Genomic DNA, 56,853 nt, shown 5'->3' with positions numbered 1-56,853 from the left:
GATGGTGAGCCCCGGGGCTTGCCGATCATGGACCTGCGTGGTGACGAACTCCAGCCCTCCGGTGGCCATTTCGGCCTTCCAGTGCCCGGTCGTGGTGAACGTGCTGCCGCCGCCGTCGACGCGGCGGAGCCCGAGCAGCGGGCCGGTTCCCCGCGGGGCCGAGCCGGGCAATAGCTCGGCATCCTGGGGGTCATGGGCCCGGTACACGGTGTAGGAGATCCGCCCGCGCCGCGCCGTCTTGTCGGTCACGGCCCTGACCGGCCCGTCCGTCTCGTACGCCGCCCCGGCAGGCAGCGGCCCCGGAACCGCGCACACCGCCTTGGTGGGCACGGCGGCCTTGTCATAACGGCAGTTGCGGTACTTCTTGCGCAGCGTCGCCCGGTCCGCCGTCACCACGACGAGGAGGTCGTCGTCGATGTCGGTGTCCCCTCTGTTGCCGAAGGCGGGCTTCAGCCGTAACTCGGAGCCCGGCTTCACCTCGGTCCGCGACTCTTCCTGTCGTGCCGTCAGGACGGGTGCGCCGATGACGAGTTGCGTGGTGTGGCGGACGGTTGGTGCGCTGGTGCTGGTCACGGTGATGTTCACGGGCCCGGCCGGGCCCTTCGCCGCGTCCGGGCGGGGCTTCATGGCGAAGGGGGTGAACTCCGCGCCCTCGCCCTCTTTGATGTCCCCCGGAGCACAGGTCAGGGAGTCGGCGGAGCGGGTGCAGCCGTAGCCCTTGTTCACCCAGTGGAGCGTCGCGCTGTCTTTCACGGCGGACAGGTCGAAGGTCACCTTGACGTCCTCGACGCGCTGCGGGTCCCTGCCCGGGGGAGGCTTGCTCGTCGTCAGGCGGAGTTTGTACTCGGAGGGGCGGCTGTCGGTGGGTCGATCGCCGGCGTCGGACGCTGTGGGCCGCGGAAGGTAGTACGTGTTCACCATGTGCGTGAGCGCCAGTTGCGGCCCCTGGGAGTGCTTCGCCGCCGCCGAGGACTGCTTCTCCGTCCCCTGGGACCGCTCCGCGTCACAGGAGGTCACTGCCCCGCTGAGCGCCACCACCAGGGCGGCCGCCCCGGCCGTGGTGGCGCATGGCCGCCGCATGCGCATTCCTGAATCCGTCATACCGGACCAGACCGCACAGCATGCCGAACGGGTTGCGCGAGGACCGGCCGTTCCGCTGTCGGTTGATGCCCCGCCTGGTCACCCGCTCGCCCGGTCGGCTCTGCGGGGGGGCGGGCGCTGAGCACGCCCCCCACAGCAGCCGAGCCCCTCCGGCCGTCCCCGTCGGCTAGTTCTTCGACTGGTTCAGCGACTAGTTCATCGACCGCCCGAAGAACTCCAGGGCGCCGATGGCTACTTGCTTGTCCCCCGCGATGCCGTACGCGGAGTGCAGCACTAGCCGTACGGTCATCGCGTTCCGTACCGCCACATCGATTTTCTGTACCCCGCCGTCATTGATCCGGGCGTGCGAGAGGTGCCGCTTGCCCGCGGAGTCGGTCACGATCAGATCGAACTCGTGCGGACGGGCCGGGTCCTCGGCCTGCGGGGTGCGTGCCGAGGCGCCGGGGGTGATCAGGATGTTGAGCAGGTCGGTGGGCTGGCCGAAGGCGGCCTCCAGGTACTGGCCGTCCGAGTTGCCCGAATAGCCGGTGCCCCACCAGGTGTTGGAGTAGCCGTCGAACGCGAGCTTCGCGTCGTGGCCTTGGCCGGAGTGCGAGGCCTTCCAGGTGGTGGCGGGCACCGGGACGCGCTTGGCGAAGTGGTCCTGCACGGCCTGGGCGGCCGGCGGCCCGCCGATGATCCCACCGACCACGACGCCCGCGATCACCGCCGCCACCACGGCCCGGGCGATCCACTTGGCGCGGCCGCGGTCCAGGCGCGGCCGTTGCCCGGCGTACGGGCCTTCGCCGGCCTCGCGCGCGGTCTCGACGAGGGGGAGGGCGCAGCTCCGGCAGAAGTGCCGGCCCGGCGTGTTGAGGACTCCGCAGCTCCGGCACGGTGCGCCGTTCTCGGGCTGGGGGGCCGCCTCCGGGGTGCGGACCCGGGGCCGGGCCGCGTCGGGACGGCCCGGCAGCACGCTGCCGGGCGCCTCGGGGGGCGGGGTGGCGGAGGCGCCCGGTACGGGGACGAGGAGGGCGCGGATTCCGGTTTCGGAGATGCCTCGTTCGCCGGCCGGACGGGCGGCGTCCGGGCCGGGCCGGCTTTCGCCGCTGTCCTGGCCGGCCTGACCGGCTTGACCGGCGTGGCTGTCCGGGTTGTTCCGGCCGTCCGCGCCGGACCGGGACCGGCCCGTGTCCTCGTGGTGCGGGGTGGCGGGCGGGAGTGGGGTGGTCGGTTCTCCGTCGGCGCCCGGCTTCGGGGCGGCCGGGCCGGTGCCGCCGTCGTGCCCGGTGGCGGGCGCAGGTGCGGGAGTGGCAGCGGGGGGTGCCGTGGGAGGCGTGGCGTCGGCGGACCGGCCGGCGTGGTCCGGGGTGCCCGTGCCGGCGGCGGATCGCAGGGCGTTCGTGGCGGGGGTTCCGGGCGTCGGAGGGGCCGGGGCGGTCGTACGTCCCTGGTCCGCGGTGGACGCCGGCCGGTCCCAGCGCAGGAAGGCTCCGCAGGAGTCGCAGAAGGACTGGTCCGTCTGGGGTGCGGGGGAGCCGCAGTCGGGGCAGGTGGTGTGGTCGCTGGGCATGGTCAGGTTCCTTCAGGGGTGGGCAGGTGGGTCACCTCGGCCGCGAAGGGGAGGTGTGCGGGACAGGCCGCTGCGACGACGGCGTGCAGACGGTGCGGGTCGACGGTGGCGGGGTCGCGGACCCGCAGGGTCACCCGCAGGCCGGGGTACGGCGAGCCCGGGAAGGCACCCAGAGGCCGCCTGGACCAGGTCGCGCCGCCGCTCTCGATGATCTCCGGGCGTACCCCGAAGGCCAGCTCGACAGCGTCCGACAGGCCGCGCCGGGTGCCGCGTACGCGATGCAGCGAGACGGCCGTGGCCACGGCGCGGCGGCGGGTGGCCAGCGGTTCCGTGCCGTCGAGTTCGGTGCCGACCCAGGTGGTCAGCCAGTCGACGAAGTCCTCGGGGGCGAGCGCGGGCGTGAAGTAGCTCTCCAGGCAGTCCAGGACGTTGAAGAGGGGAGCGAGGACGACATCGAGGCCCTCGACGAAGCGCTGGGCGAAGTCGTCGTCGGCGTAGACCGCGGGGAGTTGCCCGCCCAGAGGATGCGGGGACGTCATCCCCGCCGGGGTGCCCCTCATCGGGCCTCGATCACGCGGACGCGGTGGTCGAAGGGGAACAGGAGCGCGGAGCGGGCGAGTTCGATGCGGTCGGTGGCGTCGCCGCGGCGGCCGGTGAGCGGGTCGGCGGGGTGCAGCAGGACCTCGTCGACGAGTTCCACACCGGGTACGCGCTGAAGGGCCGCGAAGATCTCCCCGGAGCGCAGCGGTCGGCCGAAGGGCCAGCCGTCGCCGTGGGCGCCACCGGTCAGCGGGTCGAGGTAGGCGTAGAGCGCGTCCAGGGCCTCGGCGCGGACGCGGTCGGCCCGCGCCGCCCGGAAGGAGTGCAGCGTCGCGACGACCGTGACGCCTTGGTAGAAGGGCGGGCCGACCGCGAGGCGGGTGCCCACCGGGCGGCGCTCGTCGAGGAACTGTGTGACGCGGCCCAGGAGTTCCTCACCCGGCACCAGCTGTTCGAAGCGGAGCCGGCCGCCGCGGTCGGGGACGGCCTGCGGGACGACCAGGACCCGGACGGCGTTCTCGCCCGTCCGGCCGGTCCGGCCGGCCTCGGGGCCCGAAGTGCTCGCGGCGCCCGTGGAGGGCTCGGCGGGATCGACCGCCAGACAGGCGATCCGGGCGGCCTCGGGGGCCGCGCGCCTCGCCAGTTCCTCGTAGTCGCGGGCCGTCACCGCCCGTTCCTGCGCGCGCAGCGTGATCGGCGCGCGGACCTTCGCCTCCTGCACCGTCTCGCCGTCGACCCCGCCGCGCGCCGCCTCACGGTTCTCCACGCGCGCCACGTACGGGATGGAGCTGCGCAGCGCCTGGATCGCACCGCGCGCCACATTGCCCGACCGGCCGCCGCCGGTGCGGTAGGACGGGACCCGGATCACCGAGCCCTTGTCCGGCACGGCCCCGAACTGCCTTATGGAACCGTCCGGTTCGCGCACCGAAGGGCCGAACGCGATCTCGCCGGTGGCCTCCTCCAGTGTGATGTGCCGGTCGTGCGGGCCGGAGGCCGCGAAGTCGGGGACGACCTGCCACTCCTGCCAGCCGTCGCCGTCCGAGACCTCCAGCCGCAGCGGCGGGCGGTCGGCGACGACGGGGGCGTGGGCCAGGCGCATCCGCTGGCCGGGCACGCCCGCGGACTCGCCGAGCAGCTCGTCCTGCACCACGACGGCGTGTGCCGCCGCCGTCGTGCCCCCGATGGTGAACGCGGAGGCGGACCGTACGGTCGGTGAGGCGCTGTAGAACGGCTGACCCGGCGCGGCTTCGACGACCCGGCAGCGCAGCCACGCGGCATCCGTCCGGCCGACGCGGGAGCCGGTGTGCCCGGCCGGAATGTGCAGCACGACCTCGCCGGGCCGGTTGAGGCCGCCGGTGGAGTCCTCCGCGACCTCACACTTCGCCCAACCGTCGGCGGTCCACGCCTCCCAGAGCAGTGGCGGCTGACGCGGGTCGACGCCGACGCCGTCCACCCGGCTGTCCAGCTGCAACACGGCCGCGCACCGCGGCACCGCCACCGACAGCCCGAACAGCAGGGTGTCGCCCGGCTGCGGGGCGGCCGAGAAGACGGACACATCGTTGCCGCCGAAGATGTCCTGACCGCAGTCCTCGGGGGTGGTCCCCACCTCCTGCCGCAGTACGGCGTCCAGTTCGCAGGGCACGACGGTCAGATCGTCCTCGGTCGCGAAGACCACCGCCTCCTCGGTCTCGGTCCGGCCGGTGGCGACCTCCGTCCCCGCGGGCAGCACCACGGGCTCGGGCTGCGGGGCGGAGAGCCAGAAGGTGACGTCGGCGCGGGCGGCGGAGGGCGGGAAGAGGGTGACGCCCAGCAGGTCGAGGAAGGCCAGATGGTTCTTCTCCGGCACCCGGTTGAGGCGGTAGACGATCTGGTCGGCCATATGGGCGACGGCCTCGATGAGGGTCACACCGGGGTCCGAGACATTGTGGTCGGTCCACTCGGGGCAGCGCTGCTGGATATAGCGCTTGGCGTCGTCGACGAACTGCTGGAAGCGCCGGTCGTCGAGATGGGGTGCGGGCAGGGCCATCAGGCTTCGCTTTCGGTGGACGGCGATTCCGTGGACGGGATCACATAGAAGGGGAAGACGAGGCTGCGCGGGTTGTTGGTGCCGCGCACGCTGTAGCGCACGTCGATGAACAGCACGGACGGCTCGTCGGGCGCCGGGCTCACCTCGACGTCCTGAACCTCGATACGCGGCTCCCAGCGGTCGAGCGAGTACCGCACCTCGTAGCGGATGCGGCCGGCCGTCGCCTCGTTGACCGGCGCGAAGACCATGTCGTGCACGGCACAGCCGAATTCCGGCCGCATCGGCCGCTCGCCGGGCGCGGTGGCGAGGACGAGCCGGATGGACTCCTCGATCTCCCGCTCCCGGCGGGCCAGTGCGATTCCGCCGCCCGCGTCGGTACGCAGCGGGAAGGCCCAGCCCGCACCGACGAACTGTTCACTCATGTCCGGTGCCCCCCTTGAGATGCATATCCCCTCAACTTCCTCAAGTCCCCTAGAACGGAATGCCGTTGCGCAGGACGGCCGGTGCGTTCAGCGTGACCGTGGCCGGCGAGTTGATGGCTGCCGCGGCGCCCGCGTTGACGGCTACCGCGCCGACCGCGCTGACGGAGACCGCACCGACCGAGTTGACGGCCACCGCGCCCGCCGACTTGAGGCTGATGGCGCCGGTCGCGTTGATGTCCGCCACGGCGCCCGCCGCGACGCCGAACTTCGCGCCCGCCTTGATGTCGACCGCCCCGCCGGCGCTCATCGTCAGCGAGCCGCCCGCGGTCAGCGACAGGTTGCCGCCCGCCTTGATGCTCACGTTCCGGGTTCCGGTGATGGAGACGGAACCGTCGCTGCGGATGGTGACCTGGGTGCGTGTCTCGTCCATGTGGACGGTGAGCCTGCCGTTGCCGGTCTGGAGCCTGATGCCGCTCTTCATCCGGGACTTGGCGTCGACGAGCTCGACGGTGTGGCCGCTGCGCGAGGCGAGGGAGCGCCAGTTGACCCGGCCGCTGGTCGGATCCACCGGCTGGAGCCCGTCCGTGTTGGGCGTCGGCTTGTCGCGGCCGTTGTACAGCCCGGCGAGGACGTACGGATGCTCCAGCGAGCCCCGGTCGAAGGCGCACAGCACCTCGTCGCCGACCTCCGGCAGGATCAGTCCGCCGCCCCGTACCCCGCCCAGCTGCGCGACCCGGCACCAGTCGCTCTCGTAGGTGTCCGACAGCCAGGGGAAGCGCAGCCTGACCCGGCCCAGCTTCAGTGGGTCCTTGGCATTGCTGACCAGCGCCATGGCCACACCCGGCATGGGCGGCGCGGCGTCCGCACCGCCGGACGCGAGCCCGTAGAGCGAACGGAACTGCCGCCCAGACACATTCAGCCACGTAGTGAACTGCCGCCCGGACTCGAAGACATGGCGGACGCCCGTGGCCGTGTACTTCCCCTCGAAGGGGAAACCCGCGCCCTTGAGCGCGACGGGCTGCCCCGGCTTCAGCTTCGGATTCCCGGTGACCGCCACCTCCAGCTCCGCGAAGGAGCCCGCCACATCGTCGGCAAGGGCGCGCGCGGCATGGGTGACCTGGGCCTGGGTGGTGAACGGCGTGTTCGTGGCGGTCAGTTCGGCCTTCCCGAACGGTTTGCTGAGCGCCGAGGGGGCGATGTCCGCGACGATGTCCTTGCTCGTGGTGGCCGGGGACTGGGCGGACAGCGCACGCTTGGCCCGCATGTCCCAGCCGCGCGCGCCCGCCTTGTCGACCTGACCGGCCGCGGTGACGGCTATCCTGCTGTGCATCGCGTTGTGGCCGAACTCCAGGACGTACGGGCTCTGCGCGGCCGGTGTGCTGTCGGCCGGTGCGGACGCCGCCGGGGTGAGCTTGCCGAACTGGAGCTTGCCCTGCGGGTCGAAGGAGAGATGGACGTCGTTCTCCTGGGCGAGACGGGTCAGGAAGTCCCAGTCGCTGATATTGGGCTGGGTGGCCAGCTCGTAGACGGTGCGGGTGGCCTCCACCTTGCCGATGGCGAGCTTGTTGAGGCCGGCGAGACGGCGCACGATGTCGCTCGCGGTCATGTTGGGGTAGCCCGCGACCCGGCGATTGCGCAGCAGCCGGTGCCCCGGGTCGTAGCCCCGTACGACCAGGTATTTTCCGCTTGCGTCCGCGTCCACTTCGAGGGCGGTGACCTCGCCGGTCACCATGGGCGTGCCGCGCTGCCCGTCCGTGAAGGGCGACAGCACCGCCTTCGCGCCGACCTTGATCTGCGGGAAGGTCTTGAGGATGTCCGACCCCGAGTCACTGAAGGTGAGCTCGAAAGCGGACGGCACATTGACACTCGCGTCCACCCAGCCCGCGATGAGCAGGGCGGCGAGCTTGTCGGGCAGCGGCGAGCCGCCGATCTCGGCATGCAGGACGCTGGTGTACGTCTTCTCACTCATCGGATGCTCTCGCTGGTCATCGGGCGGCCTCGTGGGTGGTGGGGTGGCCGGTGGGACGGTGTTCCGAAAGGCTTGCGGGCCGGTCTTCGGGAGGGTCTTCATCGGCGGCGGGCAGCAGCAGCTCCGTGCCCGGCCGCAGCCGCATCGGGTCGTCGATCTCGTTCGCCTCCGCGATCAGCCGCCAGCGGGTCGCGTCCCCGTACTCCCGCCAGGCCAGCGAGGCGAGCGAGTCACCCGCGACCGTGCGGTGGATCCGGCGTGCGGAGAGCGCGCCCGAGGTGGGGTTCTGTCCCTTGGTGGGCATGGCCACCTCGGTCAGGGACAGCGTGCAGGTGGCGCGGATCGGTTCGCCGGTGGGGTTGAAGAGGGTGTACGTGGCGCTGACGCTCGTCACGTACGCCACGAACTGCACCGTGTTGAACGACCCCCACGAAAACCGCACCCAAGGCGGCGAAGGGCGCTTGGAGTTGACGCTCTGCGCCGTCACCTCACAACAGGACAGCAGCAGTTCGATCTGCTTCTGCACCTTCCCGGAATTCGGGGTGCCCGACGCGTCCAGGAACACCTCCAGCTGGAGGGTGGCGGGCCGGGTGCCGGTGAACTTGGGCGGCGCGCCCCGCATATAGGCGACCGCTGCCTGGGTGTGCCACTCCGCCTCCCGCCCGAGCTGCAACTGGGTCGGATTGAACTGGAACTCCACCTCACCGATGCGCCCGCCGATGGAGCCGCCGAGGTCGGTGGGGGGCTGATGGATCGCGAGGGCGGCCCGTACGAGGCTCGCGCCCGCCTTCCCGCCGGTCGGTGCGGCCACCTCAGGCACCTCCCGCGTCGGTGAACCCGTGGTGCGCGATCTCCAGCGTTTCGGTCGCCACCCCCGGGCTGGCCGGGTCCAGACTCGGCCCCTGCCAGCGCACCGGCAGCACCTCCACCAGCCCCCACTGCGCGACGACCGAGCCGTCGGCACGCAGTGCGGCGATCTGCGCGGTGGGCCGGCTGATGCCGGTGGCGAGCGACGAGATCCAGGCGGCCACCCGGGAGGTGTCGGCGGTGAGCGGCCGGGTCAGCCGGATCGTGGAGAAGGTCACACGGGTGGGCAACTGCCAGACGAAACCGTTGTTGCCACCCTCCTGCCGCTGCTCCACCTCCACCTCGGAGGCCAGTCCGTCGCAGCCGTTGAACAGGCCGAGGTCCTGGCCGTCGATGGTCAGCTTGAAGAAGACGGTGGAACCGGGGTCCTGGGCCTGAGGCATGGTCGGTGGTTCTTTCGGGTGAGGTGGCGATGAGCGGGCTGGCGGGGGAGGGGGATCGGGATGGGGACAGGGACGTGGACGGGCGCGGGTCAGCGGCCGTGATCGCGGAGTCGGCCGATGCGCTCGCGATCCCCGCGCAACTCGGCACGGAGCAGCCGCGAGAGCGGCGCCACCAGCCGCCGAGCGAGGGCGTCGAGGGCGGCGGGGTCGGTGGGGGTGGTGGGTTCGGTGGGGGGTGGGGTGGCCGTGGTGGAGGCGGTTGGGGTGGTTGGGACGGTCTTTGGGGTGGCTTCTGTGGGGGAGTTGGGGGTGTTGGGGGTGCGTTGGATGGGGCGGGAGGTTGCCGGCGGGGTGGGGCCGGGGGGTGTGGCTCGGGTGGCTGACTGGTGGCGTGTGGATGGGGTGGGCGACGTGCGCGGCTGGGGGGTCGGGGTCGGGGTCGGTGCCGGGGCGCCGGGAGCGATGGGGGCGCGCTGCACTACGGGCATGCCGGGGGCGGCGGGTGCGGTGCGGACCGTGTGGGACGGGGTGTGGGAGGGGCTCGGGGGCCGTGCGGGTGCCGGGGCGCCGGGAGCGGTGGGCGCGGGCTGCGCCATGGGCATGCCGGGGACGCCGGGTGCGGTGCGGACCGTGCGCGAGGAGCCCGGTGTCCGTGTGGGTGTCGGCGCGGACGCCGGTTTCTGTAGGGCGACTGCCGGGGCGGCTGCCACTCGTCGGGACGCCGGTCCCGCTGCGGCAGCGGGGCTCTCCGGGCGCGCCGTTCTCGTCGCGGTGCGAAGAGGGACGGCGGGTGGTGCTTGCACGCTTGAGCGCTGCACCGCCGCGGATCCGGCAGCCTCCGCCCCGTGGCCGGTGGGCCGTTGCCGTGCACCTGGGTCCAGCGCACGTGCGGACGCGAGGGGCGCGCGACGGGCGACGAGGGGAGCGACGGCGGGAGGGCGGTGCGCGCTGGCTGTCTGAGGCCGGCTCGTGAGCGCTTGGTTCGTCGGCGCTTGGTTCGTCGGTGCAGGGGAGTCCTGCGGGGGAGTTTTCGGCGTACGGGATTGCGGCGTACGGGATCCCGGCGTGCTGGATTGCGGGGTACGGCCGTCCGACGTGGGGGATTCCCGTGGGTGGGGCTGTGGGTTACGGGATTCCGGGGTGTGGATCTCTGGTGTACGGCTTTCCGGTGTGTGTGTTGTCGGCAACGGGCCTACGGGGGTGGGGCGTTCGAGGGCCTTCGCGGAGCGCTGCAACGGGGCCGGGGCCGGGGCCGGAGTCGGGGTCGGGGACGAGGTTGGCCCCGGGGTGGGGAGCGGCGTTCGGAGCGAGGCCGGTGCCGGGGTCGGTGATTGGGCCGGCGTCGCTGTGGGGGCCGGTGCCGGTGTCGGCGTAGCCCTGGGCGTCGGTGCAGCGCCCTCGCGACGGACCGGGGTGGACTCCGTCGGCGCGCCGATCAGTGGCTTTCGGGGGATCGCGGGGCGTGAGGGCTGTCGCCGGTCCGGCGTACGGCCTTCATCGGCCGGCGGCTGGGCCGGTCGTGCGCCGCCCGCGACGTCCTTGGCCGGAACGTCCTTGGCCGGGGTGTCGGTCTCCGCGCCAGGGAGCAGTGGAGCGCCAAGTCCGAGGCGCTGGCGTCCTGTTACCCCAGGATTCCCCGCAGGCCGCTGGGCGGCTTGCTGCACGGCTCGCTGGACCGGCCGCCGCGTTCGGTCGCCGTCGCCGTCGCCGTCGCTGCCCGCGGCCGGGCTCGCGGCGGGGCTTCGCGTCGCGCTCGGCCTCGCGCTCGGCGCTGCGTGATCAGTGGTGTTGGCGTTCGCGCGTGGGGGCGTGCTCTTGGGCGAGGACGTACCCGAAACCGGTCGCGGGTTCGTGGCAGGGCTCGCGCTTGGCGCGGTGCCTGAAGCCGGCGGGGTCGCGCTCGGTGCGGTGCCTGAAGCCGGCGGGGTCGCGTCCTTACCCGGCGCCGGGCCGGCACCCGGTACGGCGTCCGTGGTCGGGGCGGTCTTCGGCGCGCTGCCCTGGTCCGGGCCGATCGGCTTGCGTGGGCCGGCCGCCCGCCGCTGGACGACCCGGTGGGGGGTGTCAGGTCGTACAGCGGCGGGGGCCGGTGCCGCACCCTCGCTCGCCGGTTCGGCGGCAGGGGTGCGGGGGGAGGGGGGAGAGACAGGGGGCGCCGCTTCCGGACGCGTGGTGGCCGAGGGCGCTGGTGCTTCGGTGCGCTGCAAGGGCGCGTGGGCAGGGGAGGGAGCGGTGCCGCTGCTCGACGCCTTCGACGCGGCGGCCGGCCGCAGGCGGCGCGGCGGCATCGCGACCTTGCCGGCCGAGGTGAGCGGGGACCGCGCGCCGACGGCCTTCCGTACGGGCCTGGCTACCGGCATGGCTGAGGGGAGGCCGGCCGACCTCGCCCCAGGCGATGCGGAGCGAGCAGCCCCACCTCCGTCACCGGGCGCAGCCTCGCCTCCGTGTGCGGCTTCGCCACCGTGCGCGGCCGCGGCACCGGGTACGGGGGTAACACCAGGCGCGACCTCCGCACCGGGTGCGGCCGTGCCACCCCTGCGCACCCCGCCCTCACCGCTGGATGACGGCTTGGCCACCGCCGACCTCTGTGCACTCCGCAGGCCGCCCGACGGCACGGCAGTCGGCGTGACGGACGACGTGACGGACGGCGTGGTGGACGGGGTCACGGACGGCCTGGCGGACGGCCCGCCCGCCGAGGCGACCGGAGGCGCGCCCGGCGCTATGGCCGATGCTGCGTTCGGCGAGTCGTTCCGCGAGGTGATCGCGGACGAGCTCTCGCCTCCCGAAGCCGGTTGACGAGGAGCGCGAACGGCAGCGGTCGGGTTACGCGCCGCGCCCGGCGCCGCCGCCCGCTGTACGGCGGCCCGGGTCTCCGCCGGGCCCGCGTCCCGGACCACCGGACGTGCCGCAGCTCGACTTTCCGTGGGCACCGCACCGCGCGTTTCCCCACGCGCTGCACCCCGAGCCTCCGCCCGTGCCGCACCCCGAGCCTCCGCACGCACCCCGGGCTCGCCCCGCGCCTCGAAACGTCCCCCGACGTCCGGCCCCACCGCCTCGCTCCCGTCCGGAGCCTCATCCTCCCGCCCCGCGACCGGAAGCCGCAGGACCGGGAGCGCGAGGTCGGCGGGGCGGCCGGTGACCGGCACCAGGGCGTCGCGCAGCACACCAGCGGGGGCCGTGGCGTGGACGTCATGCCCCAGTTCCCCGCCGAAGGAGGGGTTGCGGTGCGCGCTCAGCGACGCGGCGAAGCCGGGCTCCGCGACCGGGCGCGGCGTTCCCAGGACCCGCTGTATGGGGGGCACGGCAGACCAGCCGCCGGCGCCGCCACCGTCCGCGCTCCCGGCAGCGGCCTCCGCGGCCGCCCCGGCCTCAGGCCCTTGCGCGGGCTGCGAACCCTGGGCATCCCGCGACCTCCGCCGCCACCTGAACAACCCCATCCTCCGTCACTGCTTCCCTTCAGCCCGCTCCACCAGGGCGGCGATCTGTGACACGTACGCGCGCCGGTCGGCGTGTTCGAGGTCGAGGATGTCGTCGATGCCCCAGTGGAAGTGGTAGGCGAGATAGGCGACTTCCTCTTCGATACGCCCGGTCGCGTACGTCACGATTCCCCCAGGCGGCTCCCGGCCAGCTCCACTTCGAAGGACTCCTCGCAGTGCGGGCAGGACACCGCGGCGCGGGTATGCCCCTCCGCGTTGATCTGCCGGTAGAAGTCCTGAAGAAAGGCCAGGTCGGAGGCGAACATGTTCTCCACCGTCCCGTCGTGCACGGATGCGAGCGTCCCGAGCCGGGTGATGACCCGGCCCAGCAGCACGACCGACAGATATGCCGGGTTCTCGCGCACCCGCACATCCCGCAGCGGGATCAGTTCGTCCCGTGCCGTCGCGAGCCGCATCGCACCGTTTCGGTGCACGGCCCCGGACTCGTCCACGAATCCGCGTGGCAACTCGAACTCGAATTCCGTACGCAACGGCTCGCGTTGCTGTTGCGCCCCCGCCGGGCCCTCGCGCCGCATTACTCGATGACCAGCTCTTCGAAGACGATGGTGACCTGCTCGGTCAGCGCGGCGGCGTCGCCCGCCTTGACCCCGCTGGTCTCGACCTTGCTGCACCAGGCGTTGCGCATGTTGTAACGCTTCACGGGGTTGTTCTGGTAGTCCATCATCATGATGGTGGCGTTCTTACGGGCCGAACCCATATCGCCCGCGATGGACTTGTTGATCCACTCGCTGAACGCGCTGCTCTGCGTCATACCGCGGGTCACCGTGCATTCGCCGGCCTTCTTCGTGCCGGGCATCTTCTTCACGACGGGCTTGCCGTCCGCCGAGACCTGCTGGTATTCGATGACGTCCTGCTCCATGGTCAGTCCGCTGACCTCCTGGAGGTATTCGACCATCACGCCGTCGATCTGGAGGCCGAAATTGTGTGAGGTGAGGGCATCACCGGGCTGAAGGGACAAGGTGGTTCACTCCTGTGGTGAGAAGAAAAGTGCTGACGGGAGAGTGGATGAGGAGGAGGGAGGGGCGCTGGGCCCGGGTGCGGTGTGTGCTTACTCCTCCAGCTCCCCGCCGCCGCCCGAGAACTGGGCCAGCCGGAAGACCACGAATTCGGCGGGCTTGACCGGCGCGATGCCGATCTCGCACACGACCCGGCCCAGGTCGACGGACTCGACGGGGTTGGTCTCCGCGTCACACTTCACATAGAAGGCGTCCTCGGGCCGCTGTCCGAACAGGGCGCCCGAGCGCCACTCATTCACCAGGAACGCCGAGATGTTGCGCCGGATACGGGCCCACAGCGCTTCGTCGTTCGGCTCGAAGACCACCCACTGGGTGCCGATGAGAATCGACTCCTCCAGGTAGTTGAAGTAGCGCCGCACGTTCAGGTAGCGCCAGGCGGGATCGGAGGCCATGGTCCGCGCGCCCCACACCCGGATGCCGCGGCCGGGGAAGGCCCGGATGCAGTTCACGCCGACCGGGTTCAGCAGATCCTGCTCGCCGCGGGTGATCTGGAGCTCCAGGTCGACGGCGCCGCGGACGATTTCGTTGGCCGGGGCCTTGTGGACGCCGCGCTCGGAGTCGTTACGGGCCCACACACCGGCCATGTGCCCGGACGGCGGGACGGTGCGGGTCTGGCCGGTGGCCGGGTCGAAGGCCTTGATCCACGGGTAGTAGAGCGCGGCGTAGCGGGAGTCGTACCCCGCGACCTCCTGGCGCCACTTACGGATGTCGCGGGCGTTGAGCGCCGGCGGCGGGTCCAGGATCGCCATCCGGTCACCCATCAGCTCGCAGTGCGCGACCAGGCCCAGCTGGACGGCCTTGACCTGCTCCAGGTCGATCAGGCCCTGCTGGTAGGCGGCCATCAGGTCGGGCACGGCCACCATGTTGACCTCGTCGAGCGCCTCCAGGCCGCCGAAGCCGGTGCGGTCGGCGGAGTCGCCGATGAACTGGCCCGAGGCGAGCCGCTCGACCGCGCCGTTCCCGGCGGGCGCCGTGGGTGCGGCGGTGGGCGGGGCCAGCGTGACCTGCTGCGCGTCCGGCTTCGTCAGCTGCGCGGCCGGGGCGGCCTCTTCGATGACGATCGTCTTGGAACGCTGCTTCACCTGCGTGACGACATAGTTCCGTGAGCTCTTCTTCGCGCTGACGTCGAAGCTCTCGACGACCTTGTCGCCGTCCTTGACGTTCAGCTTGAACCGGTCGGCACCGCCCTCGCCCTCGACGTCCTGCACCTCGACGGTGAGCGCCCCGCCGTTGGCGGAACCGGCCGCGATCGCGGAGACCTTGAAGGCCCCGAGCGCACTCGGCTCACCGGCGGTCAGCGCCCTGGGCGCCTCCGGGGCCGCGGCGGCCTGCTGCGCTCCGTCGTCGTCGGACCCGCCGACCCGTACGACATACGCGGCCGTGCCGCCGTTGTTGAAGAACCCGTAGACGGAGTGCGCGAGGTAGTACCCGTCCGTGAACTCCCCGAAGGCGGCCACGTACTGGGACCAGTTCGTCACCAGGGTCGGCTCATTGAGCGGACCGGTGGGAGCGAGACCTACGAAGGCCGCCACCGATGTCCCGACCCCTTCAATGGGCCGCGAGCCGCTGGCGACTTCCTCGACGTAGACGCCGGGGGACAGGTAGGTGGGCATGTTCTGTTACTCCCTGGATAGGCGAACCGGCCGGTTCGATTGCTTCTCGTGCGGTGTGCTGACGATGAAAGGAATTGCGGGCGATGAGGGTCAGGGCATCGCGTATTCGAAGGTGGCGGTGAAGGAGGTCATCGAAGTGGCTGCGATCTTGTCGCACCCCTTGTAGAACTCTTCCTCATCATTCGGGTCGAAGTCGTTGGCGGAGACCAGCTGAGCGAGTGCCTGGTATTCGTTGATCGCCCGCTTCTTGAAGTCCCCGTCGTCCTGGTCCACATCCGCATCACGGTGGAATTGCGAGTCCTTGGAACCGCCGGTGGCGGAGTTCCCCTTGGCCTTGGCGAAGATGGCGTACCGGTTGAGGGCCTCGTGCAGCGTGCCGGCCTCGCCGGTGACGACCTGGTTGAAGGCGGCGATCGCCACGGTCGGGTTGGCGGCGGCCCGGCGGAATTCGGCGCCCTGGATGATGGCGACCACCTTGGTGCAGTATTTGCGGCCGTCCTCGCTCATGCCATCGAAGTCATACCCCGGCTCGGTCAGAGCCCGGATGAAATGCTTGGCGAGTTCCTTGTCGGACAGGCCGCTGCTGGTCGCGGCGCGTTCGAAGAGCACGTCGTACTCGCCTTCCTGGGGGCCGCCCAGGACGAAGTTTCCGGTATGGCCGATGGAGTAGGCGTTTCCGGTCGGCTTGTGCTTGAACGGGTTCACCATCTTCTGGCGATTGCGGAAACCGTCGAGGTCCTGTTCCGTCCCGCGCAGCGAAAGCCGTCGGCGGACCTCGGCGAGGCGGTGGATCTGCTCGGTCTCGGAGATCTTCGCTGCCGTGTGCTCCGGGTTCGACGCACCGGTCTTGATGGCGGTGGGGACCACCGGAGGGAGGTGGGCCGCCGCTGCCGCGCGGACCCGCTTCTCGGCGAAGTCCAGGAGATCCTCGTACGAGCCGTACCGCCCGAGGTCCTGCTCCTCGCCCGCCATCTTGACGAGTTCGTTCCGGACCTTGATCTTGAAGTCGTCGTCCCAACGGGCATGGCGTGCCTTGCCCTTGGCGATCAGCGATTCGACGGGAAGGACATCGTCAGCGGTCCTGACGGTCTTGTTCGCGATCTTGAACGTCCGCTGTACGGGATGATGCCCGCCCGTGGTGCCGCGGTCCGGCGCGGGCGCCGGACCGTCCGTCCGTTGCACCGCTGTCGACAGCACCCGGCTCGCGGTGGCCTCCGCCTCCCTCTCGAACCGGTCGGACGGGTCGCTCACCTTGGTCCCGTCGCCGCGGTCGGTGCCCGCGACCGGGCCGTTGCGCTGCTGGATGACGTGGGTCAGTTCATGGGCGAGCATGTGGCGGCCGGACGCCGAGGACGTGTCGTAGCGGCCGCGCTGGAAGACGATGTGCGAACCGGAGGTGTACGCATGGGCCTGCACGGCCTCGGCCGATTCATGGGCGGAGGTGTCGGTGTGCACCCGCACGTCGGAGAAGTCCGCGCCCAGGCGCGTCTCCATGTCGGCGCGGACCGGCTCGTCGAGGGGGCGGCCGGGGGTGCGCAGGACATCGTGGACCGCCGAGCGCTGCACGGTGGGGGGCGCGCCGTGTCCGCAGCCGGGGCCGTGCCGGTGCTGCTCCTGGCCGGCCAGAGCGGCCGAGAACGCCGCGTTGCCCACCGCCCGTTGGAGGGCGGCGGCCGCCTCCGGGGTGAGCCGCTCCGCCTCGCCGGCCGCTGTCTGACGGGCCGCGTCGGAAGCCGGGGAGGGCGTCGTACGGGCGGGGTGCGCCGCCCCCGGGCGTGCGCTCCCCGAGCCCGGCTGCCGATCCTGTGCCCGCACGTCGTTCCTCCCCCATCACCCTGCTGACCACTGCTGGCCGTCTCTGCGCCCTACGTTTTCAACCCTGGCGGACGGGCGGCCCCGGCTGTAGAGACGAACGGGCGTCGTCGGGGGCAGAGCGCACTGCCCGTTCGGTCACGTGGGCGGCGCCGTCCGTGCTGCGTAGGCCAGGTTCTGGGCGCGGATGACGGTGTCGAAGGACTGGTCGGTCCCGGCCCGGCCGTACAGCGCGAAGTAGCCGAGGGACTTGCCGTGCTGAAGTGCACTGGTGCGATCGGCGGCGGCCTCGTACGTCAGGCTGTCGGAGCCGTCGCGGAGGATGACGGCGGCGAAGTGGTTCGCCCAGCCGTCCGGGGCCGCTCCGGTCAGATCGACGAAGTGGTTCTCACCGACGGCGGGGGCGTCCCGCCGCACACTGAGCCCGCCGTCCGCCGGCCTGCCGATGAGTTGGGCGGCCGCTGCCTGACAGTCGTTCGGGAGCGTGATGAGCAGCTCGTGCACCTGGGCCTCCTGGTTCTCGACGGCGGGGAGGCCGGCGAGGAACTCGGAGGTCAGGCCCGGCATCAGGACGGCGAGGTCGGTCAGCCCCTCCCGGCCGGCGCGCTCCGGGTAGGGGAACCGCGCGGCGACCCAGCCGCCGCCCATCGTGGCCACCGCCAGCTTCATGGCCTCGGCCCGCAGGCCGTCGACGGCGGAGCTGCGCGGTTCGGCCCGCGCCTGGAGCGCCGTCACGATGCGCCGGGTGAGGTCGACGAGCTGCCGGACTTCCGGGGGGTCGGTCAGGGATCGCAGGTAGGCCGCACGCTTGTCGTCGCGCTGGGCCCCGGTGTCCCCGCGCACGGGCTCGTGACCGGCACCCTCCGGATGCCGCCCGGCGGCCCGTACGGCGGCCTCCGCCCTGGCCGCGTCCTTGTACACGGGCAATACCCGGTACAGGGTGCGCTCACCGACCTGCACCGCCGCCCCGCGCTCCAGGGTGATCGGCACCCGCTCCTGGGACTCGAGGCTGTGCGCGGCGGCGGTGATCATGTCTGCGTCGGCGTATGCCTCCTGCCGGCCCCGGAGGGCGATACCGCCCTGCGTGGAGACCTTGTCGAAGCCGTGCGCGGCCTCTCCCTCCGCGTACCGCTGCACCTGCTGTGGCTCTCTTGCCTGCTCCGGCGCCAGCGCGCGGGCGACCGCCGCGTTGCCCGCGGTCCGTTGGAGGGTGCGCAGCGCCTCCGGCCCATGGGTGGACAGGGCCGATGCGGGGGTGCGGGGGCGCTCGGGTCCGCGGGTCGCGGTGCGTGGCGCCGATTCCCCTCCCGTGGCCCGCCGTTCGTGTGTGTGCACGAGGGCTCCGTTCTGGCGGCCGGTGATTCGGTGGTCCGGGGTACGTCCTGAGTGGCCCCGTGGCCCGGCCCAGGTGGCCCCACGCCGATTTTCGGCCGCAGCACTGTTCGCCTCCAGAGGCGGAAGGGGAGCCGAACGGGCAGCGCGGTTGCCCTGCCGGACATCGATGGGCACCGGAAACGCTGGTGAGCGTCGGCGGGAATCCCTGCCGGCCGGAGAACAAGGGGGGAAGGGGCGTTGGGTCAATATCAGACGTTTTCCTGGAATCGGTGTCCGCATGCTGGGCTACGTTTGGTACGGCCGGCACATCAGCGCTGGTCCAAAGGGGTGGCGTGGCAGGTCGACAGGGGCAGGGGAGCGAGCTGGCGGTGCACAGCGACGCGAACGAGCCGTCCGGCGCGGAGCGGGCGGGCAGCCCGGACCGGGCCGGCCGGCTGCGGTTTCAGGTGCTCGGCCCGGTGCGGGCCTGGCGCGGAGACCGTCCGCTGCCGCTCGGCCCGCCGCAACAGCGCGCCGTACTGGCGATGCTGCTCCTGCACGCCGGCCGGCCGGTCCCCGTACCGCAGTTGGTGGACGCGCTGTGGGACGAGCGGCCGCCGCCGCGGGCGGTGGGCACCGTACGGACGTATATCTCCCGGCTGCGCGGCCTGTTGGAGCCGGAGCGTGCCCCCCGGCAGCAGGGACGGCTGCTGGTGTCGTCGGGCGGCGGCTACGCGTTACGGGTCCCCGTCGAGGCACTGGACGCGGCCGGCTTCGAGGAGCGGCTGGTCACGGCGCGCCGGTTGCGGTCTGCGGGCGACACCGCGGGCGCGTACGAGCAGCTGCGGGGTGCGCTGGCCCTCCCGGAGGGTATGCCGCTGGCCGGACTGCCCGGACCGTACGCACAACGGCAGCGCGACCGGCTCACCGAACTGTGCGTCACCGCCCAGGAGGAACTCTTCGACTGCGGGCTGGAGTTGGGCGGACGGGACGGTCCGCGGGGCGACTCGATCGCCGGACTGCGGGCCTTCGCCGCCGAGCATCCGCTGCGCGAACGCACCCAGGCCCTGCTGATGCTGACCCTGCACCGCGCGGGCCGCCGGGCGGAGGCCCTCGCGGTCTATGCGGCCACCCGCCGCACCCTCGACGTCGAACTCGGCACCGGTCCGGGGACAGAACTCCGGACGCTGTATGAGGAGTTGCGCGCGCGGCCGGGGGGCCACGGGCGTGGGGCGGGGTCCGGGAACGGGCCTGGGGCCGGCCCTGGGACCCGGCGTGTTTCCGGCCCCGCCGGCGAGCGCGCCCGTCCCGACGGCGCCCGTCCTGACCGCGCAGAGCCTGACCGCCCCCGTCCCGAAGGCGCCCGCCCTGACAGCCCCGGCCCTGGCCGTGCCCGCCCCGAACGCCCCGGCCCGGACGACAGCCGAGACCGCCGGCCCCGCCCCGCCCCGAACGCCCGGTATATCGCCCCGCCGTCGCCCGTACCGGCTCAGCTCCCGCCCGACATCGCCGATTTCACGGGGCGTACGGAGCCCGTCGCCCACCTGGCCTCGGCGCTGCGCGGGGCGGCCGGTGGGCGGGCGCCGGTGGTGGCCACGCTCAGTGGGCTCGGCGGGGTCGGCAAGACCGCGCTGGCGCTGCATGTGGCGCACTCCGTACGGGCCTGCTTCCCCGACGGGCAGCTGTATGTGGATCTACAGGGCACCGGCCGGGCCCCGGCCGACAGCGGCGCCGTGCTGACGCACTTCCTGCGCGCCCTCGGCGTCGCGGCGAGCGCCGTACCGGACGGGCTGGAGCAGAAGTCCGCCCTGTACCGCTCGCTGATCGCCGGCCGCAGGGTCCTCGTACTCCTCGACAACGCCCGCGACAGCGCACAGGTGCGGCCGCTGCTGCCCGGGGCGCCGGGGTGCGCGGTGCTGGTCACCGGCCGTGCGCGGACGCTCGCGCTGCCCGGGGCCGGCCGGGGCGACGTGGAGGTGATGGACGAAGCGGAGGCGCTGGGGCTGCTCGGCGCGATCGTGGGGGCGGAGCGGGCGGCCGCCGAGCCGGAAGCCGCCCGTGAACTGGTCGCCGTCTGCGGCGGATTGCCGCTCGCCGTACGCATCGCCGCCGCCCGGCTGGCGTCCCGGCCGGGCTGGGCCGTGGCCGACCTCGTGGCCCGGCTGAGCGAGCAGCGGCGGCTCGACGAGCTGCGCGTGGGCGACCTGGGAGTGGAAGCGACCTTCCGGCTCGGCTACGAGGCCCTCGGGCCCGGTCTCGCCCACGCCTTCCGGACCCTCGCCCTGGGCAGTATGCCGACCTTCTGCCGGGCCGCCGCGGCCGCGCTGCTGGACACCACGGACGACGCGGCGGAGGCGGCGGTCGAGGCGCTGGTCGATGCCGGGCTCATCGAGGCGCACGGCGACGACCGCTACCGCTACCACGATCTGGTCGGGCTCTTCGCCCGGCGGCTCGGCGAGCGCCATGACAGCCCCGCCGAGCGGGAGGCCGCACAGCACCGCTTCTTCGACCATCTGCGGGCCACCGTCCTGACCGCGTCGCGGCTGATCAGGCCGCCCGGCACCCCGCCGGATCCGCTGAGCCGCCCGGACAGCCCGGACAGCCCGGACAGCCCGGGGCGCGCGTTCGCCGATGCCGACGCCGCGCGCGAGTGGCTGCACACCGTGCACCCGCGGCTGTACGCGGCCGTGGAGTGGGCCCTGGGCGCGACCCCCGGACTGCTGGGACCCGCCGTGGACCTCCTCACCGCATGGTCGTATGCCCTCCGGAGCACCGCGCGCCACCACGAGCTCGAACCGCTGATCCGCCGCGCCGTGGACAGCGCCCGGCGGCACGGCGACGACATGGCCGCGGCACGTGCCCTACGTCTGCTCCGGGTCCCGCGGTCCGGCACCGGGACGTACGGACAGGCGGTGCGCGCGCTACCCGAGAGCCTGCGGCCGGTCCCTGAGGCCCTGCTCAGCGCCAAGGACGCACACGAACTGGCCCTCGTGCTCGCGGCGAGGGACCGGAAGCGCGCCGGACCTCCGTGGCAGCCGGCGACCCGTCGTCGGCAGATGCCGCGGCGATGCCGTCGTGCGCGGCACCCGTGCCGGGAGGCACTGACCTGGGCCCGGCTCGCTCGCGGCGCACCGTCCGGGGACGGCCGGGCGCTGGCGGCTCCGGAGTGTGCGACGCAGGCCCTCGCCATCGAACGGGAGAGGGGCGACGCCTTCGCCTGGGGGCGGTCGCGGGCCGCCCGTGACCGTGCGGTGCCCAACCCCGGCGAGTCCGACCGTGGCCCGCCCCGCCCCGCCCCGCCCTGCTCTCGGCGCGGGCGGCGCCGGCACGGCGCTGCGCGTCCGAGGTGACGTACGGCCTCCGGCTACCGGACCCCCCAGGGGTGGCCGACGGGGCACAGCGCGGTGCAAGGAGCCGTAAGGACATCCGACTCTGCCCCCGGCTCTGCCCTTCCGCACGCTGACCCGGACCCGGCGCAGCCGGTTGACTGCACTGGTGAGCATGTGGACTTCACTGGAACCGCCTTCGGCCACCGTCGACCCCGGTTCCGTCGCGAGGGTAAGGCTGCGGGTACGCAACACGGGCGACACCGTGGAGGAGTACCGGCTGCGGCCGGCCGGCGACGCAGCGGGCTGGACACGGGTGGAGCCGGATGTGCTGCGGCTGTATCCCGGTGCCGAGGGCACGGCGCAGGTCGAGTTCGCGCCTCCGCGTACGCCGGACTCCGTGGCGGGGCCGACGCCGTTCGGTATCCGCGTCGAGCCGACGGAGCATCCGGAGATCCGTGATGTCGTCGAGGGTCAGATCACGGTCGGGCCGTTCGCCGAACTCCGCTGTGAACTCGTGCCGTTGACCGTACGCGGCCGGTGGCGCACCAAGGCGTCGGTCGCCGTCGACAACCTCGGCAACCAGCCGCTGACGGTGTCCCTCTCCGGCCGCGAGAACGGTGACGCCCTCACCGTCGAACCCGAGCCGACATCGGTCCAGGTCGCGCCGGGCCAGGCCGCCTTCACACGCGTCAATATCCGTCCCGGCGCGGTGAGTTGGGTCGGCGGGACCAACAAGCACCCGTTCACCGTCTCCGTGCAGCGTGCCGGAGTCCCGGAGCCGACCGAGCTGCACGGCACCTACCTCCAGCCGTCCGTGCTGCCGCGCTGGGCGATGGCGGTGCTGTCGCTGCTGCTCGTGGCGGCGGTGGCCTTCGTGGCCCTGTGGTTCAGAGCCGTGCCCAAGGTGACGTCGAGCGCGCGGGAGAAGGCCGGCGCGGCCCACAAGCTCCCGCAGAAGGAAGAGAAGCCGTCCGCGCCGGCGCCGTCCAAGCCGCCGGAGGAGAAGCCCGAGGAGAAGCCGGAGGAGAAGCCCGAGGAGCCCGCCGGCGGCGACGAGCCGAAGGACGAGGGACCGGCGCAGCAGACCATCCGGTCCGGCGCCAACGGTGGCTGGTACCTCCAGGCCAACGGGGGCGGCCAGGAGGACGGCACCCAGATCGGCCAGAGCGCCACATGGACGGAAGACCAGTTCGGCCGCAACCAGTGGTGGACCATCCACCACTACCCCGAGGACAACTCCGTTGCCCTGGAGCCGGGCAGCGCCCCGGGCGGCGTTGCCCAGCTGAAGCCGGGCACCAACGAGGTCGAGCTCATGACGGCCGACCCGGAGCAACTGGCCTCGGGCAAGCTGCCGCCCCATCAGAAGTGGCGGCTGGTGGACACGGGCAACGGCCTCACCCGCATCGTCAACCTGAGCAACGATGAATGTCTGACCGACATGCAGAACGACAAGGGCGCGGTGTCCTTCAAGTGCGCCGACGGGCCCTTCGACCGGCAGGACTGGAAGATCGCCGAAGGACAGTGACGCGGGCCGGGGCCGGCGGGCACCCCGCCAGGCCCCGGTCGCACCCGGACCCTCAGGCCCACAACGGCGAAGCGTCCGGCACCAGCCGCCCCATCTTGCGGTACTCGCGCCGGGCCCCGGCCCGGATGTCCTCGGCCGACACCGCCTCGCCGCGCCCCGCCGCGAGATAGCCGGCGGTCACCGCGGCCGACCGGATCGCCCCGCCGGACAGCTCGTACTCCTTCGCGCAGACATCGAGAGCGAGGTCGTCCGCGCAGGGAGTGGCGGCCAGACAGGAACGCCACAGCGCGATGCGCTGCTCGGCGTCCGGGAACGGGAAGTCGACCACCAGATCCAGCCGCCGGGTGAACGCCTCGTCGATGTTGGCCCGCAGGTTGGTGGTCAGGACGGCGATCCCGTCGAACGCCTCCAGCCGCTGGAGCAGATACGCGCTCTCCAGATTCGCGTACCGGTCGTGTGAGCTCTTGACCTCCGAGCGTTTGCCGAAGACGGCGTCCGCCTCGTCGAAGAGCAGCACGGCGTCCGTGCGGTCGGCCTCGGAGAAGATCCGCTCCAGGTTCTTCTCGGTCTCCCCGATGTACTTGTCCACCACCGCGGACAGCTCCACCACATAGAGATCCAGGCCCAGTTCGCCGGCCACGACCTCCGCGGAGAGCGTCTTTCCGGTACCGGATTCCCCGGCGAACAGCGCCACCACGCCCCGTCCGCGCCCGCCGCCGGTGCGCAGCCGCCACTCGCCCAGCACCTTCTCCCGGTGCCGCGCCCGCTGCACCAGTTCGTGCAGCAGCGTGAGCGGTTCGGGCGGCAGGACGAGCCCGTCGAAGCCGACGGCGGGCCGGATGCGCCGGGCGTGCCGGTCCAGCAGCGGCGCGGACTGCTGACGCGCGCTGTGCTGGACATGGGCGGCGGTCACCGGCGTCCCGTCGAAGGCGGCGAGGGCGGTGGCGGCACGGGCCGCCCGGCGGATCTGGGCGGCGCCCAGCCGGTACGGCGCCACGGCCGCGGCCAGGTCGAAATCCTCGTCCACGACGCCGAGTTCGGTGCGCCAGACCTCATCCGCCGCCGCCCCGGCTTCCGGCGCCTCCAGCGCGAACAGCCCGGAATCCGGGGCCCAGCCCGGGTCGTACGGCTCGCTCCCGAAGAAGACCACCGGTACGTCCCGGCCCGCCAGCGCCCTGACGAGCCCGTCGGGCCGCTCCGGCAGCGGCCCCACGACGACCGCGGCCCGCCGCAGCCGCGCCTCCCGCAGCAGCGCGCCCGTGAGGCCCACCCCGTCACCGCGCCGGCCGTCCGGCCGATACCGCAGCACGGGCAGCCCGGCGCGCCGCAGCCCGTCGGTCACCGGTGCGGCGGCGGTGCCGGGCCGGCGCTCCCGCAGATGTACGGCGAGCGGCCGCTCCCTCGCGAGCCCGGCGAGCCGCCCGGCGAACGTGTCGTCCTCGGTGCGGGCACCGCTTCCTCCACGGCCGGCGGCCGGCTGTTCCGCCGTCAGCAACTCCACCTCACCGGCGCCGAGTTCCGGATCGAGGCCGTCGTCCCCCAGCAGATGGGCCACCACCCGCTCCGGCACCCGCAGCGCCCGTCCCGGCAGCGGCCGGTCCTCGTCCTCGATGACGAGCAGCCCACCGGACAGCAGCGGCGCGGCGGGGTGGAAGCGGGCGCGGGCTCCGGGGTCGTACGGGCCGGTGCCCGCGAGGTCCAGCGCCAGCGCGACCGTGGCCCGGCGACGTCCGACATCGTCGTTGAGGTAGCCGTACAGCGGCTCGAAGCCCCGGTCCACATCGGGCGCGAGCGCGGCCAGGAGGATATGCAGGTCCAGGGCCGACAGCCCGAACCGCCCGGCGAGCGCGGCCGATCGGTCCGCTGCCTCATCGGCCGGCTCGCCGGTATGCGCCTGACCCGCGAACCTCTCGCCCATGTACCGATCGGCCTCCGTCGGCGCCTGCGCGGCCAGCCGTCGGGCCGTTTCCGGGGTCACATACAGCCCGCGCAGCGGGTCCGCAGCCGTCGGATCGTCGGCGCTGCGCCGCTCGACCAGCCCGGCCACCCGCTCCCGCAGCCCCGCCAGCCGGGTCAGCAGGGCGCCACCCGGGGTGACGCCAGCCGTGGTGCCCGTCACCGTTCCCCCTCGCTGCCCTGCGCGGGCGAGGCACCCGGAGCGGACCGGAGCATCCGGGGCCGGGAGTCGCCGGGCACGCCGTCGATTCCACGGACGACCGTGACCGCGCCCTCCGTGACCGGCGGCGCCACCTCGTACGACGGCGAGACCGGGAAGGGCACGGTGACCACCACGTCCAGGGACGGCTTGAGTTCGCCGCCGAGTGCCGACCAGATGTCGGCGATCGAGCGGGACTCGGGCGGGGGCACGGCGACGGTGAGCGGAATGCTCACCTCCAGCCCGCGGAGCGCGTCCGGCAGCGCGGCCGCCGGCAGGATCTCGTGCGAGAGCAGGCACCCCAGCGCGGCGGACAGCAGCCGGTGCTCGTCCTCCGGACGGGTGGTCCACGCCGTGACCAGGTAGGACAGCCGGAACCAGCGTGGCGGCTGACGCCGGCGCACCACCACCCCGCCGGCGTCCCGTTCCGCGACCGTCCCGCGCTCGCGGCGGGCGACGTCCTCGCGGATGTCGTACAGATACGCATTGAGCGTGGGGGCGTTGCGCCGCGCCGCCCAGTCGCGGGTCGGCGCCTCGAAGGCGACGTCCCCGGTGCCGTCCGGCAGCACCCCGCCGCACAGCACCCGCCGGATCGCCTCATCGACTTCGTGCATCATGCGCGTTCCCCCGCCCGGCGACCCGCCGCTTCCTGTGCCCACTCCGTCACCGCTGCGCCCCTTGCTCTTGCATTCGCACCTGTCTCCGCGTCCCCATCCGTATCCGTGCTTGCTGCCGCCCCCATCAGATGTAGCCCTCCCGCAGTGCGTAGGCGACGGCGTGCGCGCGGTTGTGCAACTGGAGCCGCGTCATCAGGGCATGCAGGATGTTCTTGACGGTGCGCTCGGAGTAGGCGAGCTTCTCGGAGATCTGCCGGGTGTCCAGCCCCTCGGCGATCAGCCGCAGCACATCGACCTCGCGCGGCGCCATCCCGAGCGTCGGTACGAACCCGACGGAGGGCGAGGCCGTCACCGACCGCCGCAGCTGCCCCACCTGGGTGAGCAGCGTGCTGATCAGGTCCGGTGGCAGGTCGCCCTCGCCGCGCGCCGCGCTCTGCACCGCCCGCAACAGCCGCTGCGGGGTGGCCTGATGACGCCACAGGATGGCCCGTACGCCGTACTCCACGGCCGTCATCAGCTCCGGCTCGCGCAGATCCCGGGCAATGAGGACGACGCGCTGCTCGCCGCCCCGTATGAGCCGTCTCAGTTCGGCCGCGGCCAGGTCGTCGAACCGGTCGATGGGCATGATCGCCACAGTGCCGACCGCTTCCCCGCCGTCTTCATTCGCTCCGCCGCGTTCCGTCTGCTCCGTCCGCTCCCTGACCGCTGTTCCGGTCTGGTTCTGGACAAGCTCGACGGTGGGCTGGTGCTGGAGGTGACTGACGACTCCGGCCCGACTGAGCGGGTCGGTGGCGTGCACTGTCACCGTGACACGTGTATCCGGCACTTATGTTCCTCGTCTCGCCCCCGATTTACCGACAGTCACAGAGTGAGTGAAGGCAATCAACAAACGTTTACTGGGCAATCAACGCCAGAGCGGACTCTTCGGCATTGAGGCGAGGAAGGGCACAACCACCGCATCACCATGGGGAGGACGGGGCGTGCGGGCCGGGGGTGACGCGCGGTGCGAGAGCGCGCGTCACCCCCGTGGCCGGCGGGGCCGGAGGCCGCCTAGTGCGAGGCGGAAGCCGTTCGCTCCGGCGCCGAGCCCTGCGACGGGTTGCTGCGCGGGTGCTGCGGGTTGAGGAACCACTTGCGGGCGGAGACCAGCCACCAGGTACCGGCGAAGACCAGCACCACACCCACGGTGAGGGGCGCGTAGTTGAAGGTCTCCAGGGTCACCGGGCTCTGCTGCGGCAGCATGAACAGCACGGTGATGATCGCGACCCAGCTGACCGCGGTCACGCCCACGGGCTTCGACCAGCGCCCGAGGTGCCAGGGGCCGCGCCGGAAGTTCTCTCCCTGGCGCAGACGCAGCAGCGTGGGCACCACGTAGGCGATGTAGAGCCCGATCGTCGCGATGGAGGTGACGGCGGCGTAGGCGGTGGTGTTGAACAGGTACGGCAGACCGAGGACGAACGCACCGCCCGCGGCGAGCCAGACCGCGTTGGTCGGGGTGCGGGTCCCCGGGTGGAGCTTGTGCCAGACGGCGGAGAACGGCAGCGCCCCGTCACGGGAGAAGGCGTAGATCATGCGGGAGTTCGCGGTCACCGACGCCATCCCGCAGAACAGCTGGGCCCCGATGATGACGAGCAGCATCAGCTTGCCGGTGCTCGCGCCGAGCGCGTCCAGGAAGATCTGCGCCGGCGGCACACCGGTGCCCGACTCCAGGGCGCCGGTGTAGGACTGGATGGCGAAGGTCAGCCCGAAGAGCAGCACGAATCCGGCGGCCCAGGACACCACGATCGAGCGGACGATGCCCTTCGGCCCCTCGACCGAGGCGTTCTTCGTCTCCTCCGTCATATGGGCGGACGCGTCATAGCCGGTGAAGGTGTACTGCGCCATCAGCAGGCCGATGAGCGCGACATAGACCGCGGAGCCCCAGCCGGTGTTGTTGACGAACTCGGTGAAGACGAAAGCGGGGGACTGGTGCTTGTCGGGGATCACCAGCAGCGCGCCGACGATGACCACGACGCCGATCAGATGCCACCACACCGAGACGGTGTTGAAGAAGCCGACGACGCGCACCCGGAAGGTGTTCACCACGGCGTGCAGCAGGAGGATCACGCCGAAGAGCAAGATCGTGTGGGCGGGAGTGGCGGCGTAGTCGAACTGGAGGTTCAGATAGGCATTGAGGAAAGACGCGGCGCCGAAGTCGATGCCCGCGGTCACGGCCACCTGGCCGAGCGTGTTGAACCAGCCGGTGAACCACGCCCAGGCCGGCGCGGACCGCTGCGGAGCGAGCTTGTGCGCCCAGAAGTAGAGGCCGGCGGAGGTCGGATAGGAGGAACAGACCTCGGCCATGGCCAGGCCCACGAACAGGGTCATCAGGCCGACAACCACCCAGCCCCACATGATCAGGGCCGGCCCGCCGGTGTTCATCCCGAAGCCGTACATGGTCAGGCAGCCGGACAGGATGCTGATGATGGTGAACGAGACGGCGAAATTCTGCCGCCCGGACATCGAACGGTCCAACGTCTGGGCGATGCCCAGTTCGGCGAGGCGCTCCTCCTCCGTCTGCGTGACGCTTGGAATCTCCAGTGGCATGGCTGGGACCTCTCCTGTTGGTGGCGCGGTGACGTGCGGAACAACCTCGGCCGGGGCTACGGTGCGGACCCCTTGACCGCCCATTTCCGATGCCGGGCGAAGAGCTGCTGGGCGTCTCCGCAATAGCTCCACGGCACATCCGTGGCGTACGGGCCGATGGCGTCGAACACCTCGGCCGCCGCCCGGTGCTGATTCGCGAAGGACATCGCATGGGCCAGGTAGTTGGCGTCCTCATGGAAGGCGGCGTGCGGCATGGAAGGGGCCCGGTACGTCCACCAGTTCACCCACGCCTGCTGGGTCGACGGGTTGTCCGTCCACGGGTGGACCGTCAGGCCGTAGCGGTGCCCTTCCTTCTTCATCCGCATCCGGTGCGATTCGGCGAGCGCGACCAGCGGCAGGACGTGTAGCGGCATTCCGCGCGGGACATGGGCGCACCGCTCCTGCGCCCAGTGGAACATCTCGCCCGCCACGCCGTGCTGGTCCGGGAACATGTAGGTGAGCAGCTCGTGGTGCGCCTCCCTGTTCCACGGGTCACGTTCCTCGATCTCCTGCCACACGGTGTGCACCGTCTCCCGCCACTGCCGGTCGCGTGGCGGGGAGTGGAAGCGCAGCAGGGCGAGCATCACGACATACGGCGTCGGATCGGCCGGCAACGCATCACCGGCGGCATGGCAGGTCTCCCAGGCCTGCTCCATGTCCGGCCCGCTGCCCTGTCCCCGTGGGCCGGCCATCGAGCGCAGCGCCAGGACGGTGGCGAGCAGGGCCAGTGCATGGGGAGAACGGGGTTCGGCCTGGGCCCAGGTGTCGGCGAAGGTGAGCCGGGCCCCCGCGCGGGCGAGTACCTGGAGGCGGAAGATCCGGCGGTCCCAGTCGGCGCCGGTCGCGGTCAGCAGTTCCCGTGCGCCTTCCCACCTGCCCATCGCGGCGTCCTCCACCACCGCGCGCAACCGGGTGTCGTCCCGCGCCGGATGCCGGTCGAATGCCGGTTGACGTCTCACGACTGCCCCGTCGGCGTTCTCTCGGGTGCGGCGAACAGTTCCTCACCATGCGCGGGACGGCGCGCACGGGGGTGATCAACAGGCACTTTTCAGGCCTCCGGGTGGGCGTCCGCCGTGACGGACGCCGACGTAGGGGGAGCGCGTCGCACTGGGCGAACGACCATGGGGCCGGCCGGGCCCGTATGCCCGGCGTCCTTGACGGGCGGGCCGGCGGGGGCGTCGGGCGAGGCGGTCCGGCACCGGTTCCGCGCCGCTGGTGAGAAGGGTGCCCGGACATCGTGGGAGTCCGGGGGCGATCGCCGCGAGCCCCGGATCCGGCCCCTGCTGCGGGGCTGTCTCGTGCGCAGGCGACAGCCCGATACGACCTTGAGGGGCAATCACCGCAATCTCCTGTACGTGGCATGCATGTACTGCGCAAGCGGGCTGTCAACTTCGGTCATGTGGTGCTGACTTGAGAAAGAAGACTATTCACTGATGCGCGCCTGCGCACATTGCTTCGGCGATAAAAGCTCATGTGATGGGGCCGCCGGCCGGCGCCGTGTGGGTGCCCGCGTTTCCCCGGGTGTCCATCGGCCCGCGTTCGAGGACGAGTTGACGGTCCGTCCCGGTGGCCCGATGGCCTGCCCACCCGTTTCGGTCACGACATCATCACAGGTTCTTCACTTTATCTATTTCGATGTTCAACAACTCGATACTCTCCCGGTTCCAGACACCTTGGGGGGAACCATGACCTATCAGCAGCCTCCGTCCCAGCCCGGACAGCAGCCGCCGAACCCGTACGGGATGTACGCGCCGCCCCCGCCGAAGAAGATGAGCACCGGCGCCAAGGTCGGTATCGGCTGCGGTGGCGCTTTCGGTGCGCTCGTTCTGCTCGGCGTCATCGGCGCCGCGATCGGCGGCGGCGACTCCGGAACGCGGGCCGAGAAGCCCGCCAAGGCCGCCGCCGCACCGGCGCCGGAGCGCGCGAAGGGAAAGGCGGCACCGGCCGACGCCAAGCCGGAGAAGAAGCCGGAGAAGCCGGAGGGGAAGCCGGACGCGCCGAAGAAGGCCGAGCCGGCTCCCAAGTCACCGGCCGACCGGTTCAAGGCCTTCGTCGCGAAGCACGGAAGCCCGAATGAGAAGGCCGCCCCCGAACACGTCACCAAAGTCCAGGGCGCCGACGAGCTGAACGACATCCTCGACTCGGTCGACATCCACACCGACTTCACCGGCGGGCTGATGGGCCCGCACCAGAGCGAAGGCAAGCTGATCGCCTCCGCCTTCGCCGACTGGAAGGAATCCAAGAACGGCCTCGTCACCGTTTACGACGTCAAGGGCGAGATCCTCTCCAACGGCAACTTCTGACCGCCCGGCGCGACGGGAAGGCCGTACCCCGGATGACGGCGGCGCGGCCTCCCTCGCGCGGGCAGCACTCCGACACCACTTGTCTCCCCGGTTTCAGCCGGGCGGCGGCTCGCGACCGTGGGCAGGGCCATGCATGCAGGGGAGTATGCAGTCGCACGACAGGGGGGCCACATGACCGGGAATCAACGGCCGATGTCGCCGGAAGAGAAGAAGAACGCCCGGCTCGGCTGCGCGGTCATCGCCGTTTTCGTGCTGCTGGTCGGTGGATGCGTCAACTTGATGGACGGCGGCGAGGACTCGAAGTCGTCCGCCGGTAGCTCGGTCTCCGACGTGTCCGATGCGGCAGACGCAGCAGAGGCAGCAGACGCAGCGGACGGATCCGATGCCTCCGACGCGTCCGATGCGACGGACGGCGGCGACGCTTCCGACAGCGAGAGCAGCACCGTCACCGTGCCGGACTACGCCGGGAGCAACCTTCAGGAGGCGCAGGACGACGCGCAAGGCAGGGGCATCTACCTGCTGGAGAGCCGCGATCTGTCCGTCCGGCACCGCGCACAGGTGTGGGACCGGAACTGGCAGGTGTGCGCGCAAGAGCCGGCCGCCGGGTCGGACATGGCGGACACCAAAACGCTCACCTTCACCGTCGTGAAGACCGGCGAGAGCTGCGACGCCCCTGACGCGTCAGGGTCCGCAGGCGACGACGGAGCCCCTGAGCGCACGGACGATCCGGCCGGGGACGGCACCTCCGGCACCTCCGGCTCGTCCGGCACCTCCGGCTCGTCCGGCACCTCCGGCTCGTCCGGCACCTCCGGCTCCTCCGGCGCGGACGGGAGCGGCTCCTCCAGCTCCTCCGGCGGCGCCGGCTCCAGCGGCGGCAGCGGTTCCACGAGTGGCGGCGAGGAGGAAGCCCAAGCCCCGGCAGGCGCCTCCGCGCGGTGCAACGACGGGACCTACAGCTACAGCGGGCACCGGCGGGGCACATGCAGCCACCACCACGGGGTCGCGGTCTGGCTGCGGAGCCTTCCGGCCTGAGCGGGCGCCCGGTCCGGGAGCGGCGGGGCGTAAGGGGTGCGGGCCGGGCGTAAGGGGCGCGGGCCGGGCGGGCGTCTGGCCGTGCAACCTTCGACGGCATTGGGCGGTCTTCACGACACCATCACAGATGCCAGGGGGATTGATCATGTCGTACTCGCCGCAGCCCGCGCCCTCCGGTCAGCAGCCCCACCCGTGCGCGCCCCCGCCGGCCGCGCAGCCGCCGGTGACCAGGCACTCCGGGCTCAAGATCGCGGTGGGTGCCGGGTGCGCGCTCGTCGTCTTCGGGCTCGGCGTCACCGTCGGCGGCGGCAGCAAGAAGGACGGAGCGGAGCCCGCCCGCACCGGCACGGTCACCGTCACCGCCAAGACGGCGCAGGCCGCAGCGGAGAAGGCGGGCCGGACGGCCGGGCCCACCACGCAGGCGGCGGCGCCCGCCACCACGGTCAGCCCGGGCAGCTACCTCGTGGGGAAGGACATCGCGGCCGGCACCTACCGGACCGGCGGCCCCGCCGCCTCCGATGTGCCGCTGTGCTACTGGGCACGGGCCAAGGACTCCAGCGGCACGATGGCCGGCATCCTCGCCAACGGTACCCCCAAGGGCCCCGCCCGCGTCACCGTGAACACGGGGGAGACCTTCGAGACCCACGGCTGCCGGCAGTGGACCAGAATCGGCTGACCGGGGCCACGACCGTCTCCGGCGTCGGCGGGGCGGAGTGCTGCCGGGCGGCGTCCGCTGCCGCCGTGCCGACGCTGTCGCCCACGGCCGCCCGGACCGGCGGGCAACCGGTTTTCTCCGGTCGCGGCGGGTCGGAACTCATTCCTCCGGTTTTGCCCGGGGCGGGGTCCTGTCGAGAGGGGGCCGCCCACGAGATATCTTGATGTCGAGCAATGTTGCAGACGTGGAGCGGAGCACCCGGTGACTGACTCGACCATCATTTACACCCACACTGACGAGGCCCCGGCCCTGGCGACGTATTCGTTCCTGCCGGTGATCCAGGCATACGCGTCGACGGCCGGCGTCAGCGTGGAGACCCGTGACATCTCGCTGGCCGGGCGCATCATCGCGAGCTTCCCCGAGCGCCTGGAGGAGGGGCAGCGCATCGACGACGCCCTCGCCGAGCTCGGTGAGCTGGCGAAGACTCCCGAGGCGAACATCATCAAGCTGCCGAACATCTCGGCCTCGATCCCGCAGCTGAAGGCGGCCATCGCCGAGCTTCAGGAGCAGGGCTACGCGCTGCCGGCTTACCCGGACGACCCGAAGACCGACGAGGAGCGCGACATCCGCGCCCGCTACGACAAGGTCAAGGGCAGCGCCGTCAACCCGGTCCTGCGTGAGGGCAACTCCGACCGCCGGGCGCCGGCGTCGGTCAAGAACTACGCCAAGTCCAACCCGCACCGCATGGGCGCCTGGACGGCCGACTCGAAGACGAACGTCGCCACCATGGGCGTCGACGACTTCCGCTCCACCGAGAAGTCCACGGTCATCGGCCAGGACGGCACGCTGCGCATCGAGCTGTCGGGCGACGACGGCTCCACCACCGTCCTGCGCGAGTCGGTACCGGTCCTCGCGGGCGAGGTCGTCGACGCGTCCGTGATGCGGGTGGCCGCGCTGCGTGAGTTCCTCACGGCGCAGGTCGCGCGTGCCAAGGCCGAGGGCGTGCTGTTCTCGGTGCACCTGAAGGCCACGATGATGAAGGTCTCCGACCCGATCATCTTCGGCCACGTCGTCCGCGCCTTCTTCCCGAAGACGTTCGCCCAGTACGGCGAGTCGCTCGCGGCCGCCGGCCTGACCCCGAACGACGGCCTCGGCGGCATCTACAAGGGCCTGGAGTCGCTGGCCGACGGCGCCGAGATCAAGGCGTCCTTCGACGCCGAGCTCGCCGAGGGCCCGGAGCTGGCCATGGTCGACTCCGACCGCGGCATCAGCAACCTGCACGTGCCGAGCGATGTCATCGTCGACGCCTCCATGCCGGCCATGATCCGCACCTCCGGTCACATGTGGGGCCCGGACGGCGCCGAGGCCGACACCCTCGCGGTCCTCCCGGACAGCAGCTACGCCGGCATCTACCAGGCCGTCATCGACGACTGCCGCGCCAACGGCGCCTACGACCCGTCGACGATGGGCTCGGTCCCGAACGTCGGCCTCATGGCGCAGAAGGCCGAGGAGTACGGCAGCCACGACAAGACCTTCGAGATCCCGGTCACCGGAACCGTCCGGGTCCTCGACGAGAGCGGCAACGCCGTCCTGGAGCAGGTCGTCGGCGCCGGCGACATCTTCCGGATGTGCCAGACCAAGGACGCGCCGATCCGCGACTGGGTCAAGCTCGCCGTCACCCGCGCCCGCGCGACCGGCAACCCGGCGGTCTTCTGGCTCGACGCCGGCCGTGCGCACGACGCCCAGCTCATCGAGAAGGTCAAGACCTACCTCGCCGAGCACGACACCGAGGGCCTTCAGCTGGAGATCATGTCGCCGGTCGACGCGATCACCTTCTCCCTGGAGCGCATCCGCCGTGGCGAGGACACGATCTCGGTCACCGGCAATGTGCTGCGTGACTACCTGACCGACCTGTTCCCGATCCTGGAGCTGGGCACCAGCGCGAAGATGCTCTCGGTCGTCCCGCTGATGAACGGCGGCGGCCTGTTCGAGACCGGCGCCGGCGGCTCCGCGCCCAAGCACGTCCAGCAGCTGGTCAAGGAGAACTACCTGCGCTGGGACAGCCTGGGTGAGTTCCTGGCCCTCGCGGTCAGCTTCGAGCACCTCGCGCAGAAGACCGGCAACGCGCGCGCCCAGGTGCTCGCCGACACCCTCGACCGTGCCACCGGCACCTTCCTCAACGAGAACAAGTCGCCCAGCCGCAAGCTCGGCGGCATCGACAACCGCGGCAGCCACTTCTACCTCGCGCTCTACTGGGCGCAGGAGCTGGCCAAGCAGACCGACGACGCTCAGCTCGCGGAGGCGTTCGCGGCCCTCGCCAAGACGCTGACCGAGCAGGAGCAGACCATCGTCGACGAGCTGATCGCGGTGCAGGGCTCCCCGGCCGACATCGGCGGCTACTACCAGCCCGTCGTGGCGAAGGCCGATGCGGTCATGCGTCCGTCGAAGACCTTCAACCAGGCGCTGGCGAACCTCAGCTGACCCGACAGCTGCGCACGCCCCTGCCGCCCCGGCCGGTATCCCACCGGCCGGGGCGGTGCCGTCTCCGGCGGCGGCCCGGGAAGGTAACGTCACGGTGCACGATCCGCACCTTTCCGCACGGGGGTATCGATGGAACTCGCCCAAGTCCGCCTGCTCGTCTCGGACTTCCACGGCTGCTACCGCTTCTACCAGGACACGCTGGGGCTCACCCCGCAGTTCGCGGCCCCGGACGGCCCGTATGCCAAGTTCACCTGCGACGACGGCACCGCGGGCATCGCGCTTCAGGAGCGCGCCCAGATGGCCCGGGTCCTCGGCGAACTGGCGGACGCCCCGGACGGCTACCGGTCCCTGGTCGTCCTCCGGGTCGATGACCTCGACGCCTACTGCGCGGAGCTGACCGGCCGCGGCGCCGTCCTCGCGCACGGCCCGGCGCCGATGACGGACCGGATGCGGGTCGCCCACCTCAAGGACCCCGACGGAAACCTCGTCGAGCTCCAGGAATGGCTGACACCGCGGTCCACCGGCTGACCGTCCGCGCCCCGGCCCGCCCGGCGCCCGTCGCTCAGCCCACGAGGTCCAGCACCGGCCGCAGCCCTTCCGGGCGCCGGTCCACCGGCAGATGGTCCACCGGCAGGAACGCGCAGCCCAGCGCCGTGGCGCCGCCGTCCGCCCGGCGGTCGTCGCCCACCATCAGGACGGCGGACGGATCCAGCCCCAACTCCCGGCAGGCCAGGGCGAAGAGCTGCGGATCCGGCTTCTGGATGCCGTGCTCGTAGGACAGCACACAGGCGTCCAGATAGCGGTCCAGGCCATGGCCGCGCAGCACCGGCCGCAGATCCCAGCCGATGTTGCTCAGCACACCGGTCCGGGTGCCGCGGCGGTGCAGTTCCGCCAGCACCTCGGCGGCGTCGGGGTACGGCTGCCAGGCCGCCGCCGTCATATGGCGGTCGTAGAGCGCGTCGTACAACTCGGGGTCGGGGAGCGGTACTTGGCGGGCCAGGCCGGTGTAGACCGCGCGGTGATGGCGGGCGTCGCGGTCCCGGATCTCCCACAGGTCGGCCAGCGCGGCGGGGATCTCGACGGGTGAGGAAGAGCCGGGCAGTGCACCGGCCCGTTCCAGTGCGGCCGCCCGGCGGGCGATCTCGGCGTCGGTCATGGCCGTACCGCACGCGGCCAGCGCCGCCCGCAGCCAGGACTCGGCCGGCTCGATCCGCAGCAGGGTTCCGGAGAAGTCGAAGAGCACACCCTTGATGGTCGTCATGACCGCTTACCTGCCCACTGTCCGGCGCCGTTCCCCACCCGGGGCGCATTCCCGGTGTACGCCGCGGCCGCCGCGGCCACCAGCGCCCCGCCCAGCAGCCAGCCCCCGACGACATCCGACAGCCAGTGCACGCCCAGATATACCCGGGTGAAGCCGACACCGACCACCGAGACCACGGCCACCGCCCCGGCCGTCCACCGCCACAGCGGCCGGGCCCCGCACCGGCACAGCAGCCACAGCACCAGCGCGCCCGCGATCAGTGCGGACATCGCGTGCCCTGACGGGAACGCCGCGTAATGCGCCGCGTCCACCGGATCCGGCCAGACCGGGCGGTCCCGTCCGACCGCCGCCTTCAGCACCTGCTGGAGCCCCGTCCCGACGAGCGCGGTGGCCGCCACCCAGACTCCGAGCAGCCGTTCACCCCGCCGTACGAGCAGCACCACCGCCGCCACCAGGACCGCGCGCATCATCCACGGGTCCCACAGCCAGTCGCTGAGCACCCTGTTGAGGCGGGTCCAGCCGGGCGCGGCCACGGCCGTCCGGTGCAGCGCGCCGGCCAGCGCCCGGTCCACCGCCATCAAGGGTTCCCAGCGCACGGCGACCAGCGTCAGCAGCAGACCGAAGACGAGCGCGCAGAGAACGGCACACGGGAGGGCCGGGACCCGCGAGGCGGGTGCGGGACGGCGGTCGTCGTCCACGGCGGACGACCGGACGGTGGGGCGCGGCGTCGGTGGCATATCCCGATCCTCGCCGATACCCGGCGTCCGGGGCCACGCCGACCCACCGGCCACCGCCATCGGGCCCCGGCCACCGGCCAGACCCTAGGCCAAAGCCCTCAGCCCGGGAATGAAGGTCACCAGCAGCGGAATCGCCGGTACCAGCGCCGCCACCGCCGTCATCCGCAGCCGGCGGGCGGGGGTGAAGCGGGGCGCGGGGGCCAGCAGCCGGTCCACCCGCTCCGGTACCTGGGCGAGCTGGGCGGGGCAGGGGCCGAACACCCCGCGGTCCTCGTTGAGTTCGACCAGAGCCAGGGCGATCGTGCGCCGGCCGAAGCGGCGCGAGGCCACATCGTCGGCGGCCAGCTCGACCAGCCGGTGCACCTGGTGGCGGAACGCCGCGAAGACCGGGACCTGCGGAAAACCGGCGGCCAGCGCCGAGGCGCAGTACAGCAGGAGATCGTGCCGGGCCCGCGCATGACCCTGCTCATGGGCGATCAGCGCATCGAGCTGATGCCCCTTCAGCCGACGCAATGCCGAAGTGGTGATGACCAGTTGAGGTGAGGCGTGGGACAGCCACCAGGCCTCCGGGCGGTCCCCCTCCAGGACGACCAGACGTTCCCCGGAAGGCTCCTCGCCGGGCAACAACGGTGCGCGGCGCAGCAGCTCGGCCCGCCGCTGCCGTCGACGGGCGCGCACCGCCCGTACCTCGCGGGTCAGTGCGACCGCCGTCCAGGCGCCGCCGCCCGCCAGCAGCAGGGCCAGCACCCCGGCCCAGGGCCCGTGCGTCTGGAGTGCGTACGCCTCGACGACGACCCGCGGGGCGAACCCGAACACCGGGCTGCGGACGGCTTCCCAGGCGGCGGCCGCGCTCAGCGACATCGCGAGCAGACAGCACAGCAGAACACCGGCCACCACGCACTGCCACACCCACAGGGCGAGCACCGGCTCACGGTCGGGCCAGTCGGAACGGGCCATCAGCCGTGGCGCCATTGCCGCGGCCAGCACGCCGAGCATCATCAGCGCGAGAGGGACCATCATGCCGTCACCCTATGAGCGCACGACTACCCGTTGGTACGGCCGCGCGACGGAAGTGATGCATACCACCCGGGCGACGGGCGTGCACGGTCAACGGGCGCACGCCCGGCGCCGCACCGGGCGGCAGCGCATCACCGCAGCTCACAGCGCCAGCAGCATCGCCAGCATGCCGATACCCATCGCCACCCGGCAGGCCGGCAGCACCCCGGCGCCCGCCACCGGCACCGCCCCGCGCGCCGCCCCGTCCCCGGCCCCCGCCGCCGGCACCAGCCGCACCCCGGCCGCGAGGACATACCCCGTGAAGTAGACGAGCAACAGCCCCGTCAGCAACGGCACACCGCCTGGCACCGCATGCGCCATCGGGCCCGTCCCGCCTGCCTGGCCCATCTGCGCCATCTGGCCCATCTGCCCTGTGTGGCCCGCCTGTTGGGACGCCGGGACGACCATCGCGAGCGCCATGTAAGCCATGGCCAGCGCGCCCACCGCATGATGCAGATGGCGGTGCGCCAGTGCCCACAGGCCCGCCGCTCCGAAGACCGCGGTGAACAGCCACGGGGACCACGACGGCGCCGCCACCGGCCAGGCCATCGCCGCCATCCCCAGCGCCATCAGTCCCTCGCCGCGCGCCTCGCCCCGCTGCGCGACCGGTCCGCTGCGCGCCCGCACCAGGCAGTACGCGCCGGCGGCGGCCCCCAGCAGCACCAGCAGCCAGCCGACCCACACCGGTCCGTGCACGGAGCACCTCCCCTGGCACCCGTAGGCATCGGGGGCAGGATGCCCGCCGGGCGTCCGGCACACGGGAGCGCACGGGCGCAAAGGGGGAGCGCGGTGGTGGAGTGCCGCCGGGGCACAGAACGGCCTCAGGGGCGATAGCGCAGCGGATGGTCCGCCGGGACCTCGGTCAGCACGATCCGGTGGCCGTCCGGGTCGGCGATCCACATCTCGATCAGCCCCCACGGCTCCTGCACGGGCGCGCGCAGCACCTCCACCCCGTGCGCCAGCAGCTCCTGGTGCGCCGCCGCCGCGTCCGCCACCTGGAGCCACAGCTGGAGGGTCTCCGTGGGCGGCCCGGCGGCGCGGCCGGACACCTCCAGGAAGCCGCCGCCGAGGAAGTAGACCGTGCCGCGCTCGGATCCGGTACCGAATTCCCGGTAGATCTCCAGCCCCAGCGCCTTGCCGTAGAACGCCCGCGACCGCTCGGGGTCGGTCGGCCGCAACAGCACCCTGCTGCTCAGTACATGCACCATGTCCGGACCCTACGCCGCCCGCCCCGCACGGCCGGGCACCCGCCGCCGGAAGACCGGGACAATCGGCCCTGACGCCGCACACCCGCCGCTTGTTAGCCTCCATGAAGCCGTCCGTCCGCCCGAGAGGACTCCCCGCACCATGCCCACCACCGAGCTGACCTTCCGTACCGCCCTCGATGCCGACGTCCCCGGGCTCGTCGACCTCATCGAGTCGGCCTACCGCGGGGACACCAGCCGCAGCGGCTGGACGACGGAGGCGGACCTGCTGGAGGGGCAGCGCACCGACCCGGAGGGCGTCACCGCCGTGGTGCGCAACGAGACCGGCCGGCTGCTGATCGCCGAGCGGGACGGCGTGCTGATCGCCTGCTGCCAGCTCGAACACCGCGGGGACCACGCGTACTTCGGGATGTTCGCGGTGCGTCCGGAGCTCCAGGGAGGCGGCCTCGGCAAGGTGATCATCGCGGAGGCGGAGCGGACCGCGCAGGACATCTGGGGCGCCCGGGAGATGCGGATGACGGTCATCCGGCAGCGCACGGAGCTGATCGCCTGGTACGAGCGCCGCGGCTACCGGCGCACCGGGGAGCGCACCCCGTTCCCGTACGGCGACGAGCGGTTCGGCATCCCCCAGCGCCCCGACCTGGAATTCGAGCTGCTGGTCAAGCCGCTCGGCTAGCCGGCCCCCGGCCGCCGCTCACAGCCGCCCCGCCTGGATGATCCGTTGCAGGAACTGCCGGGTGCGGTCGTGCCGCGGAGCGCCGAAGACCTGCTCGGATGTGCCGCGCTCCAGCACCACCCCGCCGTCCAGGAAGCACACCTGGTCGGCGACCTCCCGCGCGAAGCCCATCTCATGGGTGGCGATGACCATCGTCATGCCGTCCGTCTTGAGCTCGCGGACGACCTCCAGCACCTCGCCGACCAGCTCCGGGTCGAGCGCCGCGGTGATCTCGTCGAGCAGCAGCAGCCGGGGCCGCCCGGCCAGCGCGCGGACGATCGCGACCCGCTGCTGCTGGCCGCCGCTGAGCCGGTCCGGGTACTCCCCGGCACGCCCGCCGAGCCCGAGCCGTTCCAGCAGCTCACGGGCCTGCTCCTCGGCGTCGGCGCGCGGCACCCCGTGCACCCGGCGGGGCGCCAGCGTGATGTTGTCCAGCACGGTCATGTGCGGGAACAGGTTGTACGCCTGGAAGACCACGCCGATCCGGCGGCGCACCGCGTCCACATCGGCCCGTGGGTCGGTGATCTCCTCGCCGTCCAGGAAGATCGCGCCGTCGTCGATCTCCTCCAGCAGATTCGCGCAGCGCAGCAGGGTGGACTTGCCCGAGCCCGAGGCGCCGATCAGGGCGGTCACGGTGTGCGGCGGGACCTCCAGATCCACGTCCCGCAGGACGACCGTGCCGCGTCCGTAGGTCTTGCGTACGGACTCCAGCCGCAGCACCGGCCGGTCGCCGGGCGCGGCCGGGCCGGCGGTCTCCGCGGCGGGCCGCGGGGTGTCGTCCGTCGTGCTCATACCAGCCCTCCCTGGGCGCGCCTGCGGTCCATGCGAGCCGTGATCCAGTCCGTGCAGCGGGTCATCGGGATGGTCAGCGCGACGAAGACGAGCCCGGCCACGACATAGGGCGTGAAGTTGAAGTCCTTGCCGGCGATGATCTGCGCCGCGTAGACCGCGTCCACCGCGCCCGCGATGGACACCAGACCGGTGTCCTTCTGGAGCGAGACCAGATCGTTCAGCAGCGGCGGCACCACCCGCCGCACCGCCTGCGGCAGCACCACGAAGCGCAGCGCCTGGCCGCCGGAGAGCCCCAGCGACCGGGCCGCGGCCCGCTGTGAGGGGTGCACCGACTCGATGCCGGCCCGGAAGACCTCGGCGACATAGGCCGAGTACGTCAGCACCAGCGCGGACCCGCCGAGCAGCACCGGATCGGTGGTCACGCCTTGCAGCCGCAGCGCCGGCACCCCGAAGACCACCATCAGCAGACAGATGATCAGCGGCAGTCCGCGGAAGAAGTCGGTGTACGCGGCGGCCAGCGCGCGCAGCGGGAAGAACACCGGCCCGCGCAGCGTCCGGGCCACCGCCAGCAGCAGCCCGAGCACCAGCACCGCCACCCCGCACACCACCAGCAGCCGCAGATTCAGCAGCAGCCCGTCCAGCACCTTCGGCAGTGCCATCCGGGCGTACTCCAGGCTGAAGAACGTCTCGCGGGTGCGCGGCCAGCCGGGCGAGCGGGTGATGACCAGGAAGAGGACCACGCCGGTGACCAGGGTGCTCAGCGCGGCGACGGCCGTCGCACGCCGGGCCCTGGCCCGCCGGAAACGCTCCCGCTCGATCCGCCGCGCCGAGGGCACATACCCGTCGTCGGCCCCCTCCGGTGCCGTACGGGTCTTCAACACGCCGTCTCCGTACGTCACTTGAGCACCGGAACCGAAACGGCGTCGGCCAGCCACTTCTTCTCCAGCCGGGCCAGGGTGCCGTTCTTCCGCAGTGTGTCGACCGCGGCCGTCACACAGCCGGTGATCCGGCTCTCCTTGTCCAGGACCAGCCCGAACTGCTCCCCGGCGGCACCGGTGGCCGCGAACTGCCCGACCACCTCGGCGTCCTTGACCTCCGCCGAGGTGATGTAGAAGGCGGTCGGCAGATCGGTGAGGATCGCGTCGACCTGGCCGTTCTTCAGCGCGGACTTGGCCAGGTCGTTCTTCTGGAAGACGGCCGGCTGCTGCGCGGGCCGGACGGTGTCCTGGAGGACGTCCAGGCTGGTGCTGCCGACCTGCGCACCGAGCTTGACCCGCCGCAGATCGGCGATGCTCTTGGCGTGCGCCGCCTTGGAGCCCTTGAGCGCGATCACCGCCTGCCGCACACCGTAGTAGCCGGAGGAGAAGGCGACGGCCCGCTTGCGCGCGGCGCTGATGGAGATCTGGTTGATGTCAAAGTCGAACTTCTTCGCACCGGGCGCGAAGGCGTTGTTGAACGGCACGGTCTGCCAGTGCACCGCGCCCTTGCCGTAGCCCAGCTGCCTGGCGACGGCGTACGCGACGGCGGATTCGAAGCCCTTCCCGTTGGCCGGGTCGTCGTCGTGGAACCACGGCGCGTACGCGGGCTTGTCGGTGCCGACCGTGAGCGTTCCGTGGGCCACGGTGGCCAGTTGGCCGCGTGTGCAGCTCTGCTTGCCCTGCCCGGCGGCCCCCGGGCCACCGGGGGACGCGTCCTGTGGGGCACAGCCGACGGCCGCGGTGAGCAGCGCGACGGTGGCGCAAGCGGCAAGGCGGAGGGGGCGGTTGGCGAGGCGCATGGCGGGAGCGTGGCAGTGCGCGCGGTGATCTGTCGAGATCGCCAGGGGAAAAATCCGCATGCTGGAAGCACATTGCAGGGCTGTGAACTGCGGATTTCTCCGTACGCCGGGGCGGGGCCCGAGGGATGCGGTGCGCCCCGCCCGGCCGGGCGCCGCGCCCGCTGTCCTACGCCGTGAAGCGGACCGCCCGCCGGATCTCCGGCAGGTCGGTCACCACGCCGTCCAGACCGAGCCCGCGGGCGAGGCGGAGCTGGTCGTGGGTGTTGACCGTCCAGGCCACGACCTTCAGCTGTGCGGCGTGCGCCCGCTCGACCAGTTCCAGGGTGAGCCGGCGGATGTTCAGCGAGAGCATCGTCGCGCCGACGGCCAGCGCCCGGTCGACGACATCGGCGCCGTAGCGGCTGCCGACCAGCGCGGTACGGACGCCGGGCAGCAGGGTCCGGATCGCGGCCAGCGCCTCGTCGTGGAAGGAGATCACATCGACCCGGTCGACCAGATCGCGTGAGCGCAGCACCTCGGCCAGCGCCTGCGCGGCCGCCACATCCTTGATCTCGGCCTGGAGCGGCGCCTTGACCGCCGTCACGACCTCCTCGAAGACGGGGATCCGCTCGCCCCGCCCGGCATCGAGCTCACGGAGTTCGGCGAGGGTGCGCTCGGCGATCGGTCCGGCGCCGTCGGTGGTCCGGTCCACGTCCGCGTCGTGCATCACCACGAGCGCGCCGTCCTTGCTCAGATGCAGATCCAGTTCGATGACATCGAGGCCCTCCTGCTCGGCGCGCACGAAGGAGCGCAGGGTGTTCTCCGGCTCGACGCCCATCATCCCGCGGTGTCCGATGGTGAGAAAGGACAAGGCTGCCTCGCTTCTGTCGGCTCGGTGCCGCTGTCGGCTCGGTCCCGGTGTCGACCGTCGACCGTCGGCAACGGCGTAACGAAATGGCGCTCAGCCTAACGGGACGGTACGGCGGAAAAAGGGGTGCCGGACCGGCCCCGGTGTGTCCAGTACGGGTACCCGCCATATCCCGCTTCCAGACCCCTCACCCTCGCGTGGGCGAGTCCCCACAGAGCTGACGGGCCCCGGCCGCCGGGGCGCCGGGGAGCGGGGTGTGTCATATGCCATACGGCTACGGACAGTAGGTGACCCGGCGGTCGGGCCGCGACGCGCCAGGAGGCGGGAAAGGGCCGTTTCCCGGTCAACTGGCCCTGGAAGAAGCGCCGAAACCCTCGCCCTCATGGCCAGGAAGTGTCGCCCAAGCCGTCACGCACAGGAAAAATCGGCGTGACCTCGGGGTATCGGCAGAAAGATTTTCACCAGCCCCACTTGAGGCGGCGATCCTCGGCTGGTTACCGTGGGCTGACAACACGATCTACCGCCGGAGGGCAGTCATGACGGAAATTCTTTCGCCTGTGGGTGTCCAGGAGGCCACCACGACCGCGGAGAGTGTGGTCGCGCACCCGGCGTGGTCCGTGCTCAAGGACGCGGTCGAGACCATCCGCCCCTGGCAGTCCAAGGACGGTTCGATCGACCTGGCGGCGGAGGGTGCGCCGAGGGCCGAGACCGTGCGCGCCGAGGTCGACCGCGTGATAGCGGCCATCGGTGAGCTCGCCCCGTTGGTGCCGCACGACGCCGCCTACCACCAGGCGCTCGCCGCCGACCTGCGCCGCTGGGCCGACAGCGGCTTCGATGTGCCGGACTTCCTGGACTCGCTGCTCGCCTTCCAGCCCGCCCAGCAGCGCGCCGACGGCCTCCAGCACCTCGTGCTGTTCCCCATGTACACCCAGAACGGCAACCCGGACCGCAACTTCGAGGCCGTCGTCCTGCGCATGGTCTGGCCGGACTGGCTCGCCGAGCTGGAGCGCACCCGCTACGACAACCCCCTCTTCTGCGGCATCACCTTCGAGGACTTCACGGCCGGCTACGACACCCACTCCGCCGTGCTCTTCCCGGAGACCATCGCGGTGCGCGAGGCCCCCGAGCGGTTCAGCTGGGGCGGGATCTTCTGCGACCGCGAGGCCGCCCGCTTCCGCCGGGTCAGCCAGGCCGCCATCGAGACCCTCGGTGTCGAACTCCCCGACGACATCCGCGCGATGCTCGACGACCAGAAGCGCTGCCAGGAGGCGTTCGTCCTGTGGGACATGGTGCACGACCGCACCCACAGCCACGGTGACCTGCCGTTCGACCCCTTCATGATCAAGCAGCGCCAGCCGTTCTGGATGTACGGCCTGGAGGAGCTGCGCTGCGACCTCACCGCCTTCAAGGAGGCCGTGAAGCTGGAGGCCGAGGGGTACCCCCAGGCGCGCGATGTGCAGTTCACGGTGATCTTCGACCGGATGTTCCGGTTCCCCCTCAGCGGCGACCGGGTCCGCAACTACGACGGCCTCGGCGGCCAGCTGCTCTTCGCGTACCTGCACAAGCACGGCGTCGTACGCTGGACGGACAACACACTGCACATCGACTGGGAGCGGGCGCCCAAGGTCACCAACCAGCTGTGCGGCGAGATCGAAAAGCTCTACCGCGACGGTATCGACCGGCCCAAGCTGGTCCACTGGTTCGCTGCGTACGACCTCGTCTCGACCTATCTCGCCCCGCACCCGGGCTCGGTCTGGGCCAAGGGACCCGACGCCCTCGACCTGGACCAGCCGCCGCGCAAACTCGTGGACGACGTGCTCCCCGACGAATTCCCGCTGAGCATGTTCTACGAAGCGCTCGCCAAGAAGCTGCGTGCTGTGATCGCCTCTACCAAGGGCATCACGGCCCACAGTGACGCATTGGCGGCGGCATGACGACGGACCGGAACACCCGGCCGCAGGCCGTCGAGGAGCAGGACGAGGAGGCGACGAAGATGAGTACGTCGACGCGCGGCCAGGGGCCGCTGGAGGGTGCGGTCATCGCAGTGGCGGGTGCGGCCGGACCGGCCGGCCGCGCGACCCTGCTGCGGCTGGCCGAAGCGGGTGCGGTGGTCGTCGGCTCGGACTCGAACCCCGAGCGGCTGGCGGAGGCCGTGGACGCGGCGCGCTACGCCCACGGCGGCGCCACGGTGATAGGGGACACCGTTGACCTCCTCGACCTGGACCAGGCCCGCGAATGGGCGGACCGTACGGAGAAGGAATTCGGCCGGATCGACGGCCTGGTGCACCTCGTCGGCGGCTGGCGCGGTTCGTCGACGTTCGCGGAGACCGACCTGACCGACTGGGACGTGCTGCACAAGCTGCTGGTCCGCACCGTCCAGCACACCTCCCTCGCCTTCTACGAGGCCCTGGAGCGCAGCGGTAACGGCCGTTTTCTCCTCACCAGCGCGGCCGGCGCCAGCAAGCCCACCGGGGGCAACGCCGCCTATGCCGCCTCCAAGGCCGCGGCCGAGGCCTGGACGCTGGCCATGGCGGACGGCTTCCGCAAGGCGGGGGGTGAGCAGGGGCCGCGCGCCGCTGCTGCCATCCTGATCGTGAAGGCGCTCGTCAACGACCAGATGCGCGCCGAGCGACCGAACGCGAAGTTCGCGGGCTTCACGGACGTCACGGAGCTGGCCGAGGCCATCGCCGGAGTCTGGAGCCGGCCCGCCCAGGAAGTGAATGGACAGCGTCTGTGGCTGACCCCCGAGCCGTGACCGGCGCGAAGACCGACGCCCGGCAGCACCACGATCCCGAGGTGCGCGGCTTCGCCAGTGACAACTACGCGGGCGCGCACCCCGAGGTGCTCGCCGCGCTCGCCCTTGCCAACGGCGGCCATCAGGTCGCCTACGGGGAGGACGACTACACCGCGCACCTCCAGCGGGTCTTCCGCAGCCACTTCGGGCAGCGCGCCGAGGCGTTCCCGGTGTTCAACGGCACCGGCGCCAATGTCGTCGCCCTCCAGGCCGTGACCGACCGCTGGGGCGCGGTGATCGCCGCCGAGTCCGCGCACATCCACGTGGATGAGTGCGGGGCGCCCGAGCGGGTCGGCGGGCTCAAGCTGCTGACCGTGCCGACCGAGGACGGCAAGCTCACGCCCGAGCTGATCGACCGCCAGGCGTACGGCTGGGACGACGAGCACCGTGCCATGCCGCAGGTCGTCTCGATCGCCCAGAGCACCGAGCTCGGCACGGTCTACACGCCCGACGAGATCCGGGCGATCTGCGAACACGCCCATGAGCGCGGCATGGTGGTGCATCTGGACGGCTCGCGGATAGCCAACGCCGCGGCGACGCTCGATGTCCCGATGCGGGCCTTCACCAACGCCGTGGGCGTCGACATCCTCTCCTTCGGCGGCACGAAGAACGGTGCGGTCTTCGGTGAGGCCGTGGTCGTGCTCAATCCCGACCGGGTGCGGGCGATGAAGCATCTGCGGAAGCTGTCCATGCAGCTGGCCTCCAAGATGCGCTTCGTCTCCGTCCAGTTGGAGGCGCTGCTGGCCAAGGACCTGTGGCTGCGCAACGCCCGGCACGCCAACACCATGGCGCAGCGGCTGGCGGCCGGGGTGCGGGAGATCGGCGGGGTGGAGATCCTCTACCCCGTGCAGTCCAACGGGGTGTTCGCCCGGCTGCCGCACGATGTCAGTGAGCGGCTCCAGAAGCGCTACCGCTTCTACTTCTGGGACGAGGCGGACGGTGTCGTGCGCTGGATGTGCGCCTTCGACACCGCGGTGGAGGACGTCGACGGCTTCCTCGCCGCACTCCGCGAGGAGATGGGTCGCTAGGACGCTCTGCATAGCTATGCGCTCGGTCGAAAAGTCATTGACTCTCGGCCGGGCGCATCGCTACGCTCCCCGGGCATGGAGCTGATCCAGGAAACCCCGGAAATCTCTGCCTACTTGGCCGCTGACGAGGTCATCGACCACGAGCATCCACGCGTCCGGGCCCTCGCGGCGACCCTCTCCGTCGACGCGCCCGATGCATATTCATATGCCAAGGCCGCCTTCACCTTCGTCCGCGACGCCATTCCGCACTCCATGGACGCCGGTGACGAGCGCAGCGAGATGGGGGTCCCCCCGGCCGAAGGGTGGGGGAGGGTCACGTGGCGCGCCTCGGGCGTCCTCGCGCAGCGCACCGGCATCTGTTACGCCAAGGCGCACGCCCTCGCGGCGCTGCTGCGGGCGGAGGGGATCCCCACCGCGCTGTGCTACCAGAAGTTCGATGTCGTCCACGGCCTGGTGGCCGTCCGGCTGCCCGGCCAGGACCGCTGGGTGCGGCAGGACCCGCGGGGAAACAAGGCCGGTGTCGACGCGCAGTTCCGCCTCGACCGTGAGCAGCTCGCCTTCACCGTGCGACCGGAGTTCAATGAAGTGGACTACCCGGTGCTATTTGCTGAACCACACCCGGCCGTGCTCCAATGCCTCCGGGAGGCCGTCGACCGGCCTCACCTCTGGCAGACGCTCCCCACCGATCTCTGAGGAACGGCCCTGATGCCCAGCCCTTCGCAGGTCTCCGACCTCACCCGCACCCTGCATGTCTCCGACGAGGTACGCGCCCTGGCGCCCGGATTCGGCTGTCTCGCCGTGGAGGCCCACGGTCTGACCAACGGGCCCAGCGACGAGGCCGGTGCGGCGCTCCTGGACGACGCCACCCGCCGGCTGATCGCGCGCCTCGACGGGCGTACCCCGCAGGACGATCCGCACATCGCCGCCTGGCGCGCCGCGTACACCGCCTTCGGCAGCAAGCCGTCCCGCACCCGCAACTCCGCCGAGGCGCTGGCCAGGCGCGCGCTCGCGGACGGCGGCCTGCCGCGCATCAACCGCCTCGTCGATCTCTACAACGCCATCAGCGTCGCCCACCTCATCCCTGTGGGCGGCGAGGACCTGGACCGGATCCAGGGCGGTATGCGGCTCGTACGGGCCACCGGCGACGAGCCGTTCGCGACCGCGGCCGGGGGTGCCGAGGTGATCGAGCACCCCGACGCGGGCGAGGTGGTCTGGTGCGATGACGAGGGCGTCACCTGCCGCCGCTGGAACTGGCGGCAGGGCGTCCGTACCCGCCTCACCGAGGACTCGGTCAGCGCCCTCTTCCTGCTGGAGCGGATGGCCCCCATGTCGCTCGACGAGCTGGCGGCCGCGGGCTCCGAGCTGGCCGAGGCGCTGCACCGGGCCTGCCCGGACGCCCGGATCGAGGTCGGTGAGATCTGGTCCCCGTGACCCGGGCCGTGCGGACCGGCCGGCGGCAGGGACCGCGGCCGGTCCGGTGACGGTGCGGCCGGCCGCCGGGGCCGAGTGCGAGGCCGCCGGGCCGGTTACGCGAGGCCGCCGGGCGCCGCGGGGGCGGTGCCGCCCAGATGGGCCGGGATCCACCAGGTGTCCTCGGGGCCCTTGGGGCGTACGGGGTAGGCGCGCTGGGCCGCCTCCAGCAGGTCCTGCACCCGGGTCCGCAGCCGGTCGGTGATCTTCTCGGCCTGCTCGGCCGGGTCGGCCGCCATCGGCTCGCCCACCCGGATCGTTATCGGGAAGTGGTTCCGTCCCAGATCGCGCTTGTGGCCCTTGGTCCACAGCCGCTGGGTGCCCCACAGCGCCACCGGCAGCAGCGGCACCCCGGCCTCCTGGGCCAGCCGCGCCGCACCCGACTTGAAGTTCTTCAGGGTGAAGCTCTCGGAGATCGTCGCCTCGGGGAAGACCCCGATGATTTCGCCCGAACGCAGCGCGGACAGCGCGTGCTTGTAGGCGTGCATCCCCTGGCCGCGGTCCACGGGGATGTGCTTCATCGCGCGCATCAGCGGGCCCGACACCTTGTGCCGGAAGACCGACTCCTTCGCCATGAAGCGCACCAGCCGCTTGGCCGGCCGTGCCGTCAGCCCGGCGAAGACGAAGTCGAGATAACCGATGTGATTGCTCACCAGAACCGCCCCGCCGCGGCGCGGAATGTGATCCGTCCCGGCGATGTCGAATTTCAGATCGAGCGCCTTGAAAAGCGTGCGTGCGGCGCCGATCACCGGCGGATAGACGAGCTCTGCCATTGTCCGGAGGACCCCTTTTCCACGCCTGGGGAGGGTTCTCCCGGCGGAAACCTACGCAGTCGTAACTGCGGCTTTCGGGAGATCGTGCCCGATGTCGGCCGCGGCGGCCAGCGCGTCGGCCGCCCGGACCGGGAGATTCTTGTCACGTGGCGGCCGTTCAGCCGGCCGTTCTCCGCAGCAGAAGGTACCTCCCGTACCCCGGGCCGGACGCGCCCCCGGGAATCTTTGCGGTCCCGTGAACGCTGCATCCGTGGATGACGGGACGCATGGTGTGCCATCGGGGCGCTCGCGACGGCGAGTGTCTCCGGCGGGTGGCACCAACGCCGCAAGAGGAGGCAGAGGGTGCGGGAGCAGGACGAGACGGCGCGGCTGGGCGCCGCCGAGATCGGGGCGGCGTTGGGGGAGCGGGCCACCCTGCTTCAGTTCTCCAGCGCCTTCTGCCAGCCCTGCCGGGCCACCCGGCGCACCCTCACCGAGGTCGCCCGCATGGTCGACGGTGTGGCCCATGTCGAGATCGACGCGGAGGACCATCTGGAGCTCGTACGGCAGCTCCATGTGCTGCGCACCCCGACGGTGCTGGTGCTCGACGCGGACGGCGCGATCGTGCGCCGCGCCTCCGGACAGCCCCGGAAGGCGGATGTGATCGCGGCCCTCGGCGCGGCCGTCCGTGATTGATCTCCCAGATGACGGGCTCCCCTTGACGCTGTGGGTCACGAATCGTCACTCTGACGTGATGCGGCCAGGACCCCTTCTCTACGGACGCGCCCACGTCGACCTTCTGCGGACTGCCAGCGCCCGCTGTCCGGGCATGTGAGCAGCGACGACACCACTGCCGCCGACCGCCGCCCGGCCGTCGGCGGCTCCGCCCGGGCTCGTACTCGACAGCAGAAGGACAACTCCATGACGGCCCTGCCCGGCCTCGGCACGCCTCAGACCGCCTCTCCCGAGCTCCTGCGCTCGGTCTTCCGGCAGCACGCCGCCGGCGTCGCGGTGATCACCGCGCCCGGCTCCCGCCCCGCGGGCTTCACCGCCACGTCCCTCACCTCGGTCGCCGCCGATCCGCCGCTGCTCTCGTTCGGCGTGGGCACCGGCTCCTCCAGCTGGCCGGCCGTCTCGGCGGCCGAGCACATCGGCGTCCACATACTCGGCGAGCACCAGCAGGAGCTGGCCGCCACCTTCGCGCGCAGCGGCGCCGACCGCTTCGGCCCCGCCACCTCCTGGCGCACCGGCCCCGAGGGCGTGCCCCTCCTGGACGGCGTCCTCGCCTGGCTGGTGTGCAAGGTCGAGGCGCGGGTCCCGGCCGGCGACCACTGCCTCGTGATCGCTCAGCCCGTCGTCGGTGACCCGGCCGGGCCCGGCCGTCCGCTCCTCTATCACCAGGGCCGTTTCAACGCGCTGCGCGACTGACGGTCCGTCGCCGGAACCCGACACGCGCGGGTTCCCGCGCGGCTTCCTCTTCCTCCGTTCAGGGCCGTTGGCAAGGTCACATTTCGACGGCCTTGATTCGGGGCACGAGACTGGATGTACTGGCGAGTAATATGACGGTCGGCGTGGGGAACCGGATCCGACCGGGAGCCGCCCCAACAGGCGCCTATGCTGCCAGCACAAGGCAGTTCTGAAGAGACGAAGCAGGTAGGAGAGTCGGCGTGAGCTTGAGGATCGTTGTCTGTGTGAAGTACGTGCCCGACGCCACCGGCGACCGGCACTTCGCCGAGGACCTGACCGTCGACCGTGACGATGTGGACGGTCTGCTCTCGGAGCTCGATGAGTACGCCGTCGAGCAGGCCCTCCAGATCAAGGAAGCGGCCGACGACGCGGAGATCACGGTCCTCACCGTCGGTCCCGAGGACGCCAACGACGCGCTGCGCAAGGCACTGTCGATGGGCGCCGACAAGGCCGTCCACGTCGAGGACGACGACCTGCACGGCACCGACGCGCTCGGCACCTCCCTCGTGCTCGCCAAGGCCATCGAGAAGACCGGCTACGACCTCGTCGTCTGCGGTATGGCCTCCACCGACGGCACGATGGGTGTGCTGCCCGCGCTGCTCGCCGAGCGTCTGAACATTCCTCAGGTCACCCAGCTCTCCGAGGTCTCCGTCGCCGACGGCAAGGTCACCGGCCGCCGGGACGGCGACACCGCCAGCGAGCAGCTGGAGGCCGCGCTGCCGGCCGTCGTGTCCGTCACCGACCAGTCGGGTGAGGCGCGTTACCCCTCCTTCAAGGGCATCATGGCCGCCAAGAAGAAGCCGGTGGAGTCCCTGGACCTGGAGGACCTGGAGATCGAGGCGGACGAGGTCGGCCTCGAGGGCGCCTGGACCAAGGTCGAGGACGCCGCCGAGCGTCCGGCCCGTACGGCGGGCACGATCGTCAAGGACGAGGGCGAGGGCGGCAAGCAGCTCGCCGAGTTCCTCGCGGGCCAGAAGTTCATCTGAGCCGCAGCCCTTTCCACCGCCCTCATTCTTCCCGCAGGAGAGCAATCCCATGGCTGAAGTTCTTGTCTACGTCGACCACGTGGACGGTGCCGTCCGCAAGCCCACCCTCGAACTGCTCACCCTCGCCCGCCGCATCGGCGAGCCGGTAGCGGTGCACCTCGGCCCGCACGCCGACGAGGCCGCCAAGGTCCTCGCCGAGCACGGCGCGGTCAAGGTCCTGGCCGCCGACGCGCCGGAGTTCGCGGAGTACCTCGTCGCTCCCAAGGTCGACGCGCTCCAGGCCGCCTACGACGCGGTCTCCCCGGCCGCCGTGCTGCTGCCGTCCTCCGTGGAGGGCAAGGAGATCGGCGCCCGCCTCGCGGTGCGCATCGGCTCCGGCATCATCACCGACGCCGTCGACCTGGAGGCCGGCGACGAGGGCCCGGTGGCCACGCAGTCCGTCTTCGCGGCCTCGTACACCACCAAGTCCCGCATCACCAAGGGCACCCCGGTCATCACCGTCAAGCCCAACTCCGCCGCCCCGGAGGCCGCGCCGGCCGCCGGCACGGTCGAGCAGCTCGCGGTGACCGTGGCCGACTCCTCCAAGGGCACCAAGATCGTCGCGCGCACCCCGCGTGAGTCGACCGGCCGCCCGGAGCTGACCGAGGCCGCGATCGTGGTCTCCGGTGGCCGCGGCGTCAACGGCGCCGAGAACTTCCCGGTCATCGAGGCGCTCGCCGACTCGCTCGGTGCGGCCGTCGGCGCCTCGCGTGCCGCCGTGGACGCCGGCTGGTACCCGCACACCAACCAGGTCGGCCAGACCGGTAAGTCGGTCTCGCCGCAGCTGTACATCGCGGCGGGCATCTCCGGTGCGATCCAGCACCGCGCCGGTATGCAGACCTCGAAGACGATCGTCGCCATCAACAAGGACGAAGAGGCCCCCATCTTCGACCTGGTCGACTACGGCGTGGTCGGCGACCTCTTCGACGTCGTCCCGGCCCTCACCGACGAGGTCAAGACCCGCAAGGGCTGAGCTCGTCCCGGTGCCGGCCCTTCGGCACAGCACGAGGCCCCGTACGCGCGCCGCGTACGGGGCCTCGTGCGTCCGTGGCGGAAGCGGCTAGCCGCCGGTCACGCCGTCGATCCGCTCGCGGAGCAGATCCGCATGGCCGTTGTGCCGTGCGTACTCCTCGATCATGTGGACGTAGATCCAGCGCAGGCTCAGCGGGCGGCCCCGGGAGCTGAGGAAGGTCTCGTCCAGCTCGCTGTCCGCCACGGCCTTGTCGCAGGCCTCGATCTCGGTGCGGAAGGCCGCGAAATGCGCCTCGGCGGCGGCCGGGTCGAGATCGTTGAAGTCCGCGTCGGGATCGTCCTCGGTGACGTAGTGATCGCTGATCCGCTCGCCGAGGAAGCGCTTGCGGAACCAGATCCGTTCGACATACGTCATGTGGCGCACCAGGCCCAGCAGGGTGAGGGGGGACGGCGCGCTGCTGGCCTGGGTGAGCTGGTCGGCGGTGAGTCCGGTGCATTTCGTGAGCAGGGTGTCGCGATGGAAGTCGAGCCAGCCCTGGAGCATCTCCCGTTCACCGGCCACGGTGGGGAGTTCTCTGCGCTCGATGGTGGGTGCGATCCAAGTCATGCGGGGAGTCTGACGGTGCCGGCCCCGTGGCGCCACGGGGTTTCCGGTCGGCGCCCGCGCGCCCATGACCTGCGCCGCTCCGGGCGGCGGGTGTTGACCTCGCCGAACGACCCGGATAACTTCGCTATACGGATTGTTGATTCCGTTAGGCGGAATGCGCTCGATGGTCGGGCCGAGCACCGGGAGGGGCAGCGAATGGGGCAGCAGGAGACCGTGGCGACGAGCCTCGCGGACACCGTACGCGAGGGCATCGGCGCCGCTCTCGCCCAGGTGGACGCGGATCTGGCGCGGCGCTACCCGGGCGACCCCGGCACCCGCCAGCCGGTCCACACGGTCTATGTCCCCGGCGATGCCTTCGCCGCCGACACCCTGCGCTCCTGGGGCGACCAGGCGCTCGCCGCCCTCGACGCGCACGCCCCCGACGCCGGGGCGCTCGCCGCCGTCCTCGGCCTGCCCGACACGCTCGCCGACGAGGTCCATGACCGGGTCCGCGCCAAGCTGGTCCGTGAGCCCATCGAGGATCTGCGGATCGACTTCGAGGACGGCTACGGCCCCCGCCCGGACGCCGAGGAGGACGCGGCCGCGGCCCGTGCCGCCGCCCTGGTCGCCGCCGCGTACGACAACTGCACCGCGGCCCCGTACATGGGCATCCGGATGAAGTGCATGGAGGCCGCCGTCCGCGACCGCGGTATCCGCACCCTCGACATCTTCCTCACCGGCCTGATGGAGGCCGGCGGACTGCCTGACGGACTGGTCCTCACGCTCCCCAAGGTGACCTACGCCGAGCAGGTCACCGCCATGGTGCGGTTGCTGGAGGCCTTCGAGCAGGCGCACGGCCTGGAGAGCGGCCGGATCGGCTTCGAGATCCAGATCGAGACCACCCAGTCGATCCTGGGTGCCGATGGCCGGGCCACCGTCGCCCGCATGATCGAGGCGGCCGAGGGCCGCGCCACATCCCTGCACTACGGCACCTTCGACTACAGCGCCTCCTGCGGTGTCAGCGCCGCCCACCAGTCCCTCGATCACCCGGTGGCCGACCACGCCAAGGCCGTGATGCAGGTCGCGGCGGCCGGCACCGGCGTACGGCTCTCCGACGGCTCGACCAATGTCCTCCCTGTCGGTCCGACCGACCGGGTCCACGCGGCCTGGCGGCTCCATCACGGCCTCGTGAGCCGTTCGTTGGCCCGCGCCTACTACCAGGGCTGGGACATGCACCCGGCCCATCTGCCCACCCGCTACGCCGCGGTCTACGCCTTCTACCGCGGCGGCCTGGAGCAGGCCGCGGCCCGGCTCGCCGCGTATGTCGCCAAGGCCGGCGGTGACGTCATGGACGAGCCCGCCACCGCCAAGGCGCTCAGCGGCTATCTGCTGCGCGGACTGGACTGCGGTGCCGTGGACACCGCCGAGGTCGCCCGGCTGACCGGACTGACCCGCGCCGACCTGGACGCCCTCGCGGGCCGCCCGGCAGCCAGGGGCGTCTGAGGGCGACAGTCGAATCCGGCGCAACTCCGCGCGCGCGGCGGGGAGTTGACTGCCATCCAGGTTTACGGGCCGGTCAGGCCCGAGGAGGCCCCCGCCGATCCGGCGGGGGCCTTGCGCGTCAGTCCGCCGCCGGGCCGAGGTCGTCGAGGTGGGCGCGCAGGACGGCGGCGCAGGTCCGGTCGTCCAGCACCTCGGGCCGTAGTACGGCGGTGAAGGCGAGGCCGTCCAGAAGGGACGTCAACCGCTCGGTCTCGGTCTCGATGTGGAGCCCCGGCCGCAGCCCGCCCGCCGAGTCGAGGCGGGTGAGGATGCGGCGCACCAGGGTCCGGGTGGCGACGGCGGTTTCGTGGGCGAGGCCGTCCAGTGCGGGATCGGTCCGGGCTGCCGTGGAGAAGTCGACGAGGACGGTGACCTCGGCGCGCCGGCGGTCGTCCAGGGGCAGCAGCTCGGACAGCAGCTCCACCGCGAACCGGCGGACCCGGGGTCCGGAGAGTCCGTCCAGTTCACCGATCTCGTCGATCCGGCGCTGGAGCCGGTCGCCGACCCGGTCGACCATCGACCGCATCGCAAAGCGGATCAGCTCTTCCTGGCCGGCGAAGTAGTGCCGGACCGAACCGATGTTGAGCTGCGCCTCGTCGGCGACGGCGCGCAGGGAGGCGCGCTGGAGGCCGTCGCGTACGGCCACGCGGAAGAGAGCGTCGACGACCTCGCGGCGCCGCGCTTCGCGGTCCACCTGTTTGGGCATGAGCCCTTTCTATCACGGCTGTGATAAATTGTTTTCTATCACGACTGTGATACAAAAATTCGAGAGGTGATCATGGAACAGGTTCTGAACCTTCTTCTCCTTCGATTCGGCCTGCTCGTCGGGGGTTTGGTGGTGCTGACGCTGCTGGTTTTCGCGGTGGCGGTGGCGCTCCGGCGCCGGGGGAGGCTGGGTGAGGTGCGGCGGTACGCGGCACCCGCAGCGCGAGCCGTGAGCCGCGGTCTGGACGCCCGGGGCGCCGCACGGGGCCGCGGCGCCCCGCGGAGCGGCGGATCGCTGGCCGGTGCGGCGCTCCGGGCCGCCGCCCGTCACCTGGACGACGACGGGCGCGGGCAGCGGGGGCGGGGTGCGGGCCGATGACGGGCGATGAGCCGCTCCACACCCTCGCCCGGGGCGACGGCGCCGGCCTGCTCCACCATCTGCTGGTCGACCAGGCGATCAAGGTCGCCCTCGTGCTCGTCGCGCTGCTCGTGCTGGCGCTGGGCATGACGCTCATCTGGAAGAAGGCCGGCCGCGCCGGGCCCTCTGGGCGCGACGACCGGTGAGGCCGGTCCGTGGCCGCCCTTGAGCGTGCGGCGGCCCTTGGGGGGCGGCGGTCCCGGCGTGTGCGGCGGGGAGCTCAGCTCTCCGCAGGCGGGATCTCGCCCGAGCCGCGGGGGATCAGCCGGGTGGGTATCTCCATCCGGCGGGGGGCGTCATCGGCGCCGTCGAGCCGGCGGAAGAGCAGCTTCGCCGCCGTACGGCCGAGTCGTGCGGCGTCCTGGGCGACGACGGTGATCGCGGGGTTGACCAGATCGGCGAGCTCGAAGTCGTCGAAGCCGACGAGGGCGACCGGGCGCGGGTGGCCGGCGAGCACCCGCACGGCCGTGACCGTGACGCGGTTGTTGCCCGCGAACAGCGCGGTCACCGGCTGCGGGCCGGCCAGCATGGCGGTGGCGGCGGACCGTACCCGCTCCGGCGCGGTCGGTCCGAGGGAGACCCAGGACTCGTCAACGGGCAGGCCGGCGGCGGCCATTGCCGTACGGTAGCCGCGCAGCCGCTCATGGGCGGTGTGGATCCGGGGCTGGTCGCCGATGAAGCCGATCCGGCGGTGGCCGTGCGCGATGAGATGGGCCACCGCGTCCTGGGCGCCGCCGAAGCTGTCGGAGAGGACGACATCGGCGTCGATGCGGCCGGCCGGGCGGTCCACGAAGACGGTGGCTATCCCGGCCGCGATCTCCGGTGCCAGATACCGGTGGTCGTCCGCGGCCGGGATGATGACCAGGCCGT

At 71.9% G+C, this 56,853-nt stretch carries 52 protein-coding genes and 1 pseudogene (2 of these 53 only partly in view); 21 read left to right on the top strand and 32 right to left on the bottom strand.

Annotation, left to right across the window (positions count from 1 at the left end):
• From TU31_RS30620 to TU31_RS30585, 8 genes are all read right to left on the bottom strand, one after another.
• Window positions 1–1,080 carry the 5' portion of a hypothetical protein gene (locus tag TU31_RS30620; RefSeq protein WP_042160562.1) on the bottom strand. 339 nt of this gene lie to the left of the window's left edge, so the window shows 1,080 of its 1,419 coding nt (coding positions 1–1,080); it begins with the start codon at window positions 1,078–1,080; its stop codon lies beyond the left edge, outside the window.
• 211 nt (window positions 1,081–1,291) lie between these two features.
• Window positions 1,292–2,653 carry an NADase-type glycan-binding domain-containing protein gene (locus TU31_RS30615; protein WP_042160561.1) on the bottom strand — a complete coding sequence of 454 codons (1,362 nt, stop codon included), beginning with the start codon at window positions 2,651–2,653 and terminating at the stop codon, window positions 1,292–1,294.
• Window positions 2,654–2,655: 2 nt separating this feature from the next.
• Window positions 2,656–3,192, bottom strand: a complete 537-nt coding sequence (locus TU31_RS30610; RefSeq protein ID WP_245698898.1) for a phage tail protein — start codon at window positions 3,190–3,192, stop codon at window positions 2,656–2,658.
• Between the two features lie 17 nt (window positions 3,193–3,209).
• The gene (locus TU31_RS30605) at window positions 3,210–5,219 is read right to left on the bottom strand and encodes a putative baseplate assembly protein (RefSeq protein ID WP_042160559.1); all 2,010 of its coding nucleotides are present in this window, start codon (window positions 5,217–5,219) and stop codon (window positions 3,210–3,212) included.
• Window positions 5,219–5,641: a GPW/gp25 family protein gene (locus TU31_RS30600; protein WP_042160556.1), complete on the bottom strand. Its 423-nt coding sequence runs from the start codon at window positions 5,639–5,641 to the stop codon at window positions 5,219–5,221. Before TU31_RS30600 ends, TU31_RS30605 begins: the two co-directional genes overlap by 1 nt.
• A 49-nt stretch (window positions 5,642–5,690) precedes the next feature.
• Window positions 5,691–7,610, bottom strand: a complete 1,920-nt coding sequence (locus TU31_RS30595) for a VgrG-related protein (protein ID WP_042160554.1) — start codon at window positions 7,608–7,610, stop codon at window positions 5,691–5,693.
• 16 nt (window positions 7,611–7,626) lie between these two features.
• Window positions 7,627–8,421 carry a CIS tube protein gene (locus TU31_RS30590; protein ID WP_042160552.1) on the bottom strand — a complete coding sequence of 265 codons (795 nt, stop codon included), beginning with the start codon at window positions 8,419–8,421 and terminating at the stop codon, window positions 7,627–7,629.
• A gap of 1 nt (window position 8,422) precedes the next feature.
• Complete coding sequence (locus tag TU31_RS30585) at window positions 8,423–8,860, bottom strand: phage tail protein (protein ID WP_042160550.1); 438 nt, start codon at window positions 8,858–8,860, stop codon at window positions 8,423–8,425.
• Window positions 8,861–11,485: 2,625 nt separating this feature from the next.
• On the opposite strand from TU31_RS30585, the gene TU31_RS30580 reads away from it, so the two are divergent.
• Entirely contained in the window at window positions 11,486–11,656 is a 171-nt protein-coding gene (locus TU31_RS30580) for a hypothetical protein (RefSeq protein ID WP_158894784.1), read from the top strand.
• A 647-nt stretch (window positions 11,657–12,303) separates the two neighbouring features.
• Here TU31_RS30580 and TU31_RS39255 read toward each other — a convergent pair.
• The 6 genes from TU31_RS39255 to TU31_RS30555 form a co-directional block, all read right to left on the bottom strand.
• The gene (locus TU31_RS39255) at window positions 12,304–12,462 is read right to left on the bottom strand and encodes a DUF6760 family protein (protein WP_085927347.1); all 159 of its coding nucleotides are present in this window, start codon (window positions 12,460–12,462) and stop codon (window positions 12,304–12,306) included.
• The gene (locus tag TU31_RS30575) at window positions 12,459–12,872 is read right to left on the bottom strand and encodes a hypothetical protein (RefSeq protein ID WP_042160546.1); all 414 of its coding nucleotides are present in this window, start codon (window positions 12,870–12,872) and stop codon (window positions 12,459–12,461) included. The genes TU31_RS39255 and TU31_RS30575 overlap by 4 nt, the downstream gene beginning before the upstream one ends.
• Window positions 12,872–13,315 carry a phage tail protein gene (locus tag TU31_RS30570; protein WP_042160544.1) on the bottom strand — a complete coding sequence of 148 codons (444 nt, stop codon included), beginning with the start codon at window positions 13,313–13,315 and terminating at the stop codon, window positions 12,872–12,874. The genes TU31_RS30575 and TU31_RS30570 overlap by 1 nt, the downstream gene beginning before the upstream one ends.
• A 90-nt stretch (window positions 13,316–13,405) precedes the next feature.
• Window positions 13,406–14,986, bottom strand: coding sequence for a phage tail sheath family protein (locus TU31_RS30565; protein WP_042160542.1), 1,581 nt, complete (start codon window positions 14,984–14,986; stop codon window positions 13,406–13,408).
• 90 nt (window positions 14,987–15,076) lie between these two features.
• Entirely contained in the window at window positions 15,077–16,801 is a 1,725-nt protein-coding gene (locus tag TU31_RS39975; protein ID WP_052719116.1) for an eCIS core domain-containing protein, read from the bottom strand.
• Window positions 16,802–16,936: 135 nt separating this feature from the next.
• Window positions 16,937–18,133: a hypothetical protein gene (locus TU31_RS30555; protein WP_042160540.1), complete on the bottom strand. Its 1,197-nt coding sequence runs from the start codon at window positions 18,131–18,133 to the stop codon at window positions 16,937–16,939.
• A gap of 332 nt (window positions 18,134–18,465) precedes the next feature.
• On the opposite strand from TU31_RS30555, the gene TU31_RS30550 reads away from it, so the two are divergent.
• Both TU31_RS30550 and TU31_RS30545 read left to right on the top strand, forming a co-directional pair.
• Entirely contained in the window at window positions 18,466–21,462 is a 2,997-nt protein-coding gene (locus TU31_RS30550; protein ID WP_158894781.1) for an AfsR/SARP family transcriptional regulator, read from the top strand.
• A 151-nt stretch (window positions 21,463–21,613) separates the two neighbouring features.
• Complete coding sequence (locus TU31_RS30545; protein ID WP_052719114.1) at window positions 21,614–22,966, top strand: RICIN domain-containing protein; 1,353 nt, start codon at window positions 21,614–21,616, stop codon at window positions 22,964–22,966.
• Between the two features lie 52 nt (window positions 22,967–23,018).
• Here TU31_RS30545 and TU31_RS30540 read toward each other — a convergent pair whose 3' ends face one another.
• The 5 genes from TU31_RS30540 to TU31_RS30520 form a co-directional block, all read right to left on the bottom strand.
• On the bottom strand, window positions 23,019–25,085 hold the full coding sequence (locus TU31_RS30540; protein WP_042160538.1) for an ATP-binding protein: 2,067 nt from the start codon (window positions 25,083–25,085) through the stop codon (window positions 23,019–23,021).
• The gene (locus TU31_RS30535) at window positions 25,082–25,738 is read right to left on the bottom strand and encodes a Pvc16 family protein (RefSeq protein ID WP_042160537.1); all 657 of its coding nucleotides are present in this window, start codon (window positions 25,736–25,738) and stop codon (window positions 25,082–25,084) included. Before TU31_RS30535 ends, TU31_RS30540 begins: the two co-directional genes overlap by 4 nt.
• Before the next feature lie 124 nt (window positions 25,739–25,862).
• On the bottom strand, window positions 25,863–26,543 hold the full coding sequence (locus TU31_RS30530) for a response regulator transcription factor (RefSeq protein ID WP_245698896.1): 681 nt from the start codon (window positions 26,541–26,543) through the stop codon (window positions 25,863–25,865).
• A gap of 245 nt (window positions 26,544–26,788) precedes the next feature.
• A complete protein-coding gene (locus TU31_RS30525) occupies window positions 26,789–28,324 on the bottom strand; it encodes an amino acid permease (RefSeq protein ID WP_042160533.1) in 1,536 nt (511 codons plus the stop codon).
• Between the two features lie 56 nt (window positions 28,325–28,380).
• Entirely contained in the window at window positions 28,381–29,322 is a 942-nt protein-coding gene (locus tag TU31_RS30520; RefSeq protein WP_245698894.1) for a hypothetical protein, read from the bottom strand.
• Window positions 29,323–30,048: 726 nt separating this feature from the next.
• Here TU31_RS30520 and TU31_RS30515 point away from each other — a divergent pair.
• From TU31_RS30515 to TU31_RS30495, 5 genes are all read left to right on the top strand, one after another.
• Window positions 30,049–30,666, top strand: a complete 618-nt coding sequence (locus TU31_RS30515; protein ID WP_245698892.1) for a hypothetical protein — start codon at window positions 30,049–30,051, stop codon at window positions 30,664–30,666.
• A 171-nt stretch (window positions 30,667–30,837) separates the two neighbouring features.
• Complete coding sequence (locus TU31_RS30510; protein WP_245698890.1) at window positions 30,838–31,698, top strand: DUF3761 domain-containing protein; 861 nt, start codon at window positions 30,838–30,840, stop codon at window positions 31,696–31,698.
• A gap of 145 nt (window positions 31,699–31,843) precedes the next feature.
• Entirely contained in the window at window positions 31,844–32,374 is a 531-nt protein-coding gene (locus TU31_RS30505) for an Rv1352/Rv1906c domain-containing protein (RefSeq protein WP_042160528.1), read from the top strand.
• A 240-nt stretch (window positions 32,375–32,614) separates the two neighbouring features.
• Window positions 32,615–34,834, top strand: coding sequence for an NADP-dependent isocitrate dehydrogenase (locus tag TU31_RS30500; RefSeq protein ID WP_042160526.1), 2,220 nt, complete (start codon window positions 32,615–32,617; stop codon window positions 34,832–34,834).
• 129 nt (window positions 34,835–34,963) lie between these two features.
• Entirely contained in the window at window positions 34,964–35,362 is a 399-nt protein-coding gene (locus tag TU31_RS30495; RefSeq protein ID WP_042160524.1) for a VOC family protein, read from the top strand.
• Window positions 35,363–35,396: 34 nt separating this feature from the next.
• Here the strand turns inward: TU31_RS30495 and TU31_RS30490 are convergent, their stop codons facing one another.
• The 5 genes from TU31_RS30490 to TU31_RS30470 form a co-directional block, all read right to left on the bottom strand.
• Window positions 35,397–36,095, bottom strand: a complete 699-nt coding sequence (locus tag TU31_RS30490) for an HAD family hydrolase (RefSeq protein WP_042160522.1) — start codon at window positions 36,093–36,095, stop codon at window positions 35,397–35,399.
• On the bottom strand, window positions 36,092–36,832 hold the full coding sequence (locus TU31_RS30485) for a phosphatase PAP2 family protein (RefSeq protein ID WP_042160521.1): 741 nt from the start codon (window positions 36,830–36,832) through the stop codon (window positions 36,092–36,094). Before TU31_RS30485 ends, TU31_RS30490 begins: the two co-directional genes overlap by 4 nt.
• A gap of 84 nt (window positions 36,833–36,916) precedes the next feature.
• Entirely contained in the window at window positions 36,917–37,852 is a 936-nt protein-coding gene (locus TU31_RS30480; RefSeq protein ID WP_042160519.1) for a M56 family metallopeptidase, read from the bottom strand.
• A gap of 138 nt (window positions 37,853–37,990) precedes the next feature.
• A complete protein-coding gene (locus TU31_RS30475) occupies window positions 37,991–38,584 on the bottom strand; it encodes a DUF5134 domain-containing protein (RefSeq protein ID WP_042160517.1) in 594 nt (197 codons plus the stop codon).
• Window positions 38,585–38,709: 125 nt separating this feature from the next.
• Window positions 38,710–39,096: a VOC family protein gene (locus TU31_RS30470; RefSeq protein WP_042160516.1), complete on the bottom strand. Its 387-nt coding sequence runs from the start codon at window positions 39,094–39,096 to the stop codon at window positions 38,710–38,712.
• Between the two features lie 139 nt (window positions 39,097–39,235).
• Here TU31_RS30470 and TU31_RS30465 point away from each other — a divergent pair, with 139 nt between their 5' ends.
• Window positions 39,236–39,769: a GNAT family N-acetyltransferase gene (locus TU31_RS30465; protein WP_042160513.1), complete on the top strand. Its 534-nt coding sequence runs from the start codon at window positions 39,236–39,238 to the stop codon at window positions 39,767–39,769.
• 18 nt (window positions 39,770–39,787) lie between these two features.
• On the opposite strand, the gene TU31_RS30460 is transcribed toward TU31_RS30465, so the two are convergent.
• From TU31_RS30460 to TU31_RS30445, 4 genes are all read right to left on the bottom strand, one after another.
• Window positions 39,788–40,600 (bottom strand): amino acid ABC transporter ATP-binding protein, encoded by an 813-nt coding sequence (locus TU31_RS30460; RefSeq protein ID WP_042160511.1) that lies wholly within the window; start codon window positions 40,598–40,600, stop codon window positions 39,788–39,790.
• Complete coding sequence (locus TU31_RS30455) at window positions 40,597–41,481, bottom strand: amino acid ABC transporter permease (RefSeq protein ID WP_042160509.1); 885 nt, start codon at window positions 41,479–41,481, stop codon at window positions 40,597–40,599. The genes TU31_RS30460 and TU31_RS30455 overlap by 4 nt, the downstream gene beginning before the upstream one ends.
• Before the next feature lie 14 nt (window positions 41,482–41,495).
• The gene (locus TU31_RS30450; RefSeq protein ID WP_042160507.1) at window positions 41,496–42,377 is read right to left on the bottom strand and encodes an ABC transporter substrate-binding protein; all 882 of its coding nucleotides are present in this window, start codon (window positions 42,375–42,377) and stop codon (window positions 41,496–41,498) included.
• 166 nt (window positions 42,378–42,543) lie between these two features.
• Complete coding sequence (locus TU31_RS30445; RefSeq protein ID WP_042160505.1) at window positions 42,544–43,227, bottom strand: glycerophosphodiester phosphodiesterase; 684 nt, start codon at window positions 43,225–43,227, stop codon at window positions 42,544–42,546.
• Window positions 43,228–43,760: 533 nt separating this feature from the next.
• Here TU31_RS30445 and TU31_RS30440 point away from each other — a divergent pair.
• The 5 genes from TU31_RS30440 to TU31_RS30420 all read left to right on the top strand — a co-directional run bounded on the left by TU31_RS30440 (window position 43,761) and on the right by TU31_RS30420 (window position 48,477).
• Window positions 43,761–45,158: a DUF6421 family protein gene (locus TU31_RS30440; RefSeq protein ID WP_042160502.1), complete on the top strand. Its 1,398-nt coding sequence runs from the start codon at window positions 43,761–43,763 to the stop codon at window positions 45,156–45,158.
• 59 nt (window positions 45,159–45,217) lie between these two features.
• Window positions 45,218–45,979, top strand: a complete 762-nt coding sequence (locus TU31_RS30435) for an SDR family NAD(P)-dependent oxidoreductase (RefSeq protein ID WP_181018707.1) — start codon at window positions 45,218–45,220, stop codon at window positions 45,977–45,979.
• Complete coding sequence (locus TU31_RS30430; RefSeq protein ID WP_063770844.1) at window positions 45,958–47,046, top strand: threonine aldolase family protein; 1,089 nt, start codon at window positions 45,958–45,960, stop codon at window positions 47,044–47,046. The genes TU31_RS30435 and TU31_RS30430 overlap by 22 nt, the downstream gene beginning before the upstream one ends.
• A 75-nt stretch (window positions 47,047–47,121) precedes the next feature.
• Window positions 47,122–47,739, top strand: a complete 618-nt coding sequence (locus TU31_RS30425) for a transglutaminase domain-containing protein (protein ID WP_042160496.1) — start codon at window positions 47,122–47,124, stop codon at window positions 47,737–47,739.
• Between the two features lie 12 nt (window positions 47,740–47,751).
• Window positions 47,752–48,477, top strand: coding sequence for a B3/B4 domain-containing protein (locus TU31_RS30420; RefSeq protein ID WP_042160494.1), 726 nt, complete (start codon window positions 47,752–47,754; stop codon window positions 48,475–48,477).
• Window positions 48,478–48,572: 95 nt separating this feature from the next.
• Here the strand turns inward: TU31_RS30420 and TU31_RS30415 are convergent, their stop codons facing one another.
• A complete protein-coding gene (locus TU31_RS30415) occupies window positions 48,573–49,289 on the bottom strand; it encodes a lysophospholipid acyltransferase family protein (protein ID WP_042160491.1) in 717 nt (238 codons plus the stop codon).
• 254 nt (window positions 49,290–49,543) lie between these two features.
• On the opposite strand from TU31_RS30415, the pseudogene TU31_RS30410 reads away from it, so the two are divergent.
• The 4 genes and pseudogenes from TU31_RS30410 to TU31_RS30395 all read left to right on the top strand — a co-directional run bounded on the left by TU31_RS30410 (window position 49,544) and on the right by TU31_RS30395 (window position 52,733).
• Window positions 49,544–49,964: pseudogene (locus tag TU31_RS30410) on the top strand (TlpA family protein disulfide reductase).
• A 225-nt stretch (window positions 49,965–50,189) separates the two neighbouring features.
• Window positions 50,190–50,696: a flavin reductase family protein gene (locus TU31_RS30405; protein WP_042160486.1), complete on the top strand. Its 507-nt coding sequence runs from the start codon at window positions 50,190–50,192 to the stop codon at window positions 50,694–50,696.
• Between the two features lie 239 nt (window positions 50,697–50,935).
• Window positions 50,936–51,721: an electron transfer flavoprotein subunit beta/FixA family protein gene (locus TU31_RS30400; RefSeq protein WP_026169262.1), complete on the top strand. Its 786-nt coding sequence runs from the start codon at window positions 50,936–50,938 to the stop codon at window positions 51,719–51,721.
• 49 nt (window positions 51,722–51,770) lie between these two features.
• The gene (locus TU31_RS30395) at window positions 51,771–52,733 is read left to right on the top strand and encodes an electron transfer flavoprotein subunit alpha/FixB family protein (RefSeq protein WP_042160483.1); all 963 of its coding nucleotides are present in this window, start codon (window positions 51,771–51,773) and stop codon (window positions 52,731–52,733) included.
• Window positions 52,734–52,820: 87 nt separating this feature from the next.
• On the opposite strand, the gene TU31_RS30390 is transcribed toward TU31_RS30395, so the two are convergent.
• Window positions 52,821–53,339, bottom strand: coding sequence for a DinB family protein (locus tag TU31_RS30390; protein ID WP_042160700.1), 519 nt, complete (start codon window positions 53,337–53,339; stop codon window positions 52,821–52,823).
• A 195-nt stretch (window positions 53,340–53,534) separates the two neighbouring features.
• Here TU31_RS30390 and TU31_RS30385 point away from each other — a divergent pair, with 195 nt between their 5' ends.
• Entirely contained in the window at window positions 53,535–54,821 is a 1,287-nt protein-coding gene (locus tag TU31_RS30385; RefSeq protein ID WP_042160481.1) for a DUF6986 family protein, read from the top strand.
• 118 nt (window positions 54,822–54,939) lie between these two features.
• On the opposite strand, the gene TU31_RS30380 is transcribed toward TU31_RS30385, so the two are convergent.
• Complete coding sequence (locus tag TU31_RS30380) at window positions 54,940–55,566, bottom strand: TetR/AcrR family transcriptional regulator (protein ID WP_042160479.1); 627 nt, start codon at window positions 55,564–55,566, stop codon at window positions 54,940–54,942.
• Window positions 55,567–55,638: 72 nt separating this feature from the next.
• On the opposite strand from TU31_RS30380, the gene TU31_RS38220 reads away from it, so the two are divergent.
• On the top strand, window positions 55,639–55,944 hold the full coding sequence (locus tag TU31_RS38220) for a hypothetical protein (protein WP_042160477.1): 306 nt from the start codon (window positions 55,639–55,641) through the stop codon (window positions 55,942–55,944).
• Window positions 55,941–56,129, top strand: a complete 189-nt coding sequence (locus TU31_RS30370; RefSeq protein ID WP_042160475.1) for a hypothetical protein — start codon at window positions 55,941–55,943, stop codon at window positions 56,127–56,129. The genes TU31_RS38220 and TU31_RS30370 overlap by 4 nt, the downstream gene beginning before the upstream one ends.
• A 74-nt stretch (window positions 56,130–56,203) precedes the next feature.
• Here TU31_RS30370 and TU31_RS30365 read toward each other — a convergent pair whose 3' ends face one another.
• Window positions 56,204–56,853: the 3' portion of a LacI family DNA-binding transcriptional regulator gene (locus TU31_RS30365; protein WP_042160473.1), read on the bottom strand. Its footprint extends 391 nt past the window's final position; the window shows 650 of its 1,041 coding nt (coding positions 392–1,041); its start codon lies beyond the right edge, outside the window; the stop codon is at window positions 56,204–56,206.

Source organism: Streptomyces lydicamycinicus, assembly GCF_000829715.2.
GTDB classification, from domain to species: Bacteria; Actinomycetota; Actinomycetes; order Streptomycetales; family Streptomycetaceae; genus Streptomyces; species Streptomyces lydicamycinicus.
The sequence above is the reverse complement of the archived record's forward strand: the minus strand, read 5'-3'. Positions and strand labels throughout refer to the sequence as shown.

Excerpts from the sequence above, each read along its gene's own strand:
- TU31_RS30420 (WP_042160494.1), top strand. The coding sequence starts at position 47,752 with ATGCCCAGCCCTTCGCAGGTCTCCGACCTCACCCGCACCCTGCATGTC.
- TU31_RS30425 (WP_042160496.1), top strand. The coding sequence starts at position 47,122 with ATGGAGCTGATCCAGGAAACCCCGGAAATCTCTGCCTACTTGGCCGCT.
- TU31_RS30615 (WP_042160561.1), bottom strand. The coding sequence starts at position 2,653 with ATGCCCAGCGACCACACCACCTGCCCCGACTGCGGCTCCCCCGCACCC.
- TU31_RS30610 (WP_245698898.1), bottom strand. The coding sequence starts at position 3,192 with ATGACGTCCCCGCATCCTCTGGGCGGGCAACTCCCCGCGGTCTACGCC.
- TU31_RS30490 (WP_042160522.1), bottom strand. The coding sequence starts at position 36,095 with ATGACGACCATCAAGGGTGTGCTCTTCGACTTCTCCGGAACCCTGCTG.
- TU31_RS30460 (WP_042160511.1), bottom strand. The coding sequence starts at position 40,600 with ATGAGCACGACGGACGACACCCCGCGGCCCGCCGCGGAGACCGCCGGC.
- TU31_RS30385 (WP_042160481.1), top strand. The coding sequence starts at position 53,535 with ATGGGGCAGCAGGAGACCGTGGCGACGAGCCTCGCGGACACCGTACGC.
- TU31_RS30575 (WP_042160546.1), bottom strand. The coding sequence starts at position 12,872 with ATGCGGCGCGAGGGCCCGGCGGGGGCGCAACAGCAACGCGAGCCGTTG.
- TU31_RS30450 (WP_042160507.1), bottom strand. The coding sequence starts at position 42,377 with ATGCGCCTCGCCAACCGCCCCCTCCGCCTTGCCGCTTGCGCCACCGTC.
- TU31_RS30600 (WP_042160556.1), bottom strand. The coding sequence starts at position 5,641 with ATGAGTGAACAGTTCGTCGGTGCGGGCTGGGCCTTCCCGCTGCGTACC.
- TU31_RS30535 (WP_042160537.1), bottom strand. The coding sequence starts at position 25,738 with ATGATGCACGAAGTCGATGAGGCGATCCGGCGGGTGCTGTGCGGCGGG.
- TU31_RS30595 (WP_042160554.1), bottom strand. The coding sequence starts at position 7,610 with ATGAGTGAGAAGACGTACACCAGCGTCCTGCATGCCGAGATCGGCGGC.
- TU31_RS30480 (WP_042160519.1), bottom strand. The coding sequence starts at position 37,852 with ATGATGGTCCCTCTCGCGCTGATGATGCTCGGCGTGCTGGCCGCGGCA.
- TU31_RS30440 (WP_042160502.1), top strand. The coding sequence starts at position 43,761 with ATGACGGAAATTCTTTCGCCTGTGGGTGTCCAGGAGGCCACCACGACC.
- TU31_RS30605 (WP_042160559.1), bottom strand. The coding sequence starts at position 5,219 with ATGGCCCTGCCCGCACCCCATCTCGACGACCGGCGCTTCCAGCAGTTC.
- TU31_RS30395 (WP_042160483.1), top strand. The coding sequence starts at position 51,771 with ATGGCTGAAGTTCTTGTCTACGTCGACCACGTGGACGGTGCCGTCCGC.
- TU31_RS30470 (WP_042160516.1), bottom strand. The coding sequence starts at position 39,096 with ATGGTGCATGTACTGAGCAGCAGGGTGCTGTTGCGGCCGACCGACCCC.
- TU31_RS30545 (WP_052719114.1), top strand. The coding sequence starts at position 21,614 with ATGTGGACTTCACTGGAACCGCCTTCGGCCACCGTCGACCCCGGTTCC.
- TU31_RS30515 (WP_245698892.1), top strand. The coding sequence starts at position 30,049 with ATGACCTATCAGCAGCCTCCGTCCCAGCCCGGACAGCAGCCGCCGAAC.
- TU31_RS30415 (WP_042160491.1), bottom strand. The coding sequence starts at position 49,289 with ATGGCAGAGCTCGTCTATCCGCCGGTGATCGGCGCCGCACGCACGCTT.
- TU31_RS30495 (WP_042160524.1), top strand. The coding sequence starts at position 34,964 with ATGGAACTCGCCCAAGTCCGCCTGCTCGTCTCGGACTTCCACGGCTGC.
- TU31_RS30565 (WP_042160542.1), bottom strand. The coding sequence starts at position 14,986 with ATGCCCACCTACCTGTCCCCCGGCGTCTACGTCGAGGAAGTCGCCAGC.
- TU31_RS30465 (WP_042160513.1), top strand. The coding sequence starts at position 39,236 with ATGCCCACCACCGAGCTGACCTTCCGTACCGCCCTCGATGCCGACGTC.
- TU31_RS30525 (WP_042160533.1), bottom strand. The coding sequence starts at position 28,324 with ATGCCACTGGAGATTCCAAGCGTCACGCAGACGGAGGAGGAGCGCCTC.
- TU31_RS30510 (WP_245698890.1), top strand. The coding sequence starts at position 30,838 with ATGACCGGGAATCAACGGCCGATGTCGCCGGAAGAGAAGAAGAACGCC.
- TU31_RS30380 (WP_042160479.1), bottom strand. The coding sequence starts at position 55,566 with ATGCCCAAACAGGTGGACCGCGAAGCGCGGCGCCGCGAGGTCGTCGAC.
- TU31_RS30485 (WP_042160521.1), bottom strand. The coding sequence starts at position 36,832 with ATGCCACCGACGCCGCGCCCCACCGTCCGGTCGTCCGCCGTGGACGAC.
- TU31_RS30585 (WP_042160550.1), bottom strand. The coding sequence starts at position 8,860 with ATGCCTCAGGCCCAGGACCCCGGTTCCACCGTCTTCTTCAAGCTGACC.
- TU31_RS30435 (WP_181018707.1), top strand. The coding sequence starts at position 45,218 with ATGAGTACGTCGACGCGCGGCCAGGGGCCGCTGGAGGGTGCGGTCATC.
- TU31_RS38220 (WP_042160477.1), top strand. The coding sequence starts at position 55,639 with ATGGAACAGGTTCTGAACCTTCTTCTCCTTCGATTCGGCCTGCTCGTC.
- TU31_RS30405 (WP_042160486.1), top strand. The coding sequence starts at position 50,190 with ATGACGGCCCTGCCCGGCCTCGGCACGCCTCAGACCGCCTCTCCCGAG.
- TU31_RS30390 (WP_042160700.1), bottom strand. The coding sequence starts at position 53,339 with ATGACTTGGATCGCACCCACCATCGAGCGCAGAGAACTCCCCACCGTG.
- TU31_RS30370 (WP_042160475.1), top strand. The coding sequence starts at position 55,941 with ATGACGGGCGATGAGCCGCTCCACACCCTCGCCCGGGGCGACGGCGCC.
- TU31_RS30505 (WP_042160528.1), top strand. The coding sequence starts at position 31,844 with ATGTCGTACTCGCCGCAGCCCGCGCCCTCCGGTCAGCAGCCCCACCCG.